Origin of the sequence: Clostridium fessum, assembly GCF_003024715.1 — a bacterium.
In the GTDB taxonomy this organism is placed as follows: domain Bacteria; phylum Bacillota; class Clostridia; order Lachnospirales; family Lachnospiraceae; genus Otoolea; species Otoolea fessa.
This window is the reverse complement of record NZ_PYLO01000004.1, coordinates 173015-230685: the sequence shown is the minus strand read 5'-3', so window position 1 is coordinate 230685 and position 57671 is coordinate 173015. Positions and strand designations below refer to the sequence as shown.

The window sequence follows — 57671 nt, the reverse complement described above, 5'->3', positions numbered from 1 at the left end:
ATAATTCCCTTCTTCTTTAAGAATGCACCCAGAATCATCAGGGAAAATAACATTCCCTGCATCCGGTACAAACCATCTAAATTCAAAGCATTTCCTCCGTTTCACACTCTCTCATCACTCAATGATGATTCCCGCATCCGTCTTACTTCCCGGTGCACTGCTTCCATTCGGGGAACCGCTGCCGGAAGGTTTTTCTCTGCCATTCTCCGTGCCGGTGCCAGAATTTCCGCCCGGAAATGCCGGCGAAGAACCGCCAGACTCTGCCTCACTGCTCTCCCGCGCATTTTCCTTTGATGCATGCGTACCGTCCGGACGGCTTTCCTGCTCAGAAACGTCATTCTCCTGTGTTTCCGAAGCATTACCGGTCTCTTTCTCCGACTCGTCGCTGCCGCTCCCGGCTTTCTGGCTTTCGTCCGCGCCGCTCTCCTGCGTCGGATCCAGGATGGAAATTGTCGTCGCCTCGGTCGTCTTCGGCAATGCCTTCGTTTCTGCCTGTTTCGTGCCATGAACGCCTGTATCTGATACAATTTTCTGACTGATCGTCCGGACCGTCTCAGTCGGCGTGTATTCCTCATCGCCAAACAGGAAATGATGCAGCTCGATGACATTGCTCTCCAGCGTCTGCGGGATGACGCAGGCGCCCTTGCGTCCCATCTTCTTTTCCCTCAGCTCCGACGGAAAACCGGTCGTCTCGGTCAGATGGTAACGCGTAATATTTCGTCCTATCTTCAACAGATCATTGATCTCGATGCTGGTCGCCACCTGTGGAAATACCGTCTGCACAATATTGTTGATCGTCGCCCAATCTGCTTTTTTCATCTTCTCAAACGCGAGGGAAATAACCTTTCTCTGTCGTTCGGTACGGGCATAGTCCGTATCCATCAGACGGAGACGCCCATATGCAACCGCCTGCACACCGTCCAGATGGTTCATGCCCGCTGATTTAAGCTGGGTCGAAGCGACGCCGGTCGCCTTGACCGTCTCAGAAATGAACGCATTGATATAATAAAACTCTGATTTCGTGATCTCCACGTCAATGCCGCCCAGAATGTTGATCGCATCTGCAACGGCTTTCCAGTTAAAGGTCGCATAATCGTCAATATCGATATCCAGGTTCCTATTGAGCGCCTTGACAACCTGCTCCGGTCCGCCCTGCATATAAGCAGCGTTGATTTTGTTGTAGGTATTCTTGTCGCTGATATTTAAATATGAATCCCGGTACACCGAAACCAGACGTATCTCACCGGTTCCCTGATCGATGTTGCAGAGAATATTGACATCCGAGTTGTTGCCCTTTCCGACCGATGAGTTACGGCTATCCACGCCGAAAACCGCGATCGTCCAATAACCGCTCATCTGCTCCTGCTTCTCCTCCGAAATCTCGACGTTTTTGATCTCATCCGGGTTCCACGGAAGCCGCTGCATCAGATCCAGACGGCTGCTGATATACGAATATCCCGCAAAGCAGAGAATCCCGATCAGCATCACGCTCTCCAGAAGAATAAACCATATCTTCCGCTTCTTTTTCCGGCGCGCTTTCAATTTAACCGGGTCGGCGTAAATATCCGACCGGTTCATGGTCCGGGTTTTCTCCTGATTCCGGCTCTCCCGGCTGCTGCCAGGCTGCGTCTGTCCCCTCTTTGCCGCTTTCTGACCACTTCGGCTTCTATCTCCGCTCCGGTGGGATCCGTCCTCCCGGCGTTCCGTAAATGAATCCGTGATCAGTGTCAGACCATCGTCTTCCATCTCCGACGGTTTTGCCCGTCGGCTCCGGCGGTGTCCTGACCTATCTCTTTCTTCTTCATATCCCATGTGGTTTTCCTCATCAATACGCGTTTTTATTTATAAAGCCCTTAAAAACCGTCAAAAACATGATTTTAAAATCAAATCCCAGCGTCCAGTTCTCGATGTAATACAGATCATGCTCAATCCGCTTCGTGATCGAGGTATCGCCCCGGTAACCATTGACCTGTGCCCATCCGGTCATTCCCGGACGCACCTGGTGTTTGATCATATAACGCGGAATCTCTTCCTTGAATTTTTCAACGAAAAACGGGCGTTCCGGGCGCGGTCCAACCAGGCTCATATCGCCCTTCAGAACATTAAACAGCTGCGGAAGCTCGTCAATGCTCGTCTTCCGGATAAATCTTCCAATCGGAGTCACACGCGGGTCTCCCGGCGTCGTCCACTGGCTTTTCTCCTTTGCCGCCGACTGTACCGCCATCGAGCGGAACTTATACATCTTAAACGGCTTATTGTGAAGTCCCACCCGCTCCTGACAGAAAATGACCGGTCCCGGCGAAGTCGCCTTTATAAGAATCGCCGTCACCAGCATCACCGGTGAAAACAGGATGAGCGCCATCATGCCGCCGACCAGATCCATCGTCCGCTTCATCGTTGCGTTGAGCAGATTCGTGAGCGGCACATGGCGGATGTGGATCACCGGAAGTCCCTGCAGATCCTCCATAAACGGACGGGTCGGGATAAAGTTATAATAATCCGGGATAAATTTCGTATGCACACCCGATTTTTCACAGCCTGCCACGATTTTTTCCAGTTTTCCATACTCCTGGATGCTCAGGGTGATCGCGATCTCATCCAGCGTATTGAGCGCCAGAATCGTATCCAGATCGTCAATTTTGCCGATCACGCGCACTCCCTTATATTCTTTGCCCCACTCCTCATGGTCATCCAGAATACCGCGGATTTTATAGCCCCACTCCGGGTTGACATTCACACGGTCAATAAATCCTTCCGCTGCCCGGCTGTAACCGACCAGAAGCAGATGCTTCTGGTTATATCCCTTCGACCGCATCGACCGAAGCGCTATCCGCAGGATATTCCGCATCAGAATCTCAGCAAAGAGATTGATGCCAAAAAACAAAAATACCATCGGACGGGAGAAGTTGTGGAAATACTCATTTTTACCGCCCAGGTAAAGCATCAGTGAGATCACCAAAAGACCGATGATGTTCGCCTTAAAAATATTGGCTAACTCCACCCGTCTTCCCTGAACCCGTTTGGGCGTGTAAAGATGAAAAAATGCGTATAAAATCAAATAAAACGGTACAATAAGAACGCCAGCCGCCAGATAGACGACTGCCATTGCGCTCTTATTATGCCCTGTTACATTAAACCACGACGTTCCATTGACGATAAACCACGCAAGTGCGTAGGCGCATGCAATGACACATGCGTCCAGCACTACGTGGAAATGGTTCAGCCGTTTCTGGTTATCTTTTATCATAGTATATCACCTGAATTCAGATTAAGCTCCCGGACCTGCCGGACCGCCGGGGCCTGCTGCATCGCTGTTTCCGGAATTCCCCGGATCCTGAATCTCTGTGACCGGGCTTTTCACACCGGAATTATCTGATGCACCCGGAGAAGTCTTTTCACTGGATGCCGCTGTCTCTGCCGCTGTCGTGGTTGTAGATCCCGGTTTTGCAACGGAAGACTTCGTCTCCGATGTGCTGCCTGGTCCGGATAAAGAATCATCCGCCTCGGTTGTCTTATCCGTATGATTTTTCTTGCCGGGAGTCGTCGTTGTTCCTGGTCCCTTACTGCTGTTGCTCTTCGACTCTTCTTCCTCCCAGTCAATCCAGTCTTCATCCGGATCAAAGATCTCGTCCAATCCGATCGAGCTCTCGCTCTCGCCCTTCTTGGTCTCATCCCCGCTCTCGTCATCCGACTCGTCCGAAGCACTCGTCGATGACTTCTTAGCGGCATCCTTCGCCGCTGCCTGCGCGGCAATACGGCTCGCCCGTTTCTTGATAAACGTCTGGGCGCTGACACCCTGATCGACCGGAACATGACCAATCAGCTTCGCATTCGTCGTAAGCCCCGTTACCTGCGCGATATGGCTGCTGTACTCCTTAACATTAGACGGAACCTGATAATCTTCCTCATCAAACAGGAACTTATGAAGCTCTTTTACGTTGTACTCCAGTGTCTGCGGGATAACGCAGTCACCGATCTTTCCAACATCCTGCTCACCTCTGGCTGCCGGGAATCCCGCGGTCTCACCAATATGGAACTTCGCGATATTGCGTGCCAGCGGAATCAAATCCGTAATATCAACATTGGTTGCAAGCTGCGGCATGATCGTCTGAATCAGACAGTTGAGTGTCGCCCAGTCTGCATTTTTTGCCTTATCAAAGGCTTTCTGAAGAATAATTCTCTGACGCTCGGTACGCGCATAGTCCGTATCTGAATAACGGATACGTCCGTATGCAACTGCCTGGATACCATCCAGATGTACATTGCCCGCATGGGTCAGCTGATGAGAACCGATACCAGTCTCCTTTACGGTCTCCGTGATGAAGGCATTGATCCAGGAGAACTCTGCATCACTCAGCTCGACATCTACACCGCCCAGAATGTTGATGGCATCCGCAACCGCTTTCCAGTTGAACGTCGCATACTGGGTAATGTTAAGACCCAGGTTCTTATTCAGCGCCTTAACTGCCTGCTCCGGACCGCCCTGTGCGTAAGCGGCGTTGATCTTATTATAAGAGTTTTTATCGTTGATATTCAGATAACTGTCCCGGAATACCGATACAAGGCGGATCTCACCCGTCTCCAGATTGATATTGGCAATCATGTTGACATCCGCGTTCGTACCTTTTCCGACATTCATCTGCCCGTGCTCACTTCGCGAATCGACACCGAAGCACGCCACGGTCATGTAGCCCTTCATATCATCGATCTGTTCCTGGGACAGATTGACGTTCTTAACCTGGTCCTCGTTGAAATCAATCTTCTGCATAGAACCGAAGGTTCTGTGATACATATACCAGAACGCACCGCCCAGAATCATCAATATAATCACGACAATCTCCGCCGCAATGATCATATGCTTTCTGTGGCGCGCCGATTTACGGTAATGGCTGCCGCGGCGTCCCGAACTCTTTTTTCCACTTCCAGCGCTCTTAGGACCGCTGTAGCCGGAACGTACTGAACTGCTGCCCGCCTCACCTTTTCTCTGGCTATTTTCGACTGTACTGCTGACTCTTCTGCGGCTGGTGCCGGAAGCAGAACTGCCGCGCGAAGAATACCCTGCCTGACTGGCACGGCTGCTTCTGCCCTCGCGGCGCGCCCTCATGCGCTCCAGCTCATCATCCTCATAATTCATAAGCTACCTCATCTTTCACTTGCTTGCTGCCGCTCAGACATTGTCTGATAAGCAGCCTTTCTCCGTGTTGCATCTGCTAAACCATGACCGTTCACACATCGCGCAAACTCTAAGTTACTGTCCACACATACGCGCCCAGTAACAACTCTAACCTTTTCCTCACGATTTATCAGATGCTGCTTTTTTCTCGATCTGTCTCACAGCAAATTCATAGACATAGAGAAATGTCCCAGCTAAAAGTTCCAGCTCTATTGCCAGATAATTTTTAAGCCGTTCCGGGCGGTACGCCACTTTTTTACACTTCTTTGCCGTCCGTATGCCTTCTTTCAGACCTTCCAGATAATCTTTTCCAAACCCGAGTTTCCTGAAAAATGAATATTTCACGAAAATCCCCGCTGCGATCGGAATCGCATTTATGATAAGCTGTAAGCACGGCATATTTTTATAATTCAGATACACATTGTTGCGTGCCGCCAGCTTAACCTTGAATGAATTGTACTTGGAACCGCTGGTTCCGCTTCCGACGTGCCATACCAGCGCCGCCGGGCAGTATATATTGTCATAACCCGCAATCCGGGCTCTATAGCCCACATCAATATCTTCCAGATAGGCAAAATGCATCTCATCGAAATAGCCTATCTCCTCAAATACCTCTCTCCTGTAGATCGCTGCGCCCGCGCACGCCGAGAATACCCGGCTTGAACGGCGGTAATGCGTAAGATCCCGTCCCACGCCGCGCTGGTACGCCCAGCCAAGCAGGGAATACATATCGCCTGCATCATCCAGCCTGTCTGGATGGTACATCTGGATCATCCGGCTGCTGACGGAAAAGATGCGCTCCGACTGACCGATCGCACGCACCATCTCCGCCACGAAATACTCGTCCACCCGGACGTCATTATTTAAAAGCAGCACATACGGTGTGTCTGCCGCCTTGATTCCGACGTTGACTGCACCGGAAAATCCCGTGTTTTCCGGCAGGAAAATCGTATCGATCTGATGTTCCTTCAGCCACTCCACACTTCCGTCCGTCGAACCGTTGTCCACCACCAGTGTCCGGAAATTCGGATACGTCTGTGCATTCAGTGAACGGATGCATTCGTCCATAAATTTCAACCCATTATAATTGGGAATAATAATTGTCGTTGTAATCTCCATCCCGGGTTATACCTCCAGATGATACGGTTCTCCGATTTTCTCTTTTTTCAGATCCCTGAGGGCGAAATTGGACTTCCGCAGCGTCAGGTTCGGATTGTAGTAAGGATCTCCATCTTTAAGGATCTCCGGCCAGCGCTCCGAGAAAATCTTGATCTCCCTGTTAAAACGTGCCACCTTCTCCGGCGTATCCTCCAGTCCTCTTGACTTCGACTCATAATGATACAGCAATGCGTACGGATTGTAAACCACTAAATGATTTGATGCCCGCACTTTCATGCAATAATCGATATCGTTAAATGCGACCGCCAGCTTCTCCGTAAAGCCGCCGACCTCATCAAAGAGTGCTTTCTTTGTCATCAGGCACGCCGCCGTCACAGCGCTGTAATCCTGTGTACTCATCGCACGGTGGAAATAGCTGTTTTCCGCCTTATGAAGCCCTATAAACGTATGCCCTGCGATGCCGCCGAAACCAATCACGACGCCCGCATGCTGGATCGTATCATCCTGATAGAGCAGTCTCGCGCCAACTGCGCCGACGTCCTCACGCTGGCACAGTCCCAGCATCTCCTCGATGAAATTCTCCGCAATCAGCTCGGTATCATTATTTAAAAACAGCAGATATTCGCCCTTTGCGAAGGTCACGCCGAAGTTGTTGATCGCCGAATAGTTAAACTCGCGCTCCCAGGTTACCACATGGACATTGGAAAATTCCTTCTGAATCTTTTCATAGTATTCAAAGGTTTCCTTCTCCGTGCTGTTGTTCTCTACAATGATAAACTCAACATTGCGGTACGTTGCCCGCGTCTCAATCGCCCGCAGGCATAGATCCAGATCCGTATGGTGATCCTTGTTCGGAATGATGATCGATACCAGCGGTTCCCCCTGAATTTTATATACAGAGTGATAAATGCCGTAGTCCACACCTTTTTCCACGCGCTCCGCCTCGATACCGACGCGTTTATAATGATCCATGATCGCGCGCGCACCCGCATCAAATGCGTACAGCTTGCTCTCCGGGTTGCTCGCTGTCGAATCCTTGTGGCAGCGCCAGTGATACAGCACCTTCGGGATATGGCGAATCTCCTTCGCCTTCTCCGTACAACGGAAAATAAAGTCATAATCCTGCGCTCCGTCGTATTCCTGACGGAAGCCGCCCACCTGCGCTGCCAGATCGTGGCTGACGACAAACAGATGGCAGATATAGTTGACGCTGCAGAGCAGATCGATATTGAAATCCGGCTTAAAATGCGGATCAAACAAAGCGCCGCCGTCCATATCCAGCTTATCCTCATCCGAATAGAAGCAGTCGCATCCCGGATGTTCCTGTAACAGTTTCGCACACTCATAGAGAGCATTCGGTGTCAGCTTATCGTCATGGTCCGCCAGCACAATATAATCGCCGGTCGCCATATCCATTGCTGCATTCGTATTGCCGGAAATGCCCTTATTTTCGCCTAAAATTACGTATTTAAAGCGGCTGTCCTTCTTCGCATACTGCTCCAGCACCCGCTCGCAGCTTTGTCCTGCCGGACTGCCGTCCGCCACGCAGACCTCCCAGTTTGCGTATGTCTGTTCCGCGATCGAATCCAGCATTTCCCGCAGAAATCGCTCCGGTGTCTTAAATGCCGGAATCACGATCGAGAATTTAACCGGCGCGTCAAACACCTTTTTCCTCTGCTCCTCCAGCTCCTCCGCCGTCGGCTTCGTCAGTGAATACCACTCGCCGTAATCGTAGTCATTGTCAATTCCCTGCAGTTTGTGCTTGGATTTTACCAGCAGGGCTTTCAGACCATTTTCCTTCCAGAAATCCAGACAGACCCGCACAGTCTCCATGTTCATCAGATCGCGGATCTTCTGCATCCGCTTGTGCGCCACACTGCTACGCTTGCGGATCAGTTCTTCATTATATTTAATGCGGATTTTGCGTCCCTCGCCTTTTGCGATCAGATAATAATCTTTTCCGCGCTCATACGGGAACTGGATATCAAATCCAAGCTCTTTTTCTACCGTTCGCCCAAAATAAATCTGGCTGACGTCGTCGCGGCGGGTCGCCACATACTGAAACCGGATCGGCTGATGTGCCCCATCTTCAACCTGATAGGTGATCTCCGTCTCCGGCGTCTTTCCGATCGCCCAGCCATTGAGCTGAATCGAATTTTCACGAATCCGAACTACATCGACATTACATTTCATGCTGTTTGCCCCCAACTTTTTTCACCGGTGTATCAAAATTCAGCCGCTCTTCCTCCACTACCAGCGGACGCTTCATGACTCTCGAATTGATCGATAAAATATACTCTCCCACCAGACCAATGAAAAAGATTTGAACCGACCCTAAAAAGCACATTCCAATCAGAACCGGCGCCATACCAGCCGGAAAATCATACCAGTGAAGCAGTTTCATCACCAGATATACAATCGCCACGATCATACTGATCGCCGCGCAGATACTTCCAAAGATCGTCGCCAGGCGCAGACCGACCTTCGTATAGGAGGTCACACTGAGCATCGCGGCATCGTAGAGCCGGTAAAAATTGTTGTGTGTCTTGCCTGCGCGGCGCTGCGGCTGGATATATGGGATCTCCTTGCGCTTATAACCAAGCTCCGCCACGATTCCGCGCAGAAACGGCGTCGGATCGTCAAGCTCCCGCAGAATCTCAATAAAATCGCGGTCATACAGACCCGAACCGGTAAAATGCTCAATCTGCTCGACATCGGAGAGTTTCTTTATCATCTTGTAATAGCAGCTCCTCAGCGCATACATGATCGGGTTTTCCTTGCTTCCCGTCTTGATGCCGATGACAATCTTGTAGCCATTTTCCCACTCATGGACATATTTCGGGATCATATCGACCGGATCCTGAAAATCTGCCACCATGCTGATCACACAGTCGCCGGTACACTGTAACATTCCATAATACGGGGAATTGAACTGTCCAAAGTTTTTGGCATTAAAAATTGCCTTGATCCGTGGATTCTCGCTGCAGATCTTCCGAAGAATCGGGCGCGTCTGGTCCGTCGAATCATTGTCGATAAAGACAAGCTCATAGTCATATTCCGGCAGATCGCGCTCCAGCGTCTCCACAACCGCCTCGCTGATCGGACCTACATTCTCTTCCTCGTTGTAGCAGGGAATTAATATACTGATTTTTTTCATACTTTTCTGATTCCTATTAATTTGCTTTTTGTTTGAACTCTTCTGTTTCGTTCCACCAAATTTCGAACACAAAAAAAGAGAAAGCCGCTTCGGCTATACTGCCTTTATTTTAAACGTCTTTCTCTCTTTTGACAACCTACAATTTTCTTAACGATTTTTGGCTGCTTCGCTATTTACTTAGCATAAACTGATAAAATATGTCCAAATATTTACCATTCTCTCCCGTCACTCTGCACAGAGGGCAGAAAAATCATTTCTGAAAAGCTAGAATTTTCTTCATTCCTTCTTCAAAATATACCTGTGGCTTCCAGCCAACCACCCGCTCCATCTTGCGGATATCCGGGATCAGATTGACGATTCCCTCTGCATTCGGCGGGCGGACGCCAAATTCCATGCTGCCCTGCCTGCCGCACAGCTCATAGACCGTCTCGACAAACCCGCGCAGCGGTCCTGTCTCATCCATCGGACCGCCCAGATTGTAGACACATCCGTGATCCGTGAGATTTCCCGCATATTCTGCCAGATCTGCCAGAGCGCGCCCCGCATCGTCAATATACATGAAGTTCCAGAGCTGCGTGCAGGCGGTCATCGTCATCTTCTCCCCTGCCCGGAAGGCCCGGACACAGGAGGAAAGAAGCGACCACGGATGATCGCCCGGTCCATACGTGCTGAAAATCCGTGCATGCCCGTAATCCAGTCCCAGTTCCCGGCAGAGCACTTCCGCCTGCTGCCGGACTGCCAGTTTCGCGCGTCCATACGGGGAGGTCGGCTCGCAGACCGCCTCCTCGTCTGTCAGCTCACTCTTGATGCCATACTCCGCCTGCGAACCTGTAAAGAGAAACCGCCGGCACCCGAGGTCTTTCGCCACGCGGACGGCATTCAGCGCGTCCTGCACGCTCTCCTCCTGGACTGACTCATTTTTCCGTGAATCACTCCCTGCACCGCGCCAGCCCATATGGAGAAACACATCGCATCCGCCCGGAATCCGTTCCGGCAGTTTCGAGAGCTTCCCCAGATCCTCCTCCAAAATCGTGAGTCCCTGCGGAAATTTTCCATTTTCCCGCAGCAGATCCGCTTTCGTCGAATGTTCCCGCAGTACGGCGAATACCTGATGTCCGCGATGTAACAGCTCGCGCACCGCCCCCAGACCTACAAAGCTGGTGGCACCTGTGACAACTATCTTCATTCTATCGTTTCCTTTACTATTTTTTAATACGCGGAATCAGCATGATACGGTCCATCTCCTCGTCCGGCAGGAATGGGGACAGATCCTCCAGAGGTGGCGATACAAGCGTTCCGTCCGGCAGTCTCTTCGCCGCGGACTTTGGCTCAAAGTTCTGATCCAGCGTTACAAATACCTCGCAGATTACCGGGCCGTCCATCGCCAGCGTTTCTTCTACCTTCTCGCCCAGCTCCTTGTTTCCATGAATCGATACATATGGGAATCCATACGCCCACGCCAGCTTTTCCATGCTCGGGAATCCAAGATCGCCGCTGTCCACGCCGATACCGATGAGCGGCTCGCCGAAGAAATTCTTCTGGGTCTGGCGGATGGAATGGTAACCGCCGTTATTGATAATGAAAATCTTGATCGGCATCCGGTGGCTGACAACTGTCTCAAGCTCCTGTAAATTCATCTGAATACTGCCGTCTCCGGTAATCAGGATAATATCCTGGCTGTGATCTGCCACGCACGCGCCGATCGATGCCGGAAGTCCGTAGCCCATCGAAGCGATGCCGGAGTTCGAGATAAATCTCTGTCCCTTTTTCACAATATTTGCGTGTCCACACACAACATTTGCAGATCCATTCCCCACAACCACGATCTGATTCTCATTTAAACGGCGGCTCATCTCATACGCAAATGCATACACGTTTGCCTCTGTCTCCGTGCCGCCGTTCATGTGCTTCGGCAGAACCACCGGATAATCATGCTTCCAGCCCTGGCAGATACGCAGCCACTCTGCCTGCGCGTCCTTGTACTCCTGCGTCATCGAAGCCGCGCCGTCCGCTTTTCCTTCCTCCGAAAGAACCTCGTCCATCACGGTCAGAAGATCCTTCACATCCGCGTGAACCGGCATGTCCACATGCAGGGTCGGCTTTTTCAGCTCTTCGGCATCGATATCATTCACAATCACATACGCCTCGCGCGCCCAGGTAGTAAAACGGTAACCGACCTGACGGAAACTCAGACGGCTTCCGAGCGACAGCACCAGATCGCTGTTCTGGATCGCGAAGTTGCCCGGGCGATCGCCGACGTTGCCGCCTTTTCCGATGTACAGCGGGTGTTCGTCATAGATACAGTCGATGCTGTCCGCGCCGGTCACAACCGGGATTCCCAGCTTTTCAACCACGCGCATGAAAACATCGTGCGCCGCGCCGATACGGATACCATTTCCGGCATTGATCACCGGACGTTTGGAGGTGCGGACTTTCTCGATGATCGCACGCGCCGTCTCCTTCGTCACACGTGCCGGAAGTTTTGCACGAAATTCACCTTTTCCGGCGGTATCCTCCGGGATCTCGGACGCGCTCTCTGCCGCCCAGCCGGTTCCGCCCGCCTCATAATCCTCCGGATCAAAGCCGATCAGATCGTCTGTCTCGATCATTGCCGCCTGCACATTCAGCGGAATATCCAGCCAGGTAGGACCCGGACGACCGTTGTAAGCCAGATACAGGGCTTTTTCCACACAGAAGCGGATACGCATCGGATCGATCACCATCTCACAGTATTTTGTCATATTGGCAACCGATTTGGTGATATCATACTCCTGATCGCCCATCGCGCGCAGGTGAAGTCCCGTGCTGCGCGCTGTCGTGTCATAACGCACCTGTCCGGAAATGACAAACATCGGGATTGAATCCAGGAATCCGCCCGCAACGCCGTTCATCGCATTGATGCCGCCAGGTCCCGTCGTCACGCACACTGCCGCAATCTTGTTGTGGATGCGGGCATACGCCTCCGCTGCCATCGCACATGCCTGCTCATGATGATTGTAGAGGCAGTGAAGTCCTTCCTGATGCCCCAGCGCGTCATCCAGATGCATCGCGCCGCCGCCCGTGATCATAAACACATCCGTGATACCGGATGCGAGAAGCTTTTCTGCTATATAATTAGAAAGTTTCTGTTTCATTTTGATTTCCTCCTGAAAATACCTTGTCAAGTGGTCATATTATACCACACATATTTCTTTTTTCATAGCCGACACGGCATTTTCCCAACTCCTTACATTTTTCTTATGCTATCTTGTATTTCTCCTATTTCTTTTCTATAATAAAGGTCAGCATCCGGTTCACATCGGTATGCCTGAATCGTTACGGTTCAGTTTACTTTATGTAACTGCTTTATCATACAGAGGAACGTCTTATGAATCGATTAGCACAGGAAAAAAAGGTCTGCGCGCTGATTCCGGCGCGGCTTAATTCGGTTCGCTTTCCGGGAAAGGCATTGAAACAGATTGATGGGATTCCAATGGTTGTGCGGGTTCTCGCGGCGGCGCGGAACAGCGGTGTATTTGATGCCGTTTACGCTGCGACCGACAGCCCTGAGATTGCTGCTGTTTGCCAGACATATGGATTTGAGGCGGTTTTTACCTCCCATTCCCATCAGAATCCGACCTCCCGCATTCAGGAGGCGGTGACGATTCTGGAAGATTCCAAGTCTGCTTCTTCGCGGAAATTTGATTTTTATGCGATGATCGGCGGGGATGAACCGCTTCTGACACCGGAGATTCTGCAAAATTTTATGGAGCAGGCGCTTACTGTTATTACCTCAAAAGAAAATGTACAGCGTCCATTTCTCATCAATGCCATGGCAGATATCCCGAACGATGCCGAGACAGCCGATCCATCCAACATAAAAGTAGTCTGCCGCCCGGACGGCACAGGGCTTTACATTTCCCGTGCGCCAATTCCATTCCGCAAGGGGACGCTTGACGAACCTTCCCGGAAATTTGTGAGTATCGGGCTTTATACGCGGGAATCGCTCGATTTCTTCTGCCAGAGCAGACCGGGCATTCTGGAACAGATCGAGGGCGTGGATTTGCTGCGTTTCCTCGAATATGGGAAAACGATCCTATTTCTTCCCATCTGCGGATATACGCTTTCCGTAGACACCCCCGCCGACCTTGAAACAGTACAGGCGATTTTACACAGGAGGACTAGCACCCTATGAATAAGAAAACATACCGCGGCGTGATCTTCGACCTCGACGGCACGCTGCTCGATACATCCGAAGGCGTCTTTGCGAGCGTGCGTCACACGGTAGAAGCACTTGGAAAACCTGCCCTCGACGAGGCGACACTCCGCACCTTTATCGGACCGCCCGTCAAGCTGTCGCTCATCCGCCTCTATGGACTGGACGAGGACGCCGCGAACCACGCAACCGAGATTTTCCGCACCCAGTACAAGGATCACGACCTGCTGAAAGCCGAGCCATACGCCGGTATCAAAGACCTGATCCGCGCACTCCGCGCACAGGGCTGCAAGATCGGGGTTGCCACCCTGAAACGTGAAGATTATGCGCTGACTCTGCTGGAACATTACCATTTCACAGAACTCTGTGACTCCATCTGCGGCAGCGATTTTGCCAGCAAAATGACGAAGGCTGACGTTCTGCACAAGTGCTTAAAAGCTTTGGAGTTGTCTCCATCCGAGGCAGTTCTTATCGGTGATACCTCTTCCGACGGAAAAGGTGCCAAAGAGGCAGCTGTCGATTTTATGGCAGTCACCTACGGCTTCGGACCAGATACCGCGGAGGCATGGCAGGAATATGCGCCAGTTTATACGGCAAAGGATACGCATGATATCGGGGCGTTTCTGGGAGTCAATTTTTAAAATTACAAACATAACAAGAGGACAAACATCATGAAACAAGTCAAATTACTCGACTGCACTCTCCGCGACGGCGGCTACGTCAACGACTGGGAGTTCGGTCACGACAATATTGTTACTATTTTTGAACGTCTGATCAGCGCGGGCGTGGACATTCTGGAAGTTGGTTTCCTGGATGACCGCCGCTCCTTCGACCGCAACCGCACGATCATGCCGACAACCCAGTGTGCCGATCAGATTTTCGGCAAGCTGGACAAGGGAAATACAATGATCGTCGCCATGATCGACTACGGAACCTGCGATATTTCTAATTTAAGCCCGTGTTCTGATTCCTACATCGACGGCATCCGCGTCATTTTCAAAAAACATGTGATGCATGAGGCGATCCAGTTCTGCCACGAAGTCAAAAAACTGGGCTACAAAGTGTTTGCACAGGCGGTTTCGATCACCAGCTACTCCGACCGTGAGCTTCTGGATCTGGTTGACCTTGTCAACGATCTGGAACCGTATGCGATGTCCCTTGTAGACACCTACGGTCTACTGCATCAGGATAACCTGCTGCACTATTTCCAGCTCTTAAACTACAACTTAAAACCATCGATCGCGATCGGCTACCACTCCCACAATAACTTCCAGCTCGCATACTCGAACAGCATGGAAGTCTTACGCGAACCGGCAGACCGCACCGTTTTAGTTGATGCCACCCTGTACGGCATGGGAAAAAGCGCCGGAAATCTTCCGATCGAACTCATTTCCATGTACATGAACACCGTATTCGGACGCAATTTCAATGTCAGCCAGATGCTCGAGGCGATCGACATCAGCATCATGCCGTTCTTCCGCAAGAGCCCATGGGGATATAACCTGTTCTTCTATATTTCCGCCTCCAACAACTGCCATCCGAACTACGTCCGCTTCCTGATGGATAAGCACACCCTGTCGCTTAAATCCATCAATACGATTCTGGATGCGATTGAGCCGGAGAAAAAACTGCTCTACGACAAAGATTACATTGAAACACTGTACCGCAGATATCAGAGCACAGAATGCAATGACGAAGCCGATATTCAGGCATTGAGTGCTTCCTGGAGCGATCGCCCGCTTCTGCTGCTCGGTCCGGGTAAGAATCTGGAACTGGAAAAGGAGGCAATTCTTTCCTATATTAAGGCGCACAATCCGATCACAATCTCCGTCAATTTTATCCCGGAGGGAATTCCAATCGATTATGCGTTCTTAAGCAATTCCAGGCGGTATGTCCAGCTCAACAACCGCCTGCTCGAGCACGCCGACGCCCAGGGACGCCCGGTGCGCGTCATCGCGACCTCGAACGTGACGAATGTCAAAGATACGCATTTTGATTACACCTTAAACTACAATTCCCTGATCGACCAGAATGCAGAGATCATCGATAATTCCTTTGTCATGCTGCTGAACGTCCTGACCAAAACAAGCATCCACCACGCCGCCTGCGCGGGATTCGACGGATATACGGTCGATGGAGACAACTATTATAATTCCGCGATGGACTACCGGATCGCGCGGGAAAAATCACAGAGTATTAACCAATATGTGATAGATACGCTGGAGAGGCTGGCAGGAACGCTGACGCTGGAGTTCCTGACGGATTCGAAATATGTAAAATAAAAAATTATATTTTCATATAGAAAAAGGGGTGTTCCAGCTGGTTCACCCCTTTTTCCACATCTCTCCACCCTTTCCAGCAACGCACACTATCTTTTTACGCATAATCCCCGTATAATAAGCCCCGTAATGCAGCGATGGATTTTCGCATTTTCAAAAAGGAGAGATTATACCATGCGTAAGCAAACTAAAACTTTAGCTGTTTTATCCGCTGCGGCTTTGTTCGCGGCTGCTGCACCTATAATGACAAATACGGGAACTTACAGAGTTCTGGCGGCTCAGAGCGGCTGGACAGAGGAAGATGGTCGTCTTTATTACTACGATGAGGACGGCTATAAAGAGACAAACACATGGAAAAAGCGGAATGGCGACTGGTTTTATCTCGATGAGGAAGGCGAGATTGCTACCAATCAGAGAGTCGATGACTATTTCGTCAACGATGAGGGGCACATGGCAAAGAACCAATGGGTTTCGGCTGAAAATGAGATCAGCTACGACAGCCCGGATTCTCCGGACGGCGGCTCCTGGCTCTATTTTGGCAAAGACGGCAAGATTGTAACTGCCAAATGGATGAGCATTGACGGAAAAACCTACTATTTCGACGAGGACGGACTGATGCAGACCGGGCTTCTGGAGCTGGACGGACAGATCTACTACCTCGGCGAGGAGGATGACGGCGCCAGAAAAACCGGATGGATTCTGCTGGAAACCATCACGAAAGACACCGACGATGAAGATGTCTGGTGCTATTTTGACACCGAAGGACGCATGATCGTAAACCAGATGGACCGCAAAATCGACAATGGCTACTACACTTTCATCGACGGCCAGATGCAGACAGGCTGGATCAATGTCGCGGAAGCTGGCTTTGTAAGCTCCAGCACACCTTCAAACGAAGCAACAACAGCGGACAACTCTGCCACAGACACTGTCAGCTTAAACGATTTCCGCTATTACGATCCGGAAAATGGCGGACGCCGGGCAAGCGGCTGGTACACCATTGAAGGGGCACCGGGCATCAGCGAAGAAGAAGAGCCATTTTCCTTCTTCTTTAAAAACGGAACCGCTTACTTTGCCGAGAAGGATCTTGCTATTTTCACCATCAATTCCGAGCGCTACTGCTTCAACGAGCGCGGTGAAATGCAGACCGGACTTCAGAGCCTGAAACAGGCGGATGGCAGCTTCGCCTCCTACTACTTCGGCGACGACGGCGTGATGCGTACCGGCAAGCAGACTATTTACAATGATGATTTAGAAGAAAACCAGATCTGGTATTTCCAGACCAAAGGTTCCCTCAAAGGACAGGGCTACCATGGAGAGCGCGATAACCAGGTTTATGTAAACGGTCTTTTAAAGAAGGCGGATCCGGAACTCCGCTATGAGCCGGTTTCCATCGGTGAAAAACGCTACCTGGTAAACACCAGCGGCACCATCCAGAAAGCAACCTCTTCCTCCTCTTCCGCTTCCCGTCCGGAACTCGGAAAAGGGTTCAAGGATATCAAAGACAGCAATGATACTGCCTGGACAGTTGACACATCTGGAATCATCCAGTAAAATATAATATTGCATCCGTTCAAATACCGCAGGACACTTTTGTGACACCGCGGTATTTTTTCTGAAAGATGTCTTTTTTTATCGTTTTAAAAATTTTTTTGGAAATTTTTAAATTTTTTTCTAAAAACCAGTTATAATGTTCCCGATTAAAACGTATTATAATAAAGGGGATGTTTTCATTTTTCTCCCAATGACTCAACTCTTACTTCTACGGAGGCAACTCTATGCGTGGTTTAAATGTTTATTGCTGTCCAAACTGTGGACATTATGGATTCTTTCAGCTCGTTGCCAATGCGGTGTGTCCGCATTGCTCAATCGCCATGACTCCTCTTCCCATTCCGTATCAGGATTTCATGGACTTAGACTATCCACAACGGCAGATCCTGATTTCCAGACACATGATTAATGCGGCAAGCCCTTTGGATTCTAAAGCCAAACAGGCGAACAAGGCTAAGGCACCAGGGCAGACAAAGCCATCCGGCCGGAGCAAATCACCGGATGATGCAAAATCGTCGGATCAAAATGCAGCACCTGATAACACCAAATTGATGACAGATCATTCTGCAGCACCGGGTAAAACAAAATCATCTTCCACTTCCTCGAATCTCCATCCGGATATCTCAAAAGATTCCGACAAGGAAACTCTCTATCAGGAAGTATTGGCGCTAAGAGAGAAAAACGAGCAGCTGGAGCAGACGATCTCCTGGATGCATGATTTAATCTGGAAATTGACGCGCCAACTGCATATTACATAGAGTACATAAAAAATGCCGCATGATTCATTCTGGTTTAATAACATACCTTCTGAATCATGCGGCTTTGATATTCGATTTAGTATTTAATTTTTGATTTGATTGTTCACTTGCTCCATCTGGTATAAATGAGCCTCTTCTCTCCCATCTTATCCAGTTTCTCCGCTTATCCCGCCTTCTCCGTCTTACAGAGTATGTAGTGGTCAATCATCCGGTTTAAGCTTTGATTCATCTGATCCAGAGTTTTAAATAACTCCTTAAGCTCACGCTTTAATTCTTCATTTTCCTGTTCCAAAACGACCAATTTTTTAGCTTCATCCATAAACTCTCCTCCTTTTGACTGCCTGTTCTTCCATTCAGATGACCACACTGCATAACGCAGCTCTGCCAGGCGATCCTATCGTTTTTTCGTTTCATATTATTTATAAACCGATTTTAAGAAAAATAAAAGAGTCTATCGATCGCAAATTTCGACACGGAGCATCGCTCAGTTACTGTTCACACATTACTTTAAATTCTCAATCGACAAAGTTCGTCATTTCGGCTTTTCCGACGAATCTGCCCGGATTTGCTGTCTATTTAATCCATTCTGTCTATTTGAGCTATTCTGCCTGTTCTGCTTCCTCTCTTGTGAGTGCAAGCCCAATCGCCAGCATCGCCCACATAATCGGCGTCGCGATCGGGAGGTTGATATTAACAACTGCCTGTGCTCCATAGCAGAGCACCGCCAGAACAGGCGCCAGGATCCAGGCGCACTCTTTCCATTTTCTGCACATCCGCACGCAGGCGCCGCCCAGAAACGCAAGATAGGATGCAAGCGCAAGCGGTCCCATTGTAACAAGGTACTGCAAATATTCGTTGTGGGCGCTCTCATAGAAAACTCCATACCGATCCAGCGCATCCTGCCTGAAATCCCAAGTCAGAATTCCATATGTGTCTGGTCCAAAACCAAACAACTGATGCAGGAACGGCAGCTCGCGATAGGACTGCCAGCCAATTCTCCAGCAATATCCTCGGTTCGTCCCCCAGTCATCATCAAAAACAAGATACTGGGACAACGCGCTGTACCATTCCGCATGTCCTCCCAGATTTGCATCATAGAGGACAAATGCCACTGCCAGGCATCCAAGAATCAAAACGGCACACCAGCCACGCCAAATCCATCGTCCCGGTTTGCTCTCTGGATTCGTCTGTTCCATCTTCCGTTTCCAAACACAGAGAATCCCCGCCAGAATCCAGAATAAAACGACGACTCCCTCCAGATAACGATAGCGCACCAACACGCCAAACACACCGCCCAGACCGATGACCTGATCGGCATATACTTTATTGACCGTATCTACTACCTTGATCACGGTCATAAACGTAGCCGCCAGAATACCATAATCTGCGATGCCCCGCCATGTCGTAAATAAAAACAGCGGCATCACCGCAAACAGCATTCCAAGTGATAAATATGCATTATCACTCTGTCCGGTAATCAATGCAAAAAAGGCCAGCGCCGAAACCAGATAATACCAGATACGGCGTCCCACTTTTCTCTCACTTACAAAACAGCCGCAGGCAACCGCCATCGTAAGCGCCACAAACGCCGTATATGTGTTAATATTTCCCAATGTAGATACAAACAGGTTTCCCTGTTCATTGCTCACGCCCTTTTTCCATCCCAATAAATCCATCTGGAAATAATCTGTGATTCCAAACAGACAGACCAGAACGGACGATGCCAAAAACACATCCAGGTACCATTTTCTCATCCGACCATACTTGCTGATCACAATCGTTCCCAGCACATACAGCGTAATCAAGAATAATCCGCTGAATCGTCCCTCATTTCCCCAGAACGACTCATACACATAGTCCGACAGCACCGTCGATATCAGTGCCAGCGCCCAGAAAACTGCCAGCGCCTTATAGGCAAATGGCTGCTTTTTTAATTCAGTCAGTCGAAACGCGCCCAAAAAGCGCCGCACATGCGCCCCGCCAAACCGCTTTAAGTCCATGCACGCAAATACTATCGCTGCGATCAGGCATGACGCCAGCATCGCAACCGTGCTGAGCCAGTAAAACTGATATTTCGATACCAGAATATCATAATAATAATTATGGAAATATAGCGGAAATGCCCCAAACACCACACACAGATACACCGACACAATCCATGAAAAAACCTTTCGGACTTTTCCCTCCCATGCCTGCTCTGCCAAAATGGATGCAGTCGGAGCTCCCTGCTCTCTTGCAATCTCTGTCTGTTCCATCACATTCTTCTCCTTTTCTTATTCGTAAAACCAGAGAAACGGCTTGTATCAGTATAGCATTTCGTTTTGTGGATAGCAAGGAAGGAAATCTTAAATTTCCCCTATTATCTCGTTACTGTTCACGCATACGTGCCCAGTAACGGAATTTGCCGTGGCTTCGCATTTAAATACGGCAAATTCCTGCTGCCACCACGTTTTCTTACGGCACTTTCGGTTCCAAAAGTGCCTACCTGTGAACAGTAACATTATCTCTCCCTTTTTTTGCAACTTGCGATACTTTTCCATATCCGAAGTATAATGACCTGGTAATGCAGTTAGGATTTCGAGAAAATTATTTCAAAAAGTAAAAGGAGCTTCCTGTATAATAAAAAGCGTAGACGTTGAAAATTGAAAATACCTCAGAGTACAATAAGACTACTGACTGGCAGGTTAGTAAAAATCTTATTATACAGAGAGGTATCTACAATGAAGTCTAACACACAGAACGCAAAAATTGAAGCTATTACAGAAAAAACTTTGGTACTCGGAATTGATGTCGGAAGTGAAATGCACTATGCCAGAGCTTTTGATTACAGAGGAATCGAGTATTCGAAGAAGCCATTTAAGTTTAGCAATACAGAGGCTGGATTTGTGACATTTAAGGAATGGATCCTGAACCTCAAAGAAAGACATGAGAAGGATAAGGTGGTTCCAGGTATGGAACCGACAGGGCATTACTGGTTCAATCTTGGAAAGTTTCTACAGGATAATGAAATGAAACCGGTGCTTGTAAATCCTCACCATGTGAAAAAATCAAAAGAACTCGACGACAATAATCCGACTAAAAACGACCGTAAGGATCCGAAAGTTATAGCAGGATTAGTTAGGGAGGGACGTTACATGATCCCATATCTGCCGGATGGTGTTTATGCTGATCTTAGAACAGCATCAAACATAAGATTCCAGTTACAGGCGGAACTTACAAGAATTCAAAACAGAATCAGTCGTTGGTTCAATATATATTTTCCTGAATATAAGACGGTATACGGAAAGCCGGATGCCAAGAGCGGAATGCTAATCCTTAAAGCAGCACCACTCCCTGAAGATATCCTGACGTTAGGTATCGATGGAGTGAACCAAATCTGGCGTGATGAGAAGTTAAGAGCAGTTGGAAAGGCGAGGGCGAAGACCCTGATAGAAGCTGCTGAGCACAGCGTTGGAAGCAAAGAAGGTGCGGTGTCTGCAAGAATGGAAATTCGAATGCTTCTGGAGGACTATGAATCCAGAAATACGCGTCTACAGGAAGTTATGGTTCTAATTGAAGAACTGATAAGAAAGATTCCGATGGCTGAAAAGCTGTTAGAGATCAAAGGTGTGGGAATCAGGACAGTGTCAGGATTCCTTGCAGAAGTAGGTGATATCAGCCGCTTCAACAATCCGAAGGAACTGCAGAAACTTGCAGGATTTCCGTTGATTTTCTTCTTAGCGGCGTCTTTGTACATCTTACCGGAAGCATTGAACCAGTACCAACCTTCGTCATCACAGATGTCATTTTCACTGCAACCAGGAACTGTTTTCTGTACATCCTCATCAGTATCTAACATACCGGATTTCTCAAGCCACAGCCACTTATTCTCTGTTCTTGCGCCATCCATCTCTTCACCGAAGTAGTAAATAGCTCCTTGCCAATCCTGCCAACCATACAGCATCTCACCATCTTCGTTGAAAAGGTATGTCTTACCATTGATCTTCTTATCCTGATCAGCAACTTTTTTACCCTTGTTGTTGAAATAGTACCAATGCTTACCATCGGAATCCGGATCATCCTGATCATCATCAGACATAGTATACTTCCAAGCGTTTGTCAGCATAGCGCCATCTTCGCCTACATAGTAGTCATCGTCTACCCATGTGTTGGTCTCCATATCTCCCTCATCATCGAGGTGGAACCATTTACCGCCATCTTTTTTCCACTCGCCTGTTACCATCTCATCATCGCTATCATAGTAGTGCCAAACACCAGCGTCATCTTTCTGCCAACCAGCTGCGAAAGAAGTCATGGAAGCACCCATAGCGAGTAAAGCTGCTGCAGAAAGTACTGCAACTAATTTAGTCTGCTTTCTCATAATTAATGCACTCTCCTTTTTACTTTTTGAAATATTTTTCTCGAAATCCTAACTGCATTACCAGGTCATTATACTTCGGATATGGAAAAGTATCGGGAGGTGTTTTCATGTATCGAAAAATTACAATATTTTTAGAATACTGGAAAAACAGTAAACATCGCAAACCATTGATATTGCAGGGGGCCAGACAGGTAGGCAAAACCTATTCTGTTCTCGAATTTGGACGTACCCATTACGAAAATACTGTTTACTTTAATTTTGATACAAATCCAAAGCTTAAGCAGACATTTGATGAAGACATTAGTCCTGAATACTTGGTTCCGATTCTTTCTCATATATCCAGTCAGACGATTGTCCGCGAAACAACATTAATTGTATTTGATGAAAACAAGAAAATCGTGCCTCTGTATGCTGCTTTTTGTATATAAAATACTTTTTACAAAGATAACCAGAAATTTTATGTATTCTTCACAAAAGGAACACATCTTTGCGTTACACTAAAGCCATCAATTTTAAGGAGGCAATCGAGTATGACAGCTAATACAAAAACAACCTGGAGTGTCTGGGGAATCCTTTTTGGCATGGCGATTGTGCTGGGAATCGGAGTGGCATTTTTAGCATTTACTTTAACCAGAGATCCACAGATTCTGGCATTTTTATATGATAAAATCACAGTTCCGCAGAGCCTGCACTTCATTACCAATTTTAAATGGATTTTTAACCTGCTGGTTGTCTGCGTAACAGCAATTCCGGCCGCAGCCGTACTTTATGTAAGCGAGCGGGGATTCAGCCGCTGCGTGCAGCCAAAAGAAAAATAAAGACAGATAAACAAGAAGTGATATATGCTCTAAGTGACTTCTTAATCATGATATTTGTCATGGTTAGTGAAGAAATCACTTAGAGCATTTTTGTTTCAAGACGAACTTGAGATTGAGATCGCGGAACTGGAAAAGGCTGTTACCGGCTACGAGCAGAGCCAGAAATCAGCAGAGAAATTTATAGCCTTGATTGACAAGTATGAGAATTTTGACACGCTGACAAACACCATCCACAAGCAGCCAGTCGGGAGAATATGACATTCCCGATGACCTGCCCAATCGCCGGACAGGTCATGGTCGCGGTTCTTATCCGGCAGCGGCTCGCCCATTGCCAGCAATGCTACGACCTGCTCCAGCAGCTCGATCTTCATGCCACGCTTTATGGCTCGTTTGTAGTCTTTTTTGAAACCGGTCGTGTATTTAACGGTATATTTGGTTTCTTTCATCTTTTCAGGTCAGCAAAGCTGAATCGGAATCCGAGCTTCCAGTTTGCACGTTTAAGTTCTGATTTAGCTAATCGCTTACTCTCCTGTATAATAAACATTTTTTCCAGAACCATTTATATGCAATTTTCCGGCACTGGATAATTCCTTTAAGATCCTATACGCTTTTGTTGTACCTATATTTAAAAGCGCTTCGGTTTCTTTTCTTGTTATTTTTTTATGCTCTGCTACATATGAGAGAATTTCAGCTTTTTCAGAAGATAGCGGCTGTCGGTAAACTGCTACCAGACGTTTCCTTGGTTTTGACAGCTTTTGTATTCCTTCGTTTCTATTTGGAAGTGTAACACGGAAAACACCTTTTGCTGTTTCAAAAAAAGGCTTTTTTTCGTTATCTCCATAGGCTCGTTGAATTTTTCCAATTCCTGTACCATAACTTTCTATTAACATCATGCGATAAAAAATAGCTGCTAAATTAGGATTCCTTGGCTGCGATACACCCAGAAAAATAGAATTTAATTCCAGTCCAGAAACCAATCCTCCCAATGAGACAATTTCTATACGATCGTCATAAATATTTATAAGATTACTTCCGCTAAACGAATAATCTCGATGAACAATACTATTTAAAAGAGATTCTCTGATTGCCTCTTCTGGGTAATCTTTTTTATCAATACGGATTAAACCCGAAAAACTGGCTTGCGTTTTATTGTTTAAATCAATAAACTGATAAACGTCTTCCAATTGTTTTAAAATAGAACCAGAAAATTCCTTTCTATCTCTGAAAACCGCTTTATCTGTTCCTTGAAAAAGAGCCACTTTTGTTGTTACTTCACATTGATCCGATAATAGCAATGCAAGATTTGTGTATAAATGATCATCACCTATCAGTTTTAATGTTTGCATCTGTGATCTTCCAAACGCAATTTTTCGTTTGTGCATCTCATTTTCAAAATACTCAAATGTCAAATCCTGATTCATGCTTCGGCTTGTTTCATAGGAACATCTGCCGCTTTGAATGATCATTTCCCGGATGCCCTCATCTGTCATGGGTTGTGAAGAACTTCCTTTTCGAACATATACACCACTGGGCTTTAGACCTTTTTCCCGAATATAATATGGACGATTCGTTCCTGTTGCAATATTAATTTCAACGACCGTTTTTCCGTCAATTTCCACAGTTTTTATATTGACAAAAGGCATAATATCAGGTGCGATAGAATCTTTTAAAGAACCTGCAACCTGAAGCATGATTGCATCTGGATCATCTACGCCAATAATTGCTCCATCTTTTCTAACACCAATCAAAATAGTACCTCCAGAAGCATTTGCAAAGGCAATTACTTCTTTTCGAATCTCAGGTACATATTCTTGCTTAAATTCCACCTCTTGATTCTCAAACGAAAGCATACTATTCACCTTTTCACCTTTCTTTCTTTCTTTCTTTCTTTCTTTCTTTCTTTCTTTCTTTCTTTCTTTCTTTCTTCTATTGTATTTGGGAAAGAAAGAAAAGTCAACGAAAAAAAGAAACGAAAAATCGACAAATCCCACCTCCCGATACTTTTCTATATCCGAAGTATAATGACCTGGTAATGCAGTTAGGATTTCGAGAAAATTATTTCAAAAAGTAAAAGGAGAGTGCATTAATTATGAGAAAGCAGACTAAATTAGTTGCAGTACTTTCTGCAGCAGCTTTACTCGCTATGGGTGCTTCCATGACTTCTTTCGCAGCTGGTTGGGAGAAAGATGACGCTGGTGTTTGGCACTACTATGACAGCGACGATGAGATGGTAACAGGCGAGTGGAAAAAAGACGGTGGTAAGTGGTTCTATCTGGATGATGACGGCAACATGCTGACAGATTCTTGGGTAGACGATGACTACTATGTAGCTGAAGATGGTCATATGCTGACTAACGAGTGGAAGAAGACCGTGTCCGATGACGATCAGGATGATCCGGACGAGGATGGCGAAAGCTGGTACTACTTCGGCAGCAAGGGTAAAAAGACCACTTCTGATGATAAAAAGATCAATGGCAAGACTTACTTCTTCGATGAAGATGGAAAAATGCAGTATGGTTGGTATGCTGATTCTAACAACAACGTATACTACTTAGGCGAAGAGGATGACGGTGCTAGAACCAACTCTTCTTGGCTGTGGTTAGCTGCTCCGGATTCCGAAGATGATGATGAGAAAGATGCAGCAGATGCCGTAAGCCATGATTCTCAGGATGATGATGATCCGTGTGATGAAGAAGGTTGGTACTGGTTCGGTAGCGACGGTAAGATGTACAAAGACGCTAAGCAGAAAAAGATCAACGGTAAATACTACTACTTCAACAATCATGGTCAGATGCTGTATGAGTGGATCAATGGTGTTAAAGCAAACGTGGCTTCCAATGCAAAACTGGATAGCGATTCCATCGAAGCTACCGCTTCTGAAGTACGTTACATGAACGTAGTTGAAGAGGGCTGGAGAGCTGATGGCTGGTATCAGATCGATGGTGCTGATGCACTTAAGGCAGGCGATGATACCGATTGGTATTACTTCAAAGACGGTAAGGCTAAGAAAGCTGATGACGGTGAGAAGAACAATACTGACTTAACTGATGACGGTGCTAAAGTATATACCAAGAAGATCAAGATCAATGGCAAGAACTTCTGCTTCAATGAAATTGGTCAGATGCAGACTGGTTTACAGATGATCGATAAGAAATTCTACTACTTCGACAATGATGGTTATATGAAGACCGGCAAGATTGCTAATGTTGAAGAAGAGGATGATAACTACACCTACTACTTCGAGACCAAGAATGGTAAGAATGGTCAGGGTTATACAGGTGAGAAATCCGGTTACCTTTACTGGAATGGCAAGAGACTGGAAGCAGATGATGATTACAGAATCTATGTTGTAGGCGAGAAATACTATCTGGTAAACAACAAAGGTAAACTTCAGAAATCTACTTCTAAAGAGTATGATGTAGAAAATTTTGGTGATGACGTTAAGTTTACGTTCAGAAACACATACGAGATTGCCTCTTCTACTAAAGATGGTTCTGAGGGCACCTATAAGAACGCCGCTACATTACCGAAGATTGAGCTGTTCGACAATGCAATTTATCAGGATGCACTGGGCGTTACACACTACGAGAATACAGATGCTTACGAGGCAGCACAGAACGCTGTAGCTAATAAATAATCTATATCTCAAATAACATTTAAAGAAGAGCTGTTACACAAACGTGTGGCAGATCTGAATAAAATGAAAAGGGTTGTGCACTTATATGGTGTAACAACCCTTTTTTGTTAGGGTGATTCCCAGGGGACTTTTTCTATCTTTTCAATCTCTTTCTCCACCTTGTTTCCCCCAGCCTTTCATGATATGATAATAAAAACAGCCTGATTTTTCGAAAGGAGCGATGATTCTATGACGAATCTTAATATTCCGGTTGGCGTCTCGGATTTTTCTCAGATACGTGAAAATGGATATTACTATGTGGATAAAACGGGACTCATTTCGGAATTATTAAAGAAAAGCACAGCAAACGTCACGCTGATTACTCGCCCCAGACGATTTGGAAAGACGCTGGCTATGAGTATGCTGGAACATTTTTTCGATATTCGACATGATAACCATTCGTTATTTCAAGATTTGGAAATCAGTCATGAATCAGCTATTTGTCAAACATGGATGAATCAGCGTCCGACTCTTTTTATTACCTTTAAGGATGTAGATGGGATTACATTTGACAGTGCTTTTGATATGCTGAAATTTGTCATATCCCAGATATGCATCGAATACTCTTATTTGGAGCAAAGCGATGCCGTCAGCGATGCATATAAAGAGATTTTTAAACGACTAAAAAATCAGACTGCATCTGCAACAGATGTAAAGGGTTCTATCCTGATTTTGATGAAAATGATGCAGGCTTATTATGGGAAGACAGTTATTCTTTTGTTGGATGAATACGATGTTCCCGTTGCGAAAGCAAGCAGCAATGGGTATTATCAGGAAATGCTGGAAATCATGAAAGCAATGATGAGTACCTCATTAAAAGATAATTCCAGCCTCTGCTTTGCGGTTGTGACAGGATGCTTGAAAATTGCTAAAGAAAGTATCTTCACTGGAACCAATAATTTTGTTTCGGATACCATCACAGATTCTCGATTAAATGAATATTTTGGCTTTACACAAAACGATGTAAATCAGATTTTAAAGGAATCCAATACTGCCGAATATTCGGATGAAATTAAAGCCTGGTATGACGGTTATCATTTCGGATGCTTTGATGTATATTGCCCGTGGGATGTGATGAATTATCTTCGGGATCTTCAGCATAATCTTTCCATGAAGCCTGAGAGTTATTGGAAGAATACAAGCGATAATGCAATTATTCGCTCTTTCATTGATTATGCTGGAAGCAGTATCACAATGAAATTGGAAAAATTATTGTCCGGCGGATATATTTTCCAAAAGATTGAAGAAAATTTAACCTATGATTATCTTCATTCTTCCGAGGATAACTTATGGAGTATTTTATATTTAACCGGTTATCTGACGCGCGTTCGAGAGATGGATATTCAAGAAACTATTCCAGATGGAACAACCGCGTTGATGATTCCGAATAGGGAAATCAAAGATATTTTTGAGTCAACAATTATAAAATGGTTTAACGAATCAACGAAGCATTGGAACCGCACAGAATTATTTCATGCGGTATGGGATGGAAACAGCGACAGGATGACGGATGAGATGAATAAACTTTTAAGAAAAACCATCAGTTATCATGATTACCGAGAAGACTTTTACCATGCATTTCTGGCAGGTATTTTTACTGGTGCCGGTTATGTGGTGGAGTCGAATAAAGAGCATGGAGAAGGACGAAGCGATGTGATTGTCTACGACTCTGAAAATGGACAATTGGCCCTTTTTGAAGTGAAATATTCCAGCACGCTTGACCAGATGAAACAATCCTGCCAAAAAGCACTTGCCCAGATCGATGAAAAAATGTATGCAAAAGAATTTGAGGATTCCTATGATAAAATTTTGTGTTATGGAATTGCTTTTTTTAAGAAACGCTGCCTGGTATATTTGAAAGATTGAATTAGTAAACGGTACAACGTTCGACCTTGACAAAAAGAGGACTCCGCCACCTCAGACTTCTCTGAAGTGACGGAGTCCTCTTATATCAAGCTATCAGCTTAATGATTCAGATTTGAATTGGATGTCAAATCACATCGGCCGCAAAAAGAGGATTTCTCAATCAACATCTCTTTTTACTGCCGCCGTGACAAATAACTTGCTTTTCATTTTTTAAATTCTAAAATTTTACATTCATGTTTTCGCGTCTTTAAATCATAATTGATTCCAACCAGCAGCATATTTCCTGAATAATCTTCCAGATTCTGGAAATATTGTTTTTTTAATATCTGGTGAATTGCGCCTTCGGCCGATTTGTTCCATTTTAGTTCGACAATCAAAGCTGGCTTATCCGGAAATTCTTTTCGCGGTAAATAAACTATATCTGCAAATCCAGATCCCGATGGAAATTCACGATAAACCTGATAAAAGTTTCTGGCAGCGTAGAGTGCCAGTGATACAGTATAACTCAGTGCATTTTCATTATTATACTGTAAATGGGATGTTTCAAAATGAGCCTGTTCCATATAGACAGCTACTTTTTCTTCATCTTTTCTCCAGATAGCATTAAGTAAATCAGCTGAGTTTTTTAATGCTTTCGAGACCTCTCCCCATTGAGAAACCGAAACCGCATTTACAAACTCTCCACGGATTTCATTATTCGGAATAAAAACTGATTTATGGCTGAAATCGTATCCAAGATATCCCAGATGAATCAGCAAAGTCAGGACATCATCCTCGCTGTGAAATGTCGTCATATCATTGCTGAAACTGCCTGTATTGACCGGTACCATTTCTCCAGCCATCATGCTGAGAACGTCGTCTTTCAGCCCATCAAAATTCATGTCAATATATCCGCGCAGTGCCTCAAATGTTTCGGTCTGGTTCCAATAAGAATCGCAGATACCAGAAGTCATAGCAGCCACAACCGAACGCGGACTGTAAATAGAAGAGGCTTTTTCAAAGCGATATCCATCATACCATTCTTTGATTTCTGCCAAATCCATTTGATAATCTGAGCAGAGGCAGCGCACCTCATTTTCTGTGAAACCGACATATTGCGCCAGAACACCTGGATTTGCCATCGAGAATTCATCAAACATATTGAGCGCAGAATGGGTACCGTATTTTTTTATTGGCAATATTCCTGTCATATATGCCAGATGTATATGTGCCTTATCCTTTAGAAAATCACGAAGAAAATCCAGATATCGTTCCTGAGCCGCTTTATCTTCTGCGTATTCCCTAAAAATACAATCCCATTCATCAATGATTATAATAAATGGCTCATTTGTTTCAGCATAAATTTCCTTCATATTTTCCGTCAGATCTAATTCATCATAAAAATCAATCGTTGGATATTCACGGCGAATTTCTCTCATGAGTGAACGCCGGATCCGCTGAATCAATTCTTCTACATTAGAGCTTCGACTTAAAAATTCCTGGATATTTAAAAATATAGTTGTGTAAGTGTTTAAATATTTTTTATAATCTTTTGAACAGCTGATTTTTCGGTCTTTAAATAAAGTATCAGACTGACATCCCTTACTATAATAAGCAGCCAGCATATTGGCTGTAATGGATTTTCCAAATCTCCTTGGGCGGCTGACGCAGATATTTTTCTGGTTTGTTGCCAGCACACTGTTGGTATAAGAAATCAGCTCTGTTTTATCTACATAGATCTGAGAATGCACCGCTTCTGAAAAAGCTGCGTTTCCGGGATTTAAATATATACCCATATGGCTCCCTCTCTTTTTAATAAAACTGCACGTTTATCACACATCATGATAATTTGTTGTTTTTATTATCATATCATGAAAGAATCAGTGAAACAAGACTTGGAAGATATGCTTAAACTCAAAATGATAGTACTGCAGAGAGTTTTGCATATTCTATTCTTTAACTGACAGAGGGCAAATGCAGTCATACAGACAGGCTTCATTTACATTGCGACCACATAAAAAACTCCGCCATCTCGAAACACTTCGAGGTATCGGAGCTCTTTTTACTAAAAAAGAAGCGGCATTCCAGAAAATATCCTGAAATACCGCTTCTCAATTATCCTAGGTCAAATGACTAATCGAATAAAATTCAGATTAATTATTTGTTTAATCCTAACCAACCTTCAACAGCCTTAGTACCAACCAGATTTGTGTAGGTATAAATATCGTCATCATACAGCTGGATGAACGGTACAGATACGATCTGATCCTCTGTAACAACATCTTTACCAAACTGAGCTTCTGCATCAGCAATCAGCTCCTCAGCTTTGATTGTCTTACCGCTAGCTAAAGTAACGGATACAACTTTCTTGCCGCTGATCTCTACTTTTACATCATCCTCAGCGATGCCCTTGTTCTCGATGTCATACTTCTTGGAGGTCTTCTGAACTTTACCCTTGGTATTGGTCAGATAGATATCTCCATCATAGTAGTACAGTCTGTAGTCATCATCTGCATCCAGTCTCTTACCGTTGAAGTACAGATAATCATCTTTCAGACCATTGTAGCCAAGACCATTCTTACCATTCTTGGTGTTGAAGTAGAATGTGTAATCATCATCGTCGTTCTCTACAGATGTTACGCGGCCAGTCTTCTGATAGCCGTTGGCATCGAAGTAGTAGAATCCGCCGTCAGCCTGGCAGTACTGTAAGCCATCCTGCATCTGACCTTTTTCGTTGAAGGAGAAGTATTTACCTTCAATTTTGATTCTCTGAACGTATACAGCTCCGTCATCATCGTAAGTAGCGAAGTCTTTGGAACCGCCATCAGCGTATTTAACTTCACCGTCATCGATGTAGTACCAGTCTGTATCACCATCAGCATCCAGATCCTCAGCGCCGTCGATCTGATACCAGCCGTTACCTCTGGAACCATCTTCAACTTCGTTGTAGTATCTCATTACGCTGGTTGTAGCTAATTCGCCCTTAGCAAGGTTACCATCAAGCTGTGCGTTGGAACCCTGTTCAACAGCCTTACCATCAATCCACTCGTACAGCATCTGACCGTGCTCGTTGAACATATAGTATTTGCCGTTGATTTTCTTCTTGCCTGTGTCATGATATGCTTTACCAGAAGACTGGAACCAGTACCAACCCTCATCATCACAGTTGTCATCTTCAGAACAATCAAGAACTACTTCCAGATCATCATCATCATCCAGATCGTTCTCATTGTTACCGGATTTCTCAAGCCACAGCCACTGAGACTCAGCTCTCCAACCTTCGTCCTCAGTACCTAAGTAGTATGCGTTGCCGTCTTCCTCGTGCCAGCCATACTGCATCTCACCATCTTCGTTGAAGTAGTAGGTCTTGCCATTGATCTTCTTATCTGTATCGGTAACTTTTTTACCTTTGTTGTTGAAGTAGTACCAATGCTCGCCGCCGTCTTCCGGATCATCTTCATCCTCATCAGCCATGGTCTTTTTCCACTCGTTGGTCAGCATATGACCATCTTCAGCTACATAGTAGTCATCATCTACCCATGTATCTGTCTCCATCTCACCATCTTCGTCAAGATGGAACCATTTACCGCCATCTTTCTTCCACTCATCGGTTACCATCTCATCATCGCTGTCATAGTAGTGCCAAACTCCAGCGTCATCTTTCTCCCAACCAGCTGCGAAAGAAGTCATGGAAGCACCCATAGCGAGTAAAGCTGCTGCAGAAAGTACTGCAACTAATTTAGTCTGCTTTCTCATAATTAATGCACTCTCCTTTTTACTTTTTGAAATTCTTTTTCTCGAAATCCTAACTGCATTACCAGATCATTATACTTCGGATATGGAAAATTATCAATAGTTTTTTTACAGAATTTCCAACTTTTTATTTTGAAGTGGAATATTGTCTGTATTTCCTATGTTTCTCTTCCCTGTGAAGTACTGCCTTTCTCCGATACACCCACATTATAATACACGTTTTTCCAAAATACCATAACATTTATCTGTGCATTTTCTTACGGATTTTTTACGAAAATTCTTTATAGTTTCGTAATTGTATTTATATTTGTACAATCCTGTTTTGACCGCCAAAATGCCTGTATTTCCAGTATTCTTTACGTTTCTTATTTCCCACAGACCACCTTATCAAGCCTTTCGTCACTGTTCACGCATACATGCCCAGTAACTCCCCCGCAGCATTGCTTTTTCCGTTTACTTTCTCTGTGTTTATGCTATAATGTTCATATATCACTTTTGATTTTATTTTTTGAACATGCAACAACTAGAACCTATTTTCACTCTTATCCATCTATAATGATGACGAAATACGTGAATATATAAGAGAAAAATAAAAGAATTTAATAATTCAGGAGGTTTTATATGGATCGCTATGGACTGATCTGCCGGAGTTTCTATGAGAATCCGGATGTGACCCAGCGGGAGCTTGCTTCGATTTTGAATCTTTCCCTGGGGACTGTGAATAAATTGCTTGGGGACTGCCTGGAGGAGGCATTCCTCATGACAGATATGGATACGGGGAAATATCTGCTGACCGAACAGGGGCTTAAGTATCTGGAACAATTTAAAGTGGATGGCGCCGTCATTACCGCCGCCGGGTTTGGCTCCCGGTTTGTGCCGCTGACGTTTGAGACGCCGAAGGGGCTTCTGGAAGTGTTTGGCGAGCGGATGATTGAGCGCCAGATCAAGCAGCTCCATGAAGCGGGGATCACGGATATCACAATTATCGTCGGTTATTTAAAGGAAAAGTTTGAATATCTGATCGACAAATATCAGGTCAAACTCCTCTATAACCCGGAGTACGCCACCAAAAATAATCTGGCTACGATCTACCATGCCCGCGAGCTGTTCCGCGGCCGCAATATGTATCTGCTTGTCTCGGACAACTGGATTCGAAATAATATGTACCATAAGTATGAGTGCGGCGCGTGGTACTCTTCCGTTTACATGGACGGTGAAACGTCTGAGTGGTGTCTTTCTTCTAATAAAAAGGGGCGCATCACATCGGTGCAGGTCGGTGGGCATGATTCCTGGGTCATGTATGGACCTGCGTTCCTCTCGCGTGATTTTTCCAACCAGCTGATTCCGCTCATTGAGGAAGCCTATCATCAGCCTGGCACAGAACAATGGTACTGGGAACAGGTTGTCGTCGATCATATCAAAGAACTGGATTTTTCGATGAACTGCCAGCCGGCGGATCAGGTCTATGAGTTTGAAAACCTGGAAGAACTGCGCCTGTTTGATCCGAAATATCAGAATCATTCGGACAATGCCGCCATGCAGCTGGTCGCACACGTTTTCAATGTAAAAGAGGAAGCGATACACAACATCCGCTGTCTCAAATCTGGTATGACAAACCAGTCGTTCCTGTTTGAACTGGATGGAAAACATTATATCTGCCGCATTCCGGGTCCGGGAACAGAATTTCTGATTAACCGAAAAGAGGAGGAGGCTGTTTACAAGGCGGTCACACCGCTTGGCATTACCGAACATATTTTGTATTTTGACGGAAAAACCGGCTACAAGATCGCCCAGTATTATGAGGGCGCTCGGAATGCGGATGCAAAGAACCCGCAGGAGATGGCCGCCTGCATGGAGATGCTGCGGAAGCTGCATCATTCCGGCGTGACGGTTCCGCACACGTTCCGCATCCGGGAACGGATTGATTTTTATGAGAAGATCTGCCGCGGACATGAGGAAATGCTGTTCGAGGACTACCCGGCGGTCCGCGCCCGGATGAATGAACTGATGGATCGGCTGGATACACTGGAACGTCCTTGCTGCCTCTCCCATATTGACTCAGTTGCGGACAATTTCCTGTTTCTGCCGGACGACTCCCTGCGTCTGATCGACTGGGAGTATGCAGGCATGTGCGATCCGCTCATTGATATTGCGATGTGCAGTATTTATTCATATTATTCACAGGAAGAGCTTGACCACCTTCTGGAAGAATACCTCCAGCACGCCCCATCAGACGAAGAACGCTTTGTCACGTATGCCTATGCGGCGCTCGGCGGTTTCCTGTGGGCGCTCTGGGCGGTCTTCAAGAGTATGGAAGGACGCGAATTTGGCGATTACACGATCGTGATGTACCGGTATGCGAAAAATTATTATCGAAAAATTGTTTCCGAGGACTTGTTAAAATTGTAATATTTCCGTTAGGTATTTTACATTTATCTATGTTATACTTATAAAGTAATTTGATATGATACCAGGGTCAAAAGGTCAGAAGTTCGACGCAAGCTTGCTTGCAGGAGAATTTTTGACCTTGGAACCCGCCAAAAACATGAGTAGGTAGCCATTTTTCAAAGAAAAATGAGCGAATTACGAATGTTTTTGAAGATTGCGGGAGCATATAGTGCGGAGCAATCTGGTATCAGAGGGGTCAAAATGCCTTTTGACCCCAACATCTTTGATATTAATTTCTACTGTAATCATAAATAACGATAAATCACATTGCAAGGGGGATACGCGATGCGGAAAAGATATGCAAAACTGCTTGGGCTTGCCTGCCTGATCGGTGCCATGGGGCTGCTTCCTTCTTCCCAGAGCCGTGCGGCCGGATGGCTGAAGGACGGAAACTACTGGTACTACATGACCGACGACGGTCAGAAGCATACCGGATGGGTACATATCGGAGAGAAATATTATTATATGGATGAATCGACCGGCAAGATGGTGACTGGATGGCGTCAGGATTCATCCACTTCCGCCTGGTATTATTTCAACCAGAGCGGCGAGATGATGACCAAATGGCAGAAAATCAACAACTACTGGTACTATTTTAACCAGTACGGTGTGATGCAGAAGGGCTGGCTCCAGCTTGATACGGTCTGGTATTATCTGGGTGAGGATGGACGGATGTTTACCAACTGGCAGAAGATGGACAACGGCACCTGGTACTATTTCGGCACGGACGGGGCGATGCGGACTGGATGGCAGAAGGTAAACAGCACCTGGTATTATCTCGACGAAAATGGAAAAATGCTGACCGGTTGGCAGCTTATTAAAAATGAATACTACTATCTCCATGATGGCAAGATGCTGACTGGCTGGCTCAATGACAGCAACGGAAACACCTACTACATGGACAAGACAGACGGCAATATGAGCCGCGGCTGGAAGCAGATCGACGGCACCTGGTACTATTTCAATGAGTACGGACACCGCCAGAAAGGCTGGATTAAGGTATCCGGCACCTACTATTATCTGGATGAGAACGGTAAGATGGCTTCGAACACAACCCGGACGATTGATTCGGTGAAATACACCTTTGCCAAGAGCGGTGCGTGCCAGAATCCACCGTCCAGTCTCTCCGGCATGAGCGACAGCTATTTTGACCCAAGTGCTTCACAGGGAACAGGGACTTCGTCTGGCAGTTCTTCTTCAAGCAGCACTTCGGGGCCAAGCGGAACGGCTTCGAACAATTCCAATTCAGGGACCTCCAGTTCAGGTAACACAAACAATTCGAATAGTTCCGATCCTTCGACCAGTTTTACTGCACCGGGAAGTTCCAACAGCTCCAGCTCGTCAAATGGTTCTTCGTCGGGCACAACCGTTCCGATTCCTGGAAGCGGCTACAGCAGCTCCACTTCCACGCCGGGCGGGACTTCCAGTTCGTCAGGCTCTTCGAATAACCAGACAAGCAGCAGTTCCACCAGCGATACCGGCAATGTACCAAGCCGCATCTACAGCAACGGCACGACTTACACCGCACCGACGACATCAAGCTCCAGCTCGTCAGGCTCTTCGTCAAATTCGTCCGATAAACGGATTAACGGATTTACCTCCAATCAGGGCGATACGATTCAGGAGGGGCAGACGCAGGGTCCTGGGCGGAAATAAACCGTATTTGCAAAATATATAATTGAAATAAAAAAGATTTTGACCAACGATTCATAGCCTATATCGATGGTCAAAATCTTTTTAATTAAAATCATACCTTCTAAAAGCTGCCTACACCTCAAACACCAAATCCCCATAACTCGGAAATGGCCATAATTCTTTATCTACCAGCATTTCCAGCTCGTCTGCCGGTTTACGGAGAGCTGCCATCGCCGGGCATACCTCATGCAGATAGGTGAATGCTTTTTCTTTGTTATCCTTGATCGCAGATGCCTTTGCCAGGATATCTTTGAGCGCTGCCAATGCCACCTTCATCTCTGAAAGTTTATCCGAGGTCTCTAAAAGCAGTTCTTTCTGGACGCTGACATCGGCCTCCTCACAGGCAGTCCGGACGGCTGTCAGGGAGGAAGCAATCTGGGTCGTATATTTGACAACCGCCGGGATGATCTGCTTGCCTGCCATGTCGATCATCGTCTTCGCCTCGATGTTAACAGTCTTGGAATATGCCTCATACTCGATCTCGGCGCGGGATTCCAGCTCGGTCCGAGTGTACACGCCAAATTCTTCAAAGAGCTTGATCGCTTTCTCGGTCCGGATTGCCTCGACAGAATCGATACCCGCTTTCAGGTTCGGGAGTCCACGGCGCTCTGCCTCTTTAACCCATTCCTCAGAATAACCATTTCCGCTGAAAATGATACGGCGGTGCTCTGCAAACAGACGCTTGATGATATCATGGACTGCGCTGTCAAAATCATCGCTGTTTTCCAATTCGTCCGCAGCCTCTTTAAACGCTTCTGCCACGATCGTGTTGAGCACGACGTTCGGGGATGAAACAGAATCCGAAGAACCAACCATACGGAACTCGAATTTGTTACCGGTAAACGCAAACGGTGAAGTACGGTTGCGGTCGGTTGCATCCTTGACGAAATCCGGAAGTGTCGCTACTCCCGTCTGAAGTACCTCGCCTTTCTTAGAATGTGCGGCTTCGCCCGTGCTGCACAGCTGATCGATAACATCCTCCAGCTGCTCGCCCAGGAAAATAGAGATGATCGCTGGCGGCGCCTCTGCCGCACCCAGACGATGATCGTTGCCCGGAATCGCGGTGGACTCGCGCAGCAGATCCGCGTGTCTGTCAACTGCTTTCATGATGCACGCCAGAACCAGAAGGAACTGTACATTTTCGTGCGGCGTCTCGCCCGGATTCATCATGTTGATGCCGTCGTCGCTCGTCAGGGACCAGTTGTTGTGCTTACCGGAACCATTGATTCCGTCAAATGGTTTCTCATGCAGCAGACAGGTCAGACCGTGATGTCCTGCGACACGCTTCATCGCCTCCATGACCATCTGGTTGTGATCGACTGCCAGATTGACCTGGCAATAGGTTGGTGCTAATTCGTGCTGTGCTGGTGCAACTTCGTTGTGCTGTGTCTTTGCACTGACACCCAGACGCCACAGTGTCTCATTTAACTCTTTCATGAATGCACCGACTCTCGGACGGATGCTTCCAAAATAGTGATCATCCATCTCCTGCCCTTTCGGCGGCATCGCGCCAAACAGGGTACGACCGGTGTAGATCAGGTCTTTTCTCTGTAAATATTTGTTCTTATCAACCAGAAAATACTCCTGCTCCGGTCCCACATACGGAATCACACGGTGGGAAGTCGTATTTCCAAACAGGCGGAGAATCCGGAGTGCCTGCTCGTTGATTGCCTGCATGGAACGCAGCAGCGGCGTCTTCTTATCCAGTGCTTCGCCGCGGTACGAACAGAATGCAGTCGGTATGTAGAGTGTCACGCCCAGCGTATCTTCCCGCAGAAATGCCGGGGAAGTACAATCCCAGGTTGTATAGCCGCGTGCCTCAAAGGTGGAACGAAGTCCGCCCGACGGAAACGAGGATGCATCCGGCTCGCCCTTAATCAGCTCTTTACCGGAAAACTCCATGATAACGCGTCCGTTGGAATCCGGTACGGAGATAAACGCATCATGTTTTTCTGCCGTGATGCCGGTCAGCGGCTGGAACCAATGGGAATAATGCGTCGCACCGCGCTCGATCGCCCAGTCTTTCATCGCGTGTGCGACAACATCTGCGATGGACGGATCCAGCTCAGCTCCGTCTTCAATGGTTTTCTTCAGTTTTTTGTAAACACTTTTCGGAAGGCGTTCCTGCATCGCCTTGTCATTAAACACATTTTTTCCGAAAATTTCCGGTACATTGATAATCTCGCTCATTCAATCCCTCACATTAATATGAAAACAGACCGGACCGCCAGTATGTATATCCGCGTTGCGAAATGTACATCCCTGCAGTCCGGTCATGAACCTTACTTATTCATCAGGCTTTTCCGATAGAACCGAACAGTTCCATCTTTGTCTTAACCGTCTCTTTGATCGCCTCAAAACCAGGTGCAAGAAGTTTACGCGGGTCAAATCCTTTGCCCTGCTGATCCTTACCAGCCTCGATATACTGGCGGGTTGCCTCTGCAAATGCCAGCTGGCACTCAGTATTTACATTAATCTTCGCTACACCTAAAGAAATGGCTTTCTTGATCATATCTTCCGGAATACCGGTACCACCGTGAAGAACCAGCGGCATATCGCCTACTTTTTCTTTTACGGCTGCCAGCGTCTCAAAGCTTAAGCCTGGCCAGTTTGCCGGATATTTGCCGTGGATATTGCCGATACCTGCTGCCAGCATATCAACTCCGAGGTCTGCAATCGCCTTGCACTCGTTCGGATCTGCACATTCGCCCATACCGATCACGCCGTCTTCCTCGCCGCCGATGGAACCAACCTCAGCCTCCAGGGAAATACCTTTCTCCGCGCAGACTTTGACTAATTCTTTGGTTTTCTCTACGTTCTCGGCGATCGGATAATGGGAGCCGTCAAACATGATGGAAGAAAATCCAGCATCGATACATTTGTAGCAGCCCTCGTAGGTGCCGTGATCCAGATGCAGCGCAACCGGAACCGTGATGTTCAGCTCTTCGATCATCGCTTTTACCATCGCAGATACTGTCTTAAAGCCAGTCATATACTTGCCTGCGCCCTCTGAAACACCTAAGATAACCGGTGAGTTCTGCTCCTGTGCCGTCAGTAAAATCGCTTTGGTCCATTCAAGATTGTTGATGTTGAACTGACCAACCGCATATTTGCCATCTCTTGCCTTCTGAAGCATTTCCTTCGCACTAACTAACATATACAAACCTCCTCGTTGTCTCTTTTTGATCTAACCAGAGTCTATTATATACCATAATTCAGTATTTGCCTAGCCTGTCAAAAAAATAACAGGCAATTATTTTAATATTTTGTAACTTTTACTGTAAAATCTCCGAAACGGTCTTCTCCATCTCCTCCGGCTTGCACTGGCGGTTGTGACGGATCTCTGCCTTGCGGATCTCCTCGATCGCCTGCGGGATCTTCACGCCGGATGCTTTCTCCATCTCGTCGATAAGCTCGAACTCGCCCTTGCCTTCTTCGCTGCCGAAGATTGCCTCCATGACGCTGCGGGAGAATTTATATGGGCTTGCCGTCGATGCGATAACTGTCTTCTTGGTATCGCCTGTCTCCTTCACATAGTTATGGTATACGCAGGATGCAACGCCGGTATGCGTATCGATCATATAACCGGTCTCATCGTAGAGACGCTTGATCTCGGCTGCATTTGCCGCCTGATCGGCATAACCGCCGACAAAATCTGCCATGCGCGCACGCATCTCACCGGTAACCGAATATTTGCCATCTTTCGAAAGCTCTTCCATGCGTTTCTTGGTCTCCTCCGCATCGCAGCCGGTGGAGAGATAAATCAGACGTTCCAGGTTGCTGGAAATCAGAATATCCATCGACGGGGAAGAGGTCAGGATGAATGGACGGTTCTTGTCATATACGCCTGTCTTAAAGAAGTCGTACAGAACTTTATTGTCATTGGACGCGCAGATCAGCTTGTCGATCGGCACACCCATCTGTTTTGCAAAATAAGCAGCTAAGATATTGCCGAAGTTTCCGGTCGGAACGGTTACATTGATCTTCTCACCGTTCTCGATCTCGCCGTTTTCAAGCAGCTTTGCATACGCATATACATAGTACACAACCTGTGGTACGAGACGACCGATGTTGATGGAGTTTGCGGAAGAGAGCTGATAGCCTCTGCCTGCTAATTCTTTGGCAAATTCTTTGTCACCAAAGATTTTCTTGACACCGCTCTGTGCATCATCAAAGTTTCCGGAAATACCGACAACGCTTGTGTTCGCGCCCTTCTGGGTCAGCATCTGCAGCTCCTGCACACGGCTGACGCCGTCCTTCGGGTAAAATACGATAATTCTGGTTCCCTCAACGTCTGCAAAACCAGCCATCGCTGCTTTTCCGGTATCGCCGGAGGTTGCGGTCAGGATCACGATCGTATTCTCCGCATGGTTCTTCTTCGCCGATACGGTCATCAGATGCGGCAGGATCGAGAGCGCCATATCCTTGAAGGCAATCGTGCTTCCGTGGAACAGCTCCAGATAATATGCTCCGTCTGCTTTGACAAGCGGCGCAATCTCTTCCGTATCAAACTTACTGTCGTAAGCGCGCTCGATACAGGTTTTCAGCTCTTCCTCTGTGAAATCAGTCAGAAACTGCTTCATAACTGCATAAGCTACTTCCTGATATGTTTTATGGGATAATTCTTCCAGGCTGCAATCTAACACCGGGATATGATCCGGCATGAACAGGCCGCCGTCTGCTGCCAGTCCCTTTAAGATCGCCATCGAAGCCGTTACGTTGTTTTCACCGCCACGGGTACTGCTGTAATTGATTGCCATGATTTTCATCCTCTCTTTTTATCTTTCCCCATCGTCCCCATCTTTGCAAAGGATGCCGGAGTCAAACTTTCTGCCATGTAAGTGTTCTGTGTGGTTTTGCAGTTCTCCCGCAAAGTTACGGGACCCCCTGCTCACTTTAGTTAAAAATTCTATCATACTTTATGGCACAGCGCAAGAAAAATTCCCCCTTAATACGTGATCTTCCAGCGCCCAAACAATCCCTTCTTAAAATGGGAAAACCGCCGTGAAGCACTCTCATTTCCCATCTCGATCGCCTTCTGGTAGCACTGTGCCGCCCGCTCGAGATCTTCCGGGGATTCATTTTTCCGTTCGTAGATAAATCCAAGCTCATAGAGTGCATATCCGTCACATTCCGTCTGTGCCGCCCGCTCAAAAAGCTCCTTCGCCTTATTTTCATCGGCGGTGCAGCCTTCTCCCTTCATATAGAGATAGCCTAACTTGGATGCAGACTGCAGGCTTCCGGCTTCTTCGCACCGGTTCAGCCACTCAAATGCTTTTGCATAATCGCGGTCTACTCCCTCTTCGCCCTGGAAATACAGGCATCCAAGAATCTCCATGCACTCTGGATTTCCCTGCGAAGCGCCTTTTTCGTACCAGGAAACCGCCTGCTTCATATCAATCTCGCCGTTCAGACCATCCCGATAGATATTTCCAAGCGCCAGACTTGCCTGTCCGTCCGTCTCGATCCCAGCTGCCTCCCGCAGAAGTTTTTCTGCCCGGACGGTGTCCTGCTCGTCGGACGGGCGCAGATACAGGCGGGCTAACGGAAGCGCCGCCTCTTTGATGCCTGCCGCATATGCTTTTCCATACCAGTAAAACGCTTTTTCATCATCGCGCTCCACCAGTTCATCCTGATAGAACAGATTTCCAAGTTCTTCAAAGCTCTCCGCCTCGTTCCGCGCCGCGGCGTTTTCCAGCGCCTGGACGGCCGCCTGGATATCGCGCTCTGTGCCCTGTCCGTTTAAATACATCTGCCCCAGATACAGCATGGCGCGGGAAGACCCCTGCTTTGCCGCCGCATAGTCATATTGGAATGCAGCTTCCCAGTCTTCTTCCTGGCGGTAATGTTCCCCCATCTGGAAGAGTCCCCAGACCTCCCCGCTGGCGGCGCACTGGTTCGCCCAGCGAAGTGCCTCTTTTTCATCTTTTTCCCGGTATGTACCATTCTGGCAGCATTTTCCCATCTTAACCATCGCCGGGATAATGCCGCCGTCCGCCGCACGTTCGTACCAGAAGAGGCACTGCTCACGGGCGCTCTCAGTCTGCGGCATATAATCGGCCAGATCTTCCCACTCAACTGCCTCGCCCATCTGCCACGCGGCATAGACATCGCCCATCTCAGCGGCATCCCGCACCTGACGGTAACTTTCCTCGATGGAATAACGTGCCGACTGCTTCATCTGTTCGTCATACTGACCGGCGCGCAGCGCTCCTAACACTGCCCGGGCACTTCCCGCCGAAGCCCCCCGCAGGTAACACTCATACGCTTTTTTCTCATTGAACCCGACAGCCCCGTCCCCCCAGCTGTAACAGTGTCCTAAAAAGAACCATGCTTCCGCATCGCCCGCATACGCCGCCTCTTCCAGCCAGGTAACTCCCTGGGCGTACATCGCATCGTTACACTGTTTCCAGATCTGGTCTGCACCTTTCTCACATAAGCCTGTCATCAGGATTGTCATATATCATTCATCCGCCTTCCACACGAAATTGTATCAATTAAAACTTTCTGCCTCCGCCGCCGTGCATCCTTCCGCTGCTGCCCTGATGTATGGTCGTCCTTCCAGCCGAACCGCCCGAAGCGCCCGGACCCGGATTTTTTGGAATCCGTCTGGTCACTACCGACCGGTTTACAAACTGCTCCTCATTTTGGACAAAATGCAGCGCACTGTCCGCTCGGTATGCCATATGGAAACCCAGCGACTGGCGGTGTTCTTTCTGCATCTTATACTGGCGCATCACCGAAAAGCACGGGAGTGCCGCCACGATCGCTGCCGCGACCGCCGCAAACAGCGCCTCATACCATTCCAGGGAATGTTTTTTCTCCTCGCGCACCTGCGTATATTGTCCCGCCGGAACGCCCATCTCCAGATAATTTTCGATGCTGTCGATCGCCCCCAGAGCGCCTTCCGCATAGTTTCCATCCGCCACGCTGTCATATGCCGCATCCAGCACCTTCTCTACCCGCGCATCCGTCAGCACCTTCATCGCATACCCGGTGGTAGAAACGTATATCTCCCGGTTGTCCATATCGATCGAAAGCAGAATACCACTCGCATCGTCCCCGACGCCCAGTCCGTGGCTGTCGTAAAAATCATCGGCATAGCTTTCCGCCGATTCTCCCTGTGCGTCCTCGACTGTCAGTACCGCCAGATCGGCATCCTGTGAATCACGCACCTCATCGATCCGTGTCTCCAGCTCCTGCACTTCTTCCGCGCTGAACAGTCCCGCCTCGTCGAAGACGCGCGTGCCTTCCGCCGCCCATATAGGGCTGACCTGTGAAAATGAAATAAATGCTGCAACGGAGAAGCATATAAAACCTTTCAGCCGTCCATATTTCTTCTTTTTCTGTGTGACTCCCGCATTTTGATTCTCTATCATATCAGGTATCCTCCCAGCAGCAAAAGTACAAACACAGGAATGAAAATCGTCAAAAACAGGCGCACCAGTTTTTTCGAATCAACCGGCAGGACGCCGCAGACCTTTCCATTTTCCCCATTCATCGCAAAATAGTACATCTGCCCGTTCTTCGGATCCGGGTAGGTCATCATCCACACCGGAAGCATGGCATAGTTCCATTTTTCCCCCGTGATGGTCTCCCGGTGGTTCCGGATATCCACATGATCGTAGCCGGAGACGCTATTTTGCAGGGATTCTCTCGTATACTGCTTGATCTCCTGCTCAATCTCCTGTGCAAATTCTTCCTTTTCCCGGTCGCGCCGCTCCGCCCTAAATCCCAGAAAATAGCCTGCCTGAAACGGGCGCAGCTTCTTCATATCAAACGGAAGCACGGTCTCGGCAAGGCTGCGGTCCGCCTGCTTTAACGCGTTGCGCGCCACATCCTTGATGGGAAGCTCCGCCTTTTTCTCCAGATGGTAACGGCTCGTCTCGATATACTCGATCTCCCCCGCCACCGTCACGCGTTTCCGCAGCGCCTCCGCCTGCATCTCACCGGATACCTGGCAGCTATACATCCAATATGGATAATAAATTCCTTCCAGATACTCCATCTGACGCGGCGAGTAGAAATCATCCGGCACATACTTTTTCTTCTGAATCCAGTTTTTAAAGATTTCTTTTGCCTTTTTCTTGTCGATCTCAAACGGAATCAGACCGTCCGGGCGGTATTTACCGTCCAGACTTCCCGAAAGAACCACCGGATTGTGACAGTAACAGCAGTACGTGGATGCTGTCGTCTCCTGTGCCACAATCTCCGCGCCGCAGCTCGGGCAGGTATAGAGAACCATCTTAGACTCCGCCTGCTTCTGGCTCTCTATCTTTTCCGCTTCCGGCATTCCACCCGGCTTCGAAGCTTCCTCTGACTTTCTGGCTGCCTCTTCCATCTCTTTCAACGTCTCTTCCGTAAACGCTGAGAGGCAGTATTCACATTTAAATTTCTGCGTCTTCGGATCAAACACCAGCCCGCCGCCGCAGTTTGGACACTTATATGATTGTATCTCCATACGCCCTATGACCTCGGTTTTCCGCATTCGGAACAAAACTTACCTGTATTGACCGTTCCGCAGCTGCAGGTCCACGGACCGGCTGGTCTTGGCTTGCCGCACTCGGAGCAGAACTTTCCGTGGTTGACATTGCCGCACTCACAAATCCAGGATTCCGCCGGAGCTGCCGCACTGCCCTGCGGCGCTGCGTTCTGTCCTGCCGGTTGTGCATAGCCGCCCTGTGGTGCCGCATTCATCTGTCTCGGCTGCTGTGCATAACCACCCTGCGGCGCTCCATTCGCCTGCCCCGGCGCATAGCCGCCCTGCGGTGCCGCATATCCCTGCCGCGCCGCCTGCTGCATCTGCATCTGCTGCAGGTTGGACGCCGATGCGGCGCCCATAAATCCGCCGCCGAAGTTCATGCCGGCGCCCATTCCCATGAAGCCTGCCATCGCACCGCTTCCGTTGGAACCGGCTGCCTCAAAGCCGCGTGCCATCGCGCCCTGCACATACCCCTCGCGCACCGACGGGTCGCCGAGCATCGCGCCCTGATTCCGCATATTGATGAGTTTCTGCGATTCTTCATCATAGGAAATGCTGGCGATACCGACTGACTGGATCTCCATGCCACGCAGACGGTTCCACTCCTCATCCAGCGTCTCCGCCATATAGCGTCCCAGTTCCCTGCCTTTGGAGGCTACAAAGGAAATCCGCACGCCATCCGCCGACATCTGGTTGATCGAGGTCTGCAGCGCTTCCAGAAACTCCGCTAAATACTGCTCATTGATGGAATCAATCTCCACCTGATCCTGATTTTTCGGAATAGCCTCCGCATAAAATTTCAGTGGATCCGTAATCTTGATGGAGTAAGTTCCATGTGCGCGCAGAAACAGCTCGGAATTATAGAATAAATCAAAATAGTTGATCGGCGTCCGTGTACCGAACTTGATTCCCTTGATCTCCTGGAGATTAATATAGTAGACCTTCTGTGCATACGGCGTCTGTCCGCCATAACGCACACGGTTGAAGGATTCTTTCAGTGCATCGCCGAACTGTCCGTTAAACAGAGACGGCAGGGATGAATTCTGCACTGTATAATAACCCTCTTCCGCTGTATAATCAACGACCTTACCGCCGTCCACCAGCATCATAAACTGATTCGGGTACACATGGATCACAGAACCATTGGACACCGTTTCCGGTGTTCTCTTCCGGTTCTCCCCGCGGCGTGTCTGCACCCCCGCTGAAAATACGGTCTGTTCCCCCATATTTTCCGGTTCAATCACTTCCAGCCACTGATCTGCCAGCCCGCCGCCGACCGCGTGTGCCGCTGCTCTGATAATTCCCATACTCACTGCCTCCTTCTCCAAATTCATAGTTTCTCTGTTTTTCTGCTTTTTCTATCTATCGGTTATCCTTCCCTTTATTTTTCCCATGCCGATTCCATTTTCCCGGCGTGATCGCCCATACTGCTGCCGCGATCAGCACCATCGCCAGCATACACTGCAAAATCAGGCTGCACGCCGTCCAGTGTGCTGTGATCGCATTGTCTGGAAATACGCCAAACAGTGGCTCGAACCATTTTCTCATGTCGCCGCTTCCCGCCTGTCCGTTAATTACATTATAAAACGAGACAGCCGGATTGAAAAGAAAGAGATAGCGTAAAATGCCGGAACTTGCCATTTCCGATGCATTGAGATTAGATGCATACGAATTTGCCGCCCGGAGCGCCATCCGGTATGCAAACAGATTGACCGCCATCGTTCCCGCCGTCAGCGCCACCACCGTCACATAGGAGCAGACGGTCGATACCGTCGAGCGGCGCAGCACCGATGAATAAAAGATCCCGATACTGCCCGTTAAAATTGCCACAACGCCGTGGCACAGGAACAGCATCCCGATGTCCTGCAGCGTAACGCCCCCGTAGACAAATACGAGCGCCTGTACCGGAAGCGCCGAGACCGCCAGCACCAGCATCGTCACCAGCGAGGACGCCAGTTTTCCAAGCACCATGTCACGCGGCTCCATCGTGGTCGTCAGCATCAGTTCCAGCGTCTGGCGTTCCCGCTCGCCGCTGATACTGCTGGCAGTCAGCGCCGGCATGATGAAAAGCAGCATGATAAATTCGATCGAGGAGACGAACGTGTAGAGATCCAGAAACTGCGAATACTGGATCTCCGCCGTCGTCCTGACCTGTTCCGCCACCGAATACATATTAAACAGCGCCACCGCCGCCAGAATACTGTTAAAAACAAACAGAATCGCCATCATGCGGATGCTGCGGCTTCCGACTGTCATTTCCCTCCTAAATACCGGATTCCATCTCATGTTTCAGCACCGCCCTCTCTTCTTCATGTCCTGTGATCTGCATAAACAGTGATTCCAGGCTTCCCTTCTCGCGCATAAAGCTGCTGACCATCACATCCGCATCGATAAGCTGCTGCAAAAGCAGCGCCTCATCCTGCCGATCCCCCAAAAAGCCCAGCTTGATCTCATCCCCCTGCACCGCAATCGTCTGCACGCAAGGATGGCTTTTCAGGATCGCAAGCGCCTTTTCTTTCTGGCTGAAAATCGAGATCAGAAGCGGATTGGACGAGTTGATCCGCGCAAAAATCTGATCCATGCTGCCCTGCAGGACCGTTCTTCCCTGCTCAATGATGCCGATCGAGGTACAAAGCTCTGACAATTCCGATAAAATATGGGAGCTGACGAGCAGCGTTTTTCCCTGATCGCGCAGTTCTTTCAGAATCGCCGTATACTCCACCCGGGTGCGCGGATCCAGCCCGGAAGCCGGTTCATCCAGGATCAGAAGATCCGGATCGTGGATGAGCGCCCGCGCCAGACAGAGGCGCTGCTTCATACCTCTCGAAAGCCCGTCCACAAAAAAGTCCTCTTTATCTTCCAGCCGCACCTGTTCCAGAAGCGTATGGCAGCGCGTCCGCGCCTGCAGCCCCGTAATTCCGTAGCAGGATGCAAAAAATTCCATATATTCCGATACTTTCAGGTTATCATATACTCCGAAGAAATCCGGCACATAGCCGATCCGCCGCCGGAGTTCTTTTCCGTCTGAGTAAACATCCAGTCCGCCGATCTCCACCTCGCCCTCATCGGGAACGAGAAGTCCCGCAAGAATCTTGAGCGTCGTCGTCTTGCCTGCCCCATTGGGACCCACGAATCCAAAGAGTTCCCCGTCCGCGACCTCCAGATTCAGCCCATCCAGCGCCTGAAAATTGCCATATCGTTTTCTGAGGTTTTTAATCGTCAGCATCACTCTCTCCTCCCTACGACATAGATTCTTGGAAGCTGGCTTTCCCAGCCATACTCTCCCGTCTGTTCCGGCACATATTTGACGGTCAATGTGTTCGACGGAGACAGGTACGGCGAAAGCTCCTTTGCCGAATACTCTGATTTCAGCTCGATCCGGTCATTGCGCCCGGTCTCATAGTTATAGAAATACATGCTTCCGGAGAAGGATGACATATACGGATAGAGCGGATTTTCCGAGAATCGCGGTGACAGAGTCTCAAACGTAAGCTTTTCAATGACAAGGTCACTTCCCAGCGAATATTCGACCGTCGCAGCCTCCGCTGTTTCACCGCTATACATTGTGTTGTACGCCGCCTCATAATTTCCGGCGAGCACCGTTGGATCTTCCTCAAGCGCCGAACGGTAAAGTTTTCCGTCTTTTTCACGGTTCAGCGGGATTGACTCGGTCACCATGCAAAATCCTTCCCGAAGTGTACTCGCATCCGCCAGGAAATCTTCCTCGCCCTGGAGCTTCCGGGTTGAAAATGCCACCAGGCACGCCTCAGACGGATTGCGCCCCGCGCCGGAATCCAGATAAAAGCTCAAAAGTCTCGTCCGCTCCTGCGCCTTTAAATAGTCCGAATCCTCAATCTCCGCTTTCTCATACTGATCCGCCCCGGTCACCATCTGTGCTGCCGCATACGAATAGCTGACCGGATAATCGCAGCTCTCCTTTCCATCCAGAGAAACCGTCTGCCCAGGCTCTAATCTTCCCAGCAGCACCGCTTTCCCATTGATGAGCAGAGCCGCATTCTCCAGCGGTTCCTCAAAACAGTTTTTTACCGTTCCCGACACCACGCCGTCAAAATAGGAAATATTTCCCTGAACGCCCATCGCGTCCGTTTTCTCCAGCTCACGACGCAGGGTAAACAGATTCGGTGAAAATGCGACCGTATCCCGCATTTTAATTTCGACCCGTTCCGGCTGATAAACAAAGTTCGTATGATACTCTTCCTCACCGGTAAAGCGCACCGCCGAAACCGCATCGTAATAGTAACTGCGCGTCATCGGGCGCACCTCATAGCCCGGCTTTAAGCTCACCGAATACGGCTTGTTATAAGGGCTTCGGATGTTCATATAAGTGGCTTCTTCCGCCTCTTCTCCCGAGGTATCCAGAATCGACGCATACGTCACAAACGGCTCCCGGAAGCGTGTCTTTACGCCCAGCGCATAAATAATGCCGGTAAACAAAAACGCCCCCAGTGTCACCGCCGGCAGATAATACCGGTAAATTCCTCGCTTTTTTAAGTAGAAATAGATGCCCGGACCGATCAAAAGCAGATAGACCACCACGATCACCGTATATGCCGCAACCTTCGGAAGCCGCCCCGCATTGCCGGTGTTGACCAGCCCCTGTACGCTGAAATACGAGCCCGAATAACCGTAGTAATCCTCCTGTGCCAGCTCGTCCACGGTATCACTTCCCAGCACCAGCGTATACAGCTTTTCAAATGAGGATGGATTGGTCAGACACAAATCGCTGATCGCATCCATCGAAAAGGCAGCTGCCACGATCCGCCCCTGTTTGCAGTTCGTATGGGATAACAGCGGGAACACTTCCCCCGCCAGCAGAGTGCTGCCGTTCTTCAGGTTCACATCGACGCATTCTGCCTGGATCTCCCCCGTCTGCTCGCCCGGTGCCGTCTCCCCGCCCAGACTGACCGGAACGGTTACCGCATCCAGATACGGCGGCTCCAGCACCTTCTCTGCAAACCTGCCATAATTTCTCGCACAATCCACACCGCCGCCAAAGAGGATCGTACCGCCGTCTTCCACCCAGCGCCGCAGCGCCTCATACTGGACATCGCTGAGCGAATCCAGGTCAAATCCAGACACAATTACCAGATCCAGCGGATCGTAACCCAGCCGGTCATCCGGTGCCTGCTCGGCATCCAGAAAAACCGCCCGCGTCCGAAGCGTCCCATATCGGATGCCCGCGCCGTCTAAATAAGAAAGTGCCTCCGGCGTATCCGTCAAAATTCCGATATAACTCTCCGCAACGTCCTCCTCAGAACCAAGTTTCAGACGTTTCCGGATGATTGTTTTCCCGTTTACATCCTGTACCGATACAAACATCTGATCCGCCCGCACACCCAGCGGGATATAATATTCTTGTTCAAACTTCTCCCCCGCTGCCAACGATAACGGATAGGAATACTGGTACGCCTCCAGACTGGACTGCGCGGTCAGAAATTCCAGCGTTCCCTCAAACGGCGCTGTATCATTATTCAGAAGGACCGTTACCCGAAGGTAACGGTCACTCTTTGCCGTATTGTCAAATCCATAGGAAACATCCATCGACAGCGGCGCATCTGCTTCCTTCTGTGAGGCATATGCGTACCCTGCAGGAAGGCAGAATAGTGCCATCCATCCGATCAATATCGCAAAAAAGAACTGTATTCCCCTCTTTTTCTGCATTCTTTCTCTCCCTATCTGTAACTGTTCACGCATACGTGCCCAGTAACGGAATTTGCCGTGGCTTCGCATTTAAATACGGCAAATTCCTGCTGCCACCATGTTTTCTTACGGCACTTTCGGTTCCAAAAGTGCCTACCTGTGAACAGTAACCAAAAATCCATTAAAATGTCTATCAGATTCTTTCCCACACTCGCCTTTACGGCATCTGGAAATTTTCCCTGTTGATGTCAAAATTCGTCCGCAGGCGCACCGTAAACACCGTTCCATTCAGATCGCTCGTTACCTGAATCGTGCCACCGTGCATATCGACGATATTTTTGGCGATCGCCAGACCTAACCCTGTGCCGCCCGTGTTGGTCGATCGCGACTGTTCCACGCGGTAGAATTTATTAAATAAAAGAGGCAGCTCGTCCGCCGGAATCACGTAACCGTAGTTCGTCACCGAGACGGTCACGACCTCTTCCTCCGCGTGAATCTGCACCAGCACCCGTTTTCCGTCCGCACCGTACTTGATCGCGTTATTGATCAGGTTGTCAAAGAGGCGCGCCAGAAGATTTCCGTCTGCCGTGATAACCTTGCCCGGGACATTGCTCTGCAGCTCGTAGGAGAGGTTTTTGTCCTTGAAGCTCGGATAAAATTCCTCCAACAGCTGGCTGAGCAGTTTGACGATGTCCACCTTCGACACGTGCATTGCCACTTTTCCATAATTCATTTTGGTAAAACCAAACAAATCTTCGATCAGTTTTTCCAGACGTTTCGATTTTGCATAGGCAATATCAATATATTTTTTCTGCATTTCTGCAGGAATCTCCACCTTGCCGGACAGAAGTTCAAGATAGCCGATGATCGAGGTCAGCGGTGTCCGCAGATCGTGTGCCACATTGGTAATCAGCTCATTCTTCGTGCGCTCCGCCTCGCGCTCCTTGTCCATCAGATTCCGGATATCCCCGACCATCTTATTTAAATTGACCGCCATCGCCGTAAACTCGTCGTCGCCCCGCACCTCGATCGTCGTATTCAAATCGCCCTCGGAAATATTCTGAATCGCGGACGAGATCCGGCTGATATAGCGCATGGACCGCTCCTGGAGGGCAAAAAAAGTGACTGAGAAGATCGCGATGCCCGACAGAAGATAGACAAATGCCATCAGTGTCTCTGTCTCCGTCAGGCGCAGGAAAAAAGAATCCCGGTACCGCGTCTCCCGCAGATAGCTGCTGATCATCGAAACATTGGCAATCAGAAACACCTCCACCAGGCATGCCACCACGGTGCTGTAAACGATGTTCATGACCATCCGTGTCCGGAATCGGCGACTCATATCTTTTTTATTTTTCAATTTTGTATCCTACCCCCCAGACCGTTGTAATGATCTTGTTCTGTCGGGTGTCCTCCTTCATCTTGCCGCGAAGCCGTCTGATATGTACCATAACTGTGTTATTTGCCTCGTAGACTTTCTCATTCCACACCTTCTCAAAGATTTCATCGGTGCTGAAGACCCGCCCCGGATTGGATGCCAGCAGATACAGGATATCAAATTCGATCGGCGTCAGCTTGATCTCCTCGCCGTACACCGTCACTTTATGATTATCTTTGTTGATCGTGAGCCCCTTGATCGAGATCTCATTTTTAACCTGGTTTCCTGCACCGCTCTGCGGATTTAACTGCGTATAGCGGCGAAGCTGTGATTTGACGCGCGCCGTCAGCTCCAGCGGGTTAAATGGTTTCGTCACGTAATCATCCGCGCCGGTTCCCAGTCCCAGAATCTTATCCAGATCCGCTGAGCGCGCGCTCAGCATGATGATCGGGATATTGTTCGTCTCCCGGATCTTGCGGCACATCTCCAGACCATCCATTCCCGGCATCATGATATCGAGAAGCACCAGATGAATCGTCTCCTTCTCCAGAATCTCCAATCCCTCTAACGCATTGGATGCCTTATATACTTTATAACCATCACTGACCAGATAAATCTCCACCAGATCGGCAATCTCTTTCTCATCATCCACCACCAGAACGTGTATTTCAGACATAAAAAAACCTCCCTCATATGTAATGCAGGTTCCCGGTATCTCTATGCGAAATACCAGACGAATATACCTGTTTCCAGTTTACCATATGGGGAGGATTTATGCTTTAAAAATTTATTACATTTTTGGAGAATTTTGCTTATCTGCGAACTGCAATTTCTTTATTGTTCCAGCGGAATAAACACCCTCATCGCCGCCGGGTCCTGCTTTTTTCCAGCTTCCTTCGCCGCCTGCACTGCCTCCGCACAGAAGGTATCCTGCGCGCAGACCGGCTCTTTGCCGCGGCGGTTGCGTTTAGCGTAGGTTCCGTCCGGTCTCAGGTACTGCGCCTTGACATTGTCGGCAAGCTGTACCTCTAAGATGTGACAGATGCGTGCTTTCAGCTTCTCATCCTCAACCGGGAAGAGAATCTCCACACGACGGTCGAGGTTTCGCGGCATCCAGTCGGCACTTCCCATGAAAATCTGCGGTTCACCGTCGTTCTCGAAGTAGAAAATACGGCTGTGCTCAAGGAAATTTCCAACGATCGAGCAGACCGTTATATTCTCGCTTAATCCCGGAATCCCGGCGCGCAGACAGCAGATGCCGCGGACGATGAGCTGTATTTTTACCCCCGCATTGGACGCCTCGTAAAGACTCGCAATGATCTCACGGTCGCACAGGGAGTTCATCTTTGCCACGATCCGCGCCGGAATACCTTCGCGGGCGTTGCGCGTTTCCCGCTGGATCAGGCGCAGAAAACGTCCGCGCAGCCACAGCGGCGCCAGCGACAGCTTGTTCCAGCCAAGCGGCTCCGAATAACCCGACAGCATGTTAAAGACTGCAGTCGCATCCTCACCGATCAGCGGATCACAGGTTAAAAGACCGCAGTCGGTGTAGAGTTTTGCCGTCGAATCGTTGTAATTTCCAGTTCCCAGATGGACGTAGCGGCGGATGCCCTCTTCCTCGCGGCGCACCACCAGCGTGATCTTACTGTGTGTTTTCAGCCCCAGCAGACCGTAGATAACGTGGCAGCCGGCTTTTTCCAGCATCTTCGCCCAGAGAATATTGTTTTCCTCGTCAAAACGGGCTTTCAGCTCAACCAGAACCGACACCTGTTTTCCATTGTCCGCCGCTTCAGCAAGCGCCGCGATAATCGGGGAGTTACCGCTGACACGGTAGAGTGTCTGCTTGATCGCCAGCACCTCCGGGTCGCGGGCAGCTTTCTTGATAAAATTGACGACCGGCTCAAAGGTCTCAAACGGGTGGGTCAGCAATATATCGCCTTTGCGGATATTGGCAAAAATATCATCCTCATTCATCAGCGCCGGAACCGGCTGCGGCGTGTACGGCGGTGTCTTAAATTCGTCAAAGCCCGGCAGACCGAACACCTTCATGAGAACGGTCAGATCAAGCGGTCCGTCAATCTCATAGATCGCGTGCCCGCCGACGTGCAGCTCCTTTTTGAGGATGTCTAAGAGGCGCTTGTCCGCCTTTTTCTCGATATCCAGGCGGATGACCTCGCCCCACTGGCGTTTCTTGAGCTTCTGCTCGATCTCCTTGAGCAAATCCTCCGCCTCATCCTCGTCGATGCTCAGATCGGCATTTCGCATGACACGGAACGGATGGCAGCTGATAATATCATAATTTAAGAACAATTTGTCGATGTTCCGCTCGATGACTTCTTCCAGATAAATGATCGATTTGCCCTCCTGGCACGGCAGCTCCACCACGCGTGGAAGCCCGCCCGGCACACAGACCATCGCAAATTCCAGCTCGCCGTCTCCCTTTTTCTTGCGGACCAGCGCAGCAATATTTAACGATTTATTGTGAATGAGAGGGAACGGGCGGGAGGAATCAACCGCCATCGGCGTGAGGACCGGATAGACCGATTCCTCAAAATACCGATCAACGTACACCGCTTCTTCCTTCGTAAGCTTCTCATGCTCGGTGACCACGCGCAGACCGTGCTGTTTTAAGAGCGGCAGGAGCATCCGGTTGTAGGTCCGGTACTGATTCTCGACCAGCTCATGCGTTTTTCCATCAATCGCATCCAGCTGTTCCTGTGCCGTCATACCCGCAATATCCCGCTTCGTATAATTGGCGTGAACCATGTCCTTGAGGGATGCCACGCGGACCATGAAAAACTCATCCAGGTTCGACGCCGTGATGCTTAAAAATTTCAGGCGTTCAAACAGTGGGGTCGTCTTATCGCGCGCCTCACCCAGAATCCGGTAGTTAAATTCCAGCCAGCTCAGTTCACGGTTTACATAATTTTCAGATTCTCCGTATTTCAACACTGCATCCGACATCCTTATACCCCTCTTTTCTGCCTGAGTACAGGCCGTATTCCAAAGACTTCCTCAAAGAAATCTGCCTTCTGGTCAAATGAATACTGCTCCAGCACGATACTCTCCGGACAGTCCGTCGTAATCACCAGACTGCCGTTCCGCACAGCGATGCGGCTGTCGCTCAGTTTCTGGCGGTGGCTGCGGTCCATCGAATTGGCCAGACGCAAAATTGCCGTCAGCTTCGCAATCAGGATCGTCAGCTCTCTCCGGGAGGTTCCAAGCCCCGCATACTGGGACAGATCCGACTCCAGGATGACCTCATCGTAGGCATATTCCTGAATGTTGTAGCGCACGATATTGGCTACAACCTCGCGCTCCAGATGGGAAATTCCGATGATCTCCGTATCCATGATGATCTGGTACGAGCTTTCCGAACCGCGCGTGATGCTGACAAACTTGCCGCAGTCATGCAGGGTCGCTGCGATCTTTAAAAGCAGGCGTTCCCGCGCTCCCAGACCATGGTATTTTTTCGTTGCATCAAAGATCATCTCCGCCGACCGCTCTACCTCGCGCACATGTGCGCCGTGGCAGCGGTAGCGCTTCGCCATCTGGCGCGCCGTTGAGAGGATATCTGCCTCAAAATCATGATGGAAGCGGACCAGACGGTTTTCCTGTGCGTACTCTGCCGCGATACCATCGCAGAGGGTCGTCCCCGGTGCCCAGATATAGGAAGCACCCGTCATGTCTAATACCTTCCGGTAGAGAATTGCACTTGGAATCAGCACTTCTGCGTAATCCTGCGGCAGCTCATAGCGCTCCTGAATCTCCTCCGAGGACATCCCAATCAGCTTCTCGCAAAACACGCCAAATTCCTTTGCCGTGAACCGCGCCCCGCCTTTTTCATGCATGCCGCGGCTGATCATATAGTTCATTGTCTCGCCGGTCGCAATCAGCGTCTCAATCTGATGCTCTTTTAAAAATATCTTCCGAAATGTGTATAATTCATTTTCTACCAGCTCATCGATGATCGCCGGGATCTTCCGGTAATCGACGCGCCAGTGTGCTGACATTTCACTTAAGCGCAGCACGCCGAGCAGAAGGTTCTGCGTTGATACCAGTACCTCCTCATCAAAGAGGGAGATCTGGGTGCTTCCGAATCCGACATCCATCAGCGCCGCACCGTTTTTCACGGTGTGCTGGAATTCTTCCTCCCTGGCTGCAACGGCTTTATAACTCTTAAAACGAAGCTCCGAGTTGTTCATCGTGCGGACCCGGAGTCCGGTACGCACCAGAATCCGGTCCAGTACCATCTGGCTGTTCCGCGCCTCCCGAAGCGCGCTGCTCGCAAATGCCCGATAATCCGATACCCGGTATGTTTTCATCACTTCCCGGAACTTATTCAGGACCTCGCACATTTCCTCCACGATCTCGTGGCTCAAACGTCCGTCATTGTACGTGTCTTTGCCAAGCGCCAGCGCATGGCGCACATGATCGATCTCGCGGATTCCGGCGGAAGCAGAAATCTCGAAAATTCCCAGCTCCAGTTCGAAGGAACCCACATCAATAGCGGCAAAGGTTTTAACGGTCATATTACTTGATCTCTCCTTTCAGCTTGCTGCGTAAGTTTGCAATAAACTGGGTGGCAGTACGTCCGGACAGCCCGCCGTGGCTTAACTCCCACTTGTTGGCTTCCAGAAGCAGATCTGCCTCCGGCATATGGATGTGGTATTTGTCTGCCAGCACGCGGACGATGTTCTGGAACTCTTTCTTGTCCGGTGAGCCGTAGTAGATCGTGACGCCAAAACGCGCAACCAGAGACAGTTTTTCCTGCACCGTATCGTTGGAGTGCAGATCGTCGTCCAGCTCGCGCTTATCGCTGAATTTCTCGCGGATTAAGTGACGGCGGTTCGATGTCGCATAAATCAGGACATTCTGCGGCTTAATGCCGAGACCACCCTCAATGATTGCTTTCAGATATTTATATTCCAGCTCATATTCCTCAAAGGAAAGGTCGTCCATATAAATGATAAATTTGTAGTTACGGTCTTTGATCTGCTCCAGGACATCTGACAGTCCGCGGAACTGATGCTTGTACACCTCGATCATGCGGAGTCCGCGGTCATAATACTGATTTAAGATCGCCTTGATACTGGATGATTTACCGGTACCGCTGTCACCGAAAAGCAGGCAGTTGTTTGCCGCGCGCCCCTCGATAAATGCCTCGGTATTCTCAATCAGCTTGGCTTTCTGCAGCTCATAGCCTACCAGATCGCTCAGCTCGATATGTTCCACGCGCGTGATCGGCTCGATATCGACCTGCTTTGCCTCGTCATCCATGATAATATGGAATGCTTTGTTAAGACCAAACTTGCCGACACCAAAT

General features: G+C 48.4%; 40 protein-coding genes and 4 pseudogenes (2 of these 44 running past the window's edge). 13 read left to right on the top strand and 31 right to left on the bottom strand.

All coding sequences use genetic code 11. The features are described from left to right. From C7U56_RS12355 to C7U56_RS12315, 9 genes are all read right to left on the bottom strand, one after another. On the bottom strand, positions 1 to 86 hold the start of the coding sequence (locus C7U56_RS12355) for an AEC family transporter (protein ID WP_181357242.1). 829 nt of this gene lie to the left of the window's left edge; 86 of the gene's 915 nt are visible here — the first part of the coding sequence; its start codon is at positions 84 to 86; its stop codon lies beyond the left edge, outside the window. Positions 87 to 114: 28 nt separating this feature from the next. Beyond that, on the bottom strand, positions 115 to 1812 hold the full coding sequence (locus C7U56_RS12350; protein ID WP_107001459.1) for an LCP family protein: 1698 nt from the start codon (positions 1810 to 1812) through the stop codon (positions 115 to 117). 13 nt (positions 1813 to 1825) lie between these two features. After that, on the bottom strand, positions 1826 to 3247 hold the full coding sequence (locus tag C7U56_RS12345; RefSeq protein WP_107001458.1) for an undecaprenyl-phosphate glucose phosphotransferase: 1422 nt from the start codon (positions 3245 to 3247) through the stop codon (positions 1826 to 1828). Positions 3248 to 3268: 21 nt separating this feature from the next. Then, positions 3269 to 5134 carry an LCP family protein gene (locus tag C7U56_RS12340; protein WP_107001457.1) on the bottom strand — a complete coding sequence of 622 codons (1866 nt, stop codon included), beginning with the start codon at positions 5132 to 5134 and terminating at the stop codon, positions 3269 to 3271. Positions 5135 to 5293: 159 nt separating this feature from the next. Next, positions 5294 to 6292 (bottom strand): glycosyltransferase family 2 protein, encoded by a 999-nt coding sequence (locus C7U56_RS12335; RefSeq protein WP_022359149.1) that lies wholly within the window; start codon positions 6290 to 6292, stop codon positions 5294 to 5296. 6 nt (positions 6293 to 6298) lie between these two features. After that, positions 6299 to 8485 (bottom strand): glycosyltransferase family 2 protein, encoded by a 2187-nt coding sequence (locus tag C7U56_RS12330; protein ID WP_107001456.1) that lies wholly within the window; start codon positions 8483 to 8485, stop codon positions 6299 to 6301. After that, positions 8475 to 9449: a glycosyltransferase family 2 protein gene (locus tag C7U56_RS12325; RefSeq protein WP_107001455.1), complete on the bottom strand. Its 975-nt coding sequence runs from the start codon at positions 9447 to 9449 to the stop codon at positions 8475 to 8477. The genes C7U56_RS12330 and C7U56_RS12325 overlap by 11 nt, the downstream gene beginning before the upstream one ends. A gap of 250 nt (positions 9450 to 9699) precedes the next feature. Beyond that, positions 9700 to 10635, bottom strand: coding sequence for an NAD-dependent epimerase/dehydratase family protein (locus C7U56_RS12320; protein WP_107001454.1), 936 nt, complete (start codon positions 10633 to 10635; stop codon positions 9700 to 9702). A gap of 16 nt (positions 10636 to 10651) precedes the next feature. Next, entirely contained in the window at positions 10652 to 12583 is a 1932-nt protein-coding gene (locus C7U56_RS12315) for a thiamine pyrophosphate-binding protein (protein WP_107001453.1), read from the bottom strand. Between the two features lie 233 nt (positions 12584 to 12816). On the opposite strand from C7U56_RS12315, the gene C7U56_RS12310 reads away from it, so the two are divergent. The 5 genes from C7U56_RS12310 (at position 12817) to C7U56_RS12285 (ending at position 18232) form a co-directional block, all read left to right on the top strand. After that, positions 12817 to 13623, top strand: a complete 807-nt coding sequence (locus C7U56_RS12310) for a 3-deoxy-manno-octulosonate cytidylyltransferase (protein ID WP_107001452.1) — start codon at positions 12817 to 12819, stop codon at positions 13621 to 13623. Then, positions 13620 to 14285, top strand: coding sequence for an HAD hydrolase-like protein (locus C7U56_RS12305; protein ID WP_022359155.1), 666 nt, complete (start codon positions 13620 to 13622; stop codon positions 14283 to 14285). Before C7U56_RS12310 ends, C7U56_RS12305 begins: the two co-directional genes overlap by 4 nt. 30 nt (positions 14286 to 14315) lie before the next feature. Next, positions 14316 to 15926, top strand: a complete 1611-nt coding sequence (locus C7U56_RS12300; RefSeq protein ID WP_107001451.1) for an aldolase catalytic domain-containing protein — start codon at positions 14316 to 14318, stop codon at positions 15924 to 15926. A 171-nt stretch (positions 15927 to 16097) separates the two neighbouring features. Beyond that, complete coding sequence (locus tag C7U56_RS12295) at positions 16098 to 17477, top strand: cell wall-binding protein (protein ID WP_107001450.1); 1380 nt, start codon at positions 16098 to 16100, stop codon at positions 17475 to 17477. Between the two features lie 224 nt (positions 17478 to 17701). Continuing rightward, positions 17702 to 18232 carry a hypothetical protein gene (locus tag C7U56_RS12285; protein WP_107001448.1) on the top strand — a complete coding sequence of 177 codons (531 nt, stop codon included), beginning with the start codon at positions 17702 to 17704 and terminating at the stop codon, positions 18230 to 18232. A 163-nt stretch (positions 18233 to 18395) separates the two neighbouring features. On the opposite strand, the gene C7U56_RS15705 is transcribed toward C7U56_RS12285, so the two are convergent. Together C7U56_RS15705 and C7U56_RS12280 are read right to left on the bottom strand one after the other, a co-directional pair. Next, positions 18396 to 18551, bottom strand: coding sequence for a hypothetical protein (locus tag C7U56_RS15705; RefSeq protein ID WP_181357241.1), 156 nt, complete (start codon positions 18549 to 18551; stop codon positions 18396 to 18398). Between the two features lie 280 nt (positions 18552 to 18831). Next, positions 18832 to 20487: an O-antigen ligase family protein gene (locus C7U56_RS12280; RefSeq protein ID WP_107001447.1), complete on the bottom strand. Its 1656-nt coding sequence runs from the start codon at positions 20485 to 20487 to the stop codon at positions 18832 to 18834. Positions 20488 to 20952: 465 nt separating this feature from the next. Between C7U56_RS12280 and C7U56_RS12275 the strand changes: the two are divergent. Continuing rightward, positions 20953 to 21876: pseudogene (locus C7U56_RS12275) on the top strand (IS110 family transposase); the annotation flags it as partial. Positions 21877 to 21983: 107 nt separating this feature from the next. Here C7U56_RS12275 and C7U56_RS12270 read toward each other — a convergent pair. After that, positions 21984 to 22454 (bottom strand): annotated as a pseudogene (locus tag C7U56_RS12270) (glucan-binding protein); the annotation flags it as partial. A 245-nt stretch (positions 22455 to 22699) separates the two neighbouring features. Between C7U56_RS12270 and C7U56_RS12265 the strand changes: the two are divergent. The 3 genes and pseudogenes from C7U56_RS12265 to C7U56_RS16355 all read left to right on the top strand — a co-directional run. Beyond that, on the top strand, positions 22700 to 23020 hold the full coding sequence (locus tag C7U56_RS12265; protein ID WP_107001446.1) for an AAA family ATPase: 321 nt from the start codon (positions 22700 to 22702) through the stop codon (positions 23018 to 23020). Between the two features lie 102 nt (positions 23021 to 23122). Beyond that, entirely contained in the window at positions 23123 to 23410 is a 288-nt protein-coding gene (locus tag C7U56_RS12260; RefSeq protein WP_107001445.1) for a hypothetical protein, read from the top strand. Between the two features lie 96 nt (positions 23411 to 23506). After that, positions 23507 to 23665 (top strand): annotated as a pseudogene (locus C7U56_RS16355) (DUF4368 domain-containing protein); the annotation flags it as partial. 26 nt (positions 23666 to 23691) lie between these two features. On the opposite strand, the pseudogene C7U56_RS16350 reads toward C7U56_RS16355, so the two are convergent. Both C7U56_RS16350 and C7U56_RS12250 read right to left on the bottom strand, forming a co-directional pair. Then, positions 23692 to 23781 (bottom strand): annotated as a pseudogene (locus tag C7U56_RS16350) (type II toxin-antitoxin system YafQ family toxin); the annotation flags it as partial. Between the two features lie 150 nt (positions 23782 to 23931). Then, entirely contained in the window at positions 23932 to 25401 is a 1470-nt protein-coding gene (locus tag C7U56_RS12250; RefSeq protein ID WP_233430268.1) for an RNA-binding domain-containing protein, read from the bottom strand. A 98-nt stretch (positions 25402 to 25499) separates the two neighbouring features. On the opposite strand from C7U56_RS12250, the gene C7U56_RS12245 reads away from it, so the two are divergent. Next, positions 25500 to 27047, top strand: coding sequence for a PspC-like choline-binding domain-containing protein (locus tag C7U56_RS12245; RefSeq protein WP_107001444.1), 1548 nt, complete (start codon positions 25500 to 25502; stop codon positions 27045 to 27047). A 228-nt stretch (positions 27048 to 27275) separates the two neighbouring features. Then, on the top strand, positions 27276 to 28952 hold the full coding sequence (locus tag C7U56_RS12240) for an AAA family ATPase (RefSeq protein ID WP_107001443.1): 1677 nt from the start codon (positions 27276 to 27278) through the stop codon (positions 28950 to 28952). Between the two features lie 203 nt (positions 28953 to 29155). Here the strand turns inward: C7U56_RS12240 and C7U56_RS12235 are convergent, their stop codons facing one another. Both C7U56_RS12235 and C7U56_RS12230 read right to left on the bottom strand, forming a co-directional pair. Continuing rightward, positions 29156 to 30727, bottom strand: coding sequence for an AAA family ATPase (locus C7U56_RS12235; RefSeq protein ID WP_107001442.1), 1572 nt, complete (start codon positions 30725 to 30727; stop codon positions 29156 to 29158). Between the two features lie 361 nt (positions 30728 to 31088). Further along, positions 31089 to 32687: a PspC-like choline-binding domain-containing protein gene (locus C7U56_RS12230; RefSeq protein WP_107001441.1), complete on the bottom strand. Its 1599-nt coding sequence runs from the start codon at positions 32685 to 32687 to the stop codon at positions 31089 to 31091. Positions 32688 to 33305: 618 nt separating this feature from the next. On the opposite strand from C7U56_RS12230, the gene C7U56_RS12225 reads away from it, so the two are divergent. Beyond that, positions 33306 to 35093 (top strand): phosphotransferase, encoded by a 1788-nt coding sequence (locus C7U56_RS12225; RefSeq protein WP_107001440.1) that lies wholly within the window; start codon positions 33306 to 33308, stop codon positions 35091 to 35093. Positions 35094 to 35417: 324 nt separating this feature from the next. After that, positions 35418 to 36788, top strand: a complete 1371-nt coding sequence (locus tag C7U56_RS12220) for an N-acetylmuramoyl-L-alanine amidase family protein (RefSeq protein ID WP_107001439.1) — start codon at positions 35418 to 35420, stop codon at positions 36786 to 36788. A 111-nt stretch (positions 36789 to 36899) separates the two neighbouring features. On the opposite strand, the gene C7U56_RS12215 is transcribed toward C7U56_RS12220, so the two are convergent. From C7U56_RS12215 to C7U56_RS12145, 15 genes are all read right to left on the bottom strand, one after another. Continuing rightward, positions 36900 to 39017 (bottom strand): glutamine synthetase III family protein, encoded by a 2118-nt coding sequence (locus C7U56_RS12215; protein ID WP_107001438.1) that lies wholly within the window; start codon positions 39015 to 39017, stop codon positions 36900 to 36902. A gap of 103 nt (positions 39018 to 39120) precedes the next feature. Then, positions 39121 to 39984 carry a class II fructose-1,6-bisphosphate aldolase gene (fba, locus tag C7U56_RS12210; protein ID WP_022360285.1) on the bottom strand — a complete coding sequence of 288 codons (864 nt, stop codon included), beginning with the start codon at positions 39982 to 39984 and terminating at the stop codon, positions 39121 to 39123. A gap of 118 nt (positions 39985 to 40102) precedes the next feature. Continuing rightward, on the bottom strand, positions 40103 to 41587 hold the full coding sequence (thrC, locus tag C7U56_RS12205) for a threonine synthase (protein WP_107001515.1): 1485 nt from the start codon (positions 41585 to 41587) through the stop codon (positions 40103 to 40105). A gap of 188 nt (positions 41588 to 41775) precedes the next feature. Beyond that, positions 41776 to 43287, bottom strand: coding sequence for a tetratricopeptide repeat protein (locus C7U56_RS12200; RefSeq protein ID WP_233430267.1), 1512 nt, complete (start codon positions 43285 to 43287; stop codon positions 41776 to 41778). A 37-nt stretch (positions 43288 to 43324) separates the two neighbouring features. Beyond that, positions 43325 to 44206, bottom strand: a complete 882-nt coding sequence (locus C7U56_RS12195) for a TPM domain-containing protein (RefSeq protein ID WP_107001437.1) — start codon at positions 44204 to 44206, stop codon at positions 43325 to 43327. Then, positions 44203 to 45288, bottom strand: coding sequence for a TFIIB-type zinc ribbon-containing protein (locus C7U56_RS12190; RefSeq protein ID WP_107001436.1), 1086 nt, complete (start codon positions 45286 to 45288; stop codon positions 44203 to 44205). Before C7U56_RS12190 ends, C7U56_RS12195 begins: the two co-directional genes overlap by 4 nt. Positions 45289 to 45293: 5 nt before the next feature. Beyond that, complete coding sequence (locus tag C7U56_RS12185) at positions 45294 to 46616, bottom strand: SPFH domain-containing protein (protein ID WP_107001435.1); 1323 nt, start codon at positions 46614 to 46616, stop codon at positions 45294 to 45296. A gap of 55 nt (positions 46617 to 46671) precedes the next feature. After that, positions 46672 to 47565: an ABC transporter permease gene (locus tag C7U56_RS12180; protein WP_022360291.1), complete on the bottom strand. Its 894-nt coding sequence runs from the start codon at positions 47563 to 47565 to the stop codon at positions 46672 to 46674. 7 nt (positions 47566 to 47572) lie between these two features. Then, positions 47573 to 48535: an ABC transporter ATP-binding protein gene (locus tag C7U56_RS12175; RefSeq protein WP_107001433.1), complete on the bottom strand. Its 963-nt coding sequence runs from the start codon at positions 48533 to 48535 to the stop codon at positions 47573 to 47575. Next, complete coding sequence (locus C7U56_RS12170) at positions 48535 to 50991, bottom strand: type 1 glutamine amidotransferase family protein (RefSeq protein WP_107001432.1); 2457 nt, start codon at positions 50989 to 50991, stop codon at positions 48535 to 48537. The genes C7U56_RS12175 and C7U56_RS12170 overlap by 1 nt, the downstream gene beginning before the upstream one ends. A 196-nt stretch (positions 50992 to 51187) precedes the next feature. Further along, positions 51188 to 52327 carry a sensor histidine kinase gene (locus C7U56_RS12165; protein ID WP_333490916.1) on the bottom strand — a complete coding sequence of 380 codons (1140 nt, stop codon included), beginning with the start codon at positions 52325 to 52327 and terminating at the stop codon, positions 51188 to 51190. Further along, complete coding sequence (locus tag C7U56_RS12160) at positions 52317 to 53021, bottom strand: response regulator transcription factor (RefSeq protein ID WP_022360295.1); 705 nt, start codon at positions 53019 to 53021, stop codon at positions 52317 to 52319. The genes C7U56_RS12165 and C7U56_RS12160 overlap by 11 nt, the downstream gene beginning before the upstream one ends. Positions 53022 to 53179: 158 nt before the next feature. Next, complete coding sequence (locus C7U56_RS12155; protein WP_107001431.1) at positions 53180 to 55309, bottom strand: RNA degradosome polyphosphate kinase; 2130 nt, start codon at positions 55307 to 55309, stop codon at positions 53180 to 53182. 2 nt (positions 55310 to 55311) lie between these two features. Continuing rightward, complete coding sequence (locus C7U56_RS12150) at positions 55312 to 56877, bottom strand: Ppx/GppA phosphatase family protein (protein WP_107001430.1); 1566 nt, start codon at positions 56875 to 56877, stop codon at positions 55312 to 55314. Position 56878: 1 nt separating this feature from the next. Further along, positions 56879 to 57671, bottom strand: the 3' portion of a protein-coding gene (locus C7U56_RS12145) for an ATP-binding protein (RefSeq protein ID WP_181357240.1). Its footprint extends 506 nt past the window's final position; only the last 793 of its 1299 coding nucleotides appear in the window; the start codon falls outside the window, past its right edge; the stop codon is at positions 56879 to 56881.

Excerpts from the sequence above, each read along its gene's own strand:
- fba (WP_022360285.1), bottom strand. The coding sequence starts at position 39,984 with ATGTTAGTTAGTGCGAAGGAAATGCTTCAGAAGGCAAGAGATGGCAAA.
- thrC (WP_107001515.1), bottom strand. The coding sequence starts at position 41,587 with ATGGCAATCAATTACAGCAGTACCCGTGGCGGTGAAAACAACGTAACG.
- C7U56_RS12325 (WP_107001455.1), bottom strand. The coding sequence starts at position 9,449 with ATGAAAAAAATCAGTATATTAATTCCCTGCTACAACGAGGAAGAGAAT.
- C7U56_RS12305 (WP_022359155.1), top strand. The coding sequence starts at position 13,620 with ATGAATAAGAAAACATACCGCGGCGTGATCTTCGACCTCGACGGCACG.
- C7U56_RS12335 (WP_022359149.1), bottom strand. The coding sequence starts at position 6,292 with ATGGAGATTACAACGACAATTATTATTCCCAATTATAATGGGTTGAAA.
- C7U56_RS12180 (WP_022360291.1), bottom strand. The coding sequence starts at position 47,565 with ATGACAGTCGGAAGCCGCAGCATCCGCATGATGGCGATTCTGTTTGTT.
- C7U56_RS12280 (WP_107001447.1), bottom strand. The coding sequence starts at position 20,487 with ATGGAACAGACAGAGATTGCAAGAGAGCAGGGAGCTCCGACTGCATCC.
- C7U56_RS12175 (WP_107001433.1), bottom strand. The coding sequence starts at position 48,535 with ATGCTGACGATTAAAAACCTCAGAAAACGATATGGCAATTTTCAGGCG.
- C7U56_RS12300 (WP_107001451.1), top strand. The coding sequence starts at position 14,316 with ATGAAACAAGTCAAATTACTCGACTGCACTCTCCGCGACGGCGGCTAC.
- C7U56_RS12265 (WP_107001446.1), top strand. The coding sequence starts at position 22,700 with ATGTATCGAAAAATTACAATATTTTTAGAATACTGGAAAAACAGTAAA.
- C7U56_RS12345 (WP_107001458.1), bottom strand. The coding sequence starts at position 3,247 with ATGATAAAAGATAACCAGAAACGGCTGAACCATTTCCACGTAGTGCTG.
- C7U56_RS12150 (WP_107001430.1), bottom strand. The coding sequence starts at position 56,877 with ATGACCGTTAAAACCTTTGCCGCTATTGATGTGGGTTCCTTCGAACTG.
- C7U56_RS12315 (WP_107001453.1), bottom strand. The coding sequence starts at position 12,583 with ATGAAACAGAAACTTTCTAATTATATAGCAGAAAAGCTTCTCGCATCC.
- C7U56_RS12350 (WP_107001459.1), bottom strand. The coding sequence starts at position 1,812 with ATGGGATATGAAGAAGAAAGAGATAGGTCAGGACACCGCCGGAGCCGA.
- C7U56_RS12190 (WP_107001436.1), bottom strand. The coding sequence starts at position 45,288 with ATGGAGATACAATCATATAAGTGTCCAAACTGCGGCGGCGGGCTGGTG.
- C7U56_RS12230 (WP_107001441.1), bottom strand. The coding sequence starts at position 32,687 with ATGAGAAAGCAGACTAAATTAGTTGCAGTACTTTCTGCAGCAGCTTTA.
- C7U56_RS12240 (WP_107001443.1), top strand. The coding sequence starts at position 27,276 with ATGACGAATCTTAATATTCCGGTTGGCGTCTCGGATTTTTCTCAGATA.
- C7U56_RS12235 (WP_107001442.1), bottom strand. The coding sequence starts at position 30,727 with ATGGGTATATATTTAAATCCCGGAAACGCAGCTTTTTCAGAAGCGGTG.
- C7U56_RS12170 (WP_107001432.1), bottom strand. The coding sequence starts at position 50,991 with ATGCAGAAAAAGAGGGGAATACAGTTCTTTTTTGCGATATTGATCGGA.
- C7U56_RS12330 (WP_107001456.1), bottom strand. The coding sequence starts at position 8,485 with ATGAAATGTAATGTCGATGTAGTTCGGATTCGTGAAAATTCGATTCAG.
- C7U56_RS12215 (WP_107001438.1), bottom strand. The coding sequence starts at position 39,017 with ATGAGCGAGATTATCAATGTACCGGAAATTTTCGGAAAAAATGTGTTT.
- C7U56_RS12340 (WP_107001457.1), bottom strand. The coding sequence starts at position 5,134 with ATGAATTATGAGGATGATGAGCTGGAGCGCATGAGGGCGCGCCGCGAG.
- C7U56_RS12225 (WP_107001440.1), top strand. The coding sequence starts at position 33,306 with ATGGATCGCTATGGACTGATCTGCCGGAGTTTCTATGAGAATCCGGAT.
- C7U56_RS12185 (WP_107001435.1), bottom strand. The coding sequence starts at position 46,616 with ATGGGAATTATCAGAGCAGCGGCACACGCGGTCGGCGGCGGGCTGGCA.
- C7U56_RS12155 (WP_107001431.1), bottom strand. The coding sequence starts at position 55,309 with ATGTCGGATGCAGTGTTGAAATACGGAGAATCTGAAAATTATGTAAAC.
- C7U56_RS12200 (WP_233430267.1), bottom strand. The coding sequence starts at position 43,287 with ATGACAATCCTGATGACAGGCTTATGTGAGAAAGGTGCAGACCAGATC.
- C7U56_RS12310 (WP_107001452.1), top strand. The coding sequence starts at position 12,817 with ATGAATCGATTAGCACAGGAAAAAAAGGTCTGCGCGCTGATTCCGGCG.
- C7U56_RS12285 (WP_107001448.1), top strand. The coding sequence starts at position 17,702 with ATGCGTGGTTTAAATGTTTATTGCTGTCCAAACTGTGGACATTATGGA.
- C7U56_RS12195 (WP_107001437.1), bottom strand. The coding sequence starts at position 44,206 with ATGATAGAGAATCAAAATGCGGGAGTCACACAGAAAAAGAAGAAATAT.
- C7U56_RS12260 (WP_107001445.1), top strand. The coding sequence starts at position 23,123 with ATGACAGCTAATACAAAAACAACCTGGAGTGTCTGGGGAATCCTTTTT.
- C7U56_RS12320 (WP_107001454.1), bottom strand. The coding sequence starts at position 10,635 with ATGAAGATAGTTGTCACAGGTGCCACCAGCTTTGTAGGTCTGGGGGCG.
- C7U56_RS12160 (WP_022360295.1), bottom strand. The coding sequence starts at position 53,021 with ATGTCTGAAATACACGTTCTGGTGGTGGATGATGAGAAAGAGATTGCC.
- C7U56_RS12220 (WP_107001439.1), top strand. The coding sequence starts at position 35,418 with ATGCGGAAAAGATATGCAAAACTGCTTGGGCTTGCCTGCCTGATCGGT.
- C7U56_RS12245 (WP_107001444.1), top strand. The coding sequence starts at position 25,500 with ATGAGAAAGCAGACTAAATTAGTTGCAGTACTTTCTGCAGCAGCTTTA.
- C7U56_RS15705 (WP_181357241.1), bottom strand. The coding sequence starts at position 18,551 with ATGGATGAAGCTAAAAAATTGGTCGTTTTGGAACAGGAAAATGAAGAA.
- C7U56_RS12295 (WP_107001450.1), top strand. The coding sequence starts at position 16,098 with ATGCGTAAGCAAACTAAAACTTTAGCTGTTTTATCCGCTGCGGCTTTG.